Below are 40,457 nucleotides of genomic sequence, written 5' to 3' on the forward strand. Positions count from 1 at the left end.
GGGCGAGAACTTTGCGTTAATCAAAGTAAAAGGCGCAAAATCCGGAGACTGGCAGCTTGAAGTACGGATAAAGAAAGATGGGCTGGAGAAACAAATGAAACGCTCCGTAAAGGTTACGGGCGTTTAAAAGCAGTAAGAGAAAGTAAACAAAAAAACAGGAGGAAAAAGAGAAATGAAACGGTTCGTAATGTTAGTAACAGTATTAGCGTTAGCATCAGGATTATCCTTTGCGGCAACACCGGCAGCGGAAACAGATGATACAGCGACCACAACGACAGCTGCGCAGCCAACAACCACGCCAGCTGTGGATGTAGTAACAGCTGCACCGGCAACAAATACAGTTGCGGCTGATGTTGACAAAAAAGCGGTAGCAGATGCTGTAAAGAAATGTGAAATGAAAGCAAATAAAGTTAAAGCGGATAAAAAGACGAAAGCGAAGTCAGTGGAAGTCCTTAAATCTTTAGTAGATAAAGGCGTTCCTGTAGAGAAAGCGCTTAATGCAGTAACAAAAGCATTGGATAACGGTGCGAAGGGTGAAGGAGTAGCAAAAGCTGCGCAGGAAAATACAGCAACAACAACGTCAACGGAATCAAAAGAAAAAACTGCGGTAAAAACCTCAAAGACTTCAGATGGCGATAAAGAACAAGCGAAAGATCGTGACCAGAAGAGAGACAGGAAGCACAAGACACCGCCACCACCAGCTCCTGTGACAAATACAACTGGTACGTCAACGACCGGGACAAATGATGCAAACCAAACCCAGACTCAAACTCAAACCCAAACTCAGACACAACCTGTGCCGGATCAGGATCGGTTAAGGTTACAGAATGGTAGATAAGGCAAAAATTAGTTAGATACAATCATCTAATACAAGACGCTCGCGGTACATAATATCGCGAGCGTTTTGTTTTATACAAAAACATTTATAATATATATGAAAGTTTATATTGATATGTATCGAAAAAAGGGAAACCGTGAAACATGACAAAACCTGACCGTATAAATATATTTATTATAATATCAGCCGTAATATTTTTGCTTAGCCCAATACTGTTCTCTAGAACGTTATATCATAACTTCGGCGATGTTTACCGTTATTACTATCCCTTCAAAAATTTTGCGGTAGAAACTCTTACCCTTGGCGCGGTACCGTTATGGAATCCGTATATCTTTAGCGGAATGCCGTTTCTCGCGAGCCCGCAAAATGCGGTGTTTTACCCGTTAAGCACACCAACATACTTTTTTAAGGTAGTCCCTGGGATGAACTGGTCAGTATTACTATATCTTCTTTACGGCAGCGTGTTTATATACCTTTTTCTACGTAAGTATTTTAAATTATCCTCAACAGCGCTACTTGGCGCGTTATTATTTGCGTACCTGCCGTTCAATATCTTAAAAATAACAGCGGGACATCCCGCGTTTTTAGCCGGGATAATGTCTTTCCCTGCAGTATTGTTGTTTATCCATGATTTACTCAACCGTAAACGGTTAAACTGGTTTATGGTTGGTTTATCCGCACTGGCTATAAGCTTCATGTTTTTATCCGGGCATACACAGGCGTATTATATTCTAATGATATTATTAGTATTATTTGTTCTTGCGGTCAAACCATCACATTTATTGTGGTTAATCCCGCCGATATTATTGTCGTTTATTATCACCGCACCACAATTATTGCCAACTCTGGAGTTCGCGTTTATCTCCCAGCGCGCGGATGCCGGGATCTGGGATTATAGCTCCATTGTATCGTACTCGTTACCGTTGAAAAACCTGTTATTATTTCTTAACCCAAACATTTTTCATTCTGTTGGCATACACGGAACCATCAACCTCCCTTACCCCAGCGACTTTTTTGAACTCCAATGCCTATGGATGGGAACATTGCCGTTAATACTGGCAGCCGGAGCAACAGTTATTGGGTTAAAAACCAGGAAGTATTCAATTATTGTGTGGGTGATAATTGTATTTATAGGCATCTTTCTTGCTATGGGTGCGTTTAATCCGGTAAATAAGTATTTATATAAAATCCTTCCAGGTTTAACATACTTTCGTGCACCGGGACGGTTCATTTTTTTATCCCTCTTCGCGTTAATAATGCTAGCTTTATATGGTTGGGAGTATAGTTGTCAATATTTCAGTACACAGGTTAAAAACAAATGGTATGGCGTCTTTGTTTTATATTTTATTACAGTTATGGCAGCACGGTTATTTTTTTGGAATACTCATTTTATTCATTCCGGTGACAATGTGTATTCCAATCCATCCGCTTATGCAAAGGATATGCAAAGCTTGAACACTACGGGATGTTACCGTATATACACCGCACCGGAGGTTGGTAATCACAATAAAGCAATGCTTTATCATCTGTACAACACAAACGGCTGCGAAGTTATAATTCCAAAGAATTATGTTAGATACACATCCTCTTTAGGCGCTCGGTGGACTACCATAGATACTGATTTTTATAATGCGGAACAAAAGTTATTATCTATACTTGCAGTGAAATGGTCTCTGATAGAAAATGGTAGCACGGGGATAAAATTGTATGAAACACCTATGGTAGAACCGATGTTTTACTACAGTCAAACCGGTAATTCGCAGAGGTATATCCCCAAAATCCTGCAGCCGGAACCCAACACATATATATTATCAAATTTCATATGTCCTCCGGGTTCTGTCTGTACTTTGAAAATGTCGGGTACAAACCTATCGGGATGGTATGTAATACACAGAAATAAGTATTTTAAAGCAACAGATACCGGGGATTATGGTAGTGAATATACAGCAACTTTGTCGGGTGATAAGGAAGAAACCATTGTATTGAAGTATAAACCGGTAATGTTTACAATAGGCACGGTATTGGGTATATTAACAATACTTTCCGGGTGCTGGTTAATTCTTATTTTTCTTTAGTTCACTAAATTTATTCTTAAACTCTTCAAGGCGTTTTATAAGTTTATCTTCATCAAGCGTAACAACCTTATCCCCGCCAGAAAAAAAGCCGGTAGTCGCGTCTTCACTCCAGTCTAAAATTATATTAAGCTCCTGTTCGGTAAGGTCAATCTTCATTTAGTTTCTTTATACCTTTCTCAATCTTTTTTTGTATTTGGCCTATATCCTTCTGCTGTTCCTGTAATTCCTTCAACGACTTCATAGGTTGTTCCATTTTCTTCTGTACTTCCTTACTAACATCAATTTTCTGCAAGTCTTTCACTTCCTGAGGAACAATATCGTCCCATTCAATCATTTTACTGAATACTTGAGAAGAATATGATTCTGCGGCGTACTGTTTTAACTGCGGGAACATAGTTAATACAAAAAATATTGCGGATGCAATGATGAACCCAAATGCGAACCCTACCACCCCACCGAGGATACGGTCGATGAAGCCCAGCATTAATGCGTGCAAGATTTTTTTTAGTATTAAACCTAACAGAAAAACAATGCCGCTGCTAATAAAAAAAAGAAGGATATAGTTTACTATTAACGGAAGATTCGGGACAATAACCCAGTTGTTGCCATACGACATAGCAAAAAGGATCCCTACTGCCGCGGAAAATACTGAGGTGATCATACTGATAACCCCGCGGGAAACACCGAAGCCTATACCGAATAATAATACTATGGTTACAACAATATCTACCCAGTTAATTGCTTGCATTTAATCTCCTCTTTATTACTGCTTTACCTGCTATTTTTTAAAGAATACATTACCATCCCCGTAGGAAGTTTGGGATAAAAATATGTGGATTTATGCGGCATAAACTCGCTGTTATTAGCTACGGCTTTTACATCTTTTATTCTTGGAGACGGAAGGAATATCGAAAAAACCTTATTTCCCGCATACTTCTTCGAATCGGAAGAAAGGTCAGAAAAGTTTTTGTAATACCTTACTTCGTGAACCGGAAGTTTTGGGATTAATAAAGAGTGAAGTACCGTTACTTCCAACTGTCGGTAGATGTTTGAGGCACGGGGGTGCATCTTTCTTATTTCAGCTATACCTTTGGGTGTAAGTTTTACGCTAAACTTTTTACCGAGATACGAAATTATACAGGTAATATTTTTCTTGGGTACAAAATTGTTAACCGGAGTAAAAACAAAGTAAGTTCTTAGTTCGTTAAACAGTTTATTTAGCTCAATTTTATTTTTTAGTACCGCCATTCTGTGAGTAGGAAGTACCAGCAACCCAGGATCTTCCATTGCGGTAAGGCCGACAAGGCAGTATTGTGCAGAATCAATCCCGCGGTTGTTCTTTGCATACATCACACCGGTTTCGTACCGGTGATGCCCGTCAGCTATATAGACAACTGTTTTTTTGAACATCTTAGAAATATTGTCACAGAGTTCCGGCGAGGATACCACCCATAACCGCTGGCGTGTATGGTATTTATCATAAAAATCATTTACCGGTTGATTCTTAAGGCAATATGAATGTATAAACTTTGTTATCCTATTATTATTATCACTAAAAATCCCGAATACCGGGCTGATGTTGAGTTTTGTTGCGTTATAAAGCCGTAACCTATCATTTTTATATTTTTTAAACGTATGCTCATGAGGCCGAACATTTTTACCGAACGGTTCTGCTTTTAACGCTACAAAAATACCATAACGTGTATAGATTTTACTATCTGTAAGATTGTTAAATGACTGGCTGTAAATATAAAACGCTGCGGAGCTATCCTGTTCCAGAACGTGTTTAGTTATCCATTTCTTATAAATACTTTGGGCGGTAAGATATTTATTCTTACCCTGAGGAAGCTCCAGCCGTACAATGTTATACGGGCTTACCTGGCGGTACCACGCGCGTTCTTCTACCGGGATAACGTCGTAGGGCGGGCAGATAAAATTTTGTATACCGTCTTTTCTCAAGGTTCTATAATGTATACCTTTAAACGGTTGAATGATTACCATGAAATAAATTCCTTTACTCCCAACTACTTTGTATTTCCGACCAACTGCGTAATCGCATCGGCGTACTTGTGAGCCGTACTTCTGAGGATACTCCAGCATCGTAATACACGGTCATTGTGTTAATAGTAACAGCACCTAGAACTTTAATTACACCCACAATTTTGGCATTCGCGCCGGCATTTGAAAAATTACGTCCTACGTAAAGAAATCCGCGCATGCCGCAGTTAGAGATTGAATATTGCCCGCCTTCTCCTGCAGCGGCAAACTCCGAAGTCCACATGCTCTGTGCGCTGGGATGGAGGTACTCATTTTGCGCGCCAACGGGTATTGTGGCAATATAAGTTTTGAAGTCCGCGTTAAAATCACAATCCTGTGTTACTACAAGAGCATCGACGTCAAGCCAGCATTTACCGCTGGGAAGGCTTGCATTTCCTTCAATATAAATAACGGATGTAGAACTTTCATATTCATAATTTCCGCTGCCGGATGCTGCGCGGAATTCTATGCCGTTAGGATTATCCGCCGCACGGAAGTACCCGCTTCCTGCCGGATATGCAACTGCCGAACCGGTACCGCTGCCCTTACGTGGAGCAGTCATCCTGGAATTCATAGCGAGCATACGGTAATAATCAAGGTCCACCTGCGGAGGATTACCTAAATCTTCATATGCCCAGTATTCCAACCCGTCAGTATTTGGAGGTGATGTGTCAACATCACGCCCAACGATACGGCCTTTAGATATTTTTCGTGGATAATATGTCGACGGAGCCATCTCTATTGAACTGTAAGTAACCACAGGCCCCCAGTGAACGGTAAGGTTGGGTTTATAATCAATTGTTCCGTCGATATCCAAACTCGCATTCACGGCATTACGTGAATATACCGCCACAATTGTGCGTACCTCACGCTGGTCCTTATCCTGTCCCTTGGCAGTGATCTGTACTTCATTAGGAAGTGCAGTGGAACTTATATCAATCACATATTCCCCTACAGATGCTCCATTAACAGTCTCAGTGTATGATTCAGAGGTTAACCCGCGGTAGCCTTCAATTTTTGTTCCTTCAAGTATTTGTTCCCAGGTAAAGTCGGATTCTCTTAGTTTCCATACTCCGCGGTCAACCCCGGCTTCTGCTAAATGAAAAGCAGTAGTGGTTTTCTTTTGCTTTACTGTCCACCTGGCTTCGTTTTGCACTAAGCTTACCAGCATAGGAATCATTATCATAAATACCAGTAAAACTGCAACAACTACCAGTATTGCAGCCTGCCCGGATTGGTTTATTCGTAGTTTTACCATGATGTCACCACTTCATTCCATGAAATACGCTGCGCGTTTGAACTTGTAAGGTGTATCTCGCTTGTAACGGTGCTATCATAGTAAACTGTCATAGTATTCAAGGTCACCTGCCCAATGACTTTAATTGCGCCAACGATTATGGCATTAGCTCCGGCATTGCTCATCTTACCTCCAACATACAAAAATCCGTGCATCCCGCAGCTGGATATACTATAAATCCCGCCCTCTCCAATTGGAGCAAAATTTGTTGTCCAAAACCCTTGTGCGCTGGGATGCAGGTATTCATTTTGTGCGCCAACAGGAATTGTAGCGCCGTAGGTTTGGAAGTCCGCATTAAAATCGCAGTCCCCGGTGACAATCAACGCAGCTACGTCGAGCCAGCATTTGCCACTGGGCAAGCTAGCGTTACCTTCTACATAAATAACTGATGTAGAATTCTCAAATGTATAATTCCCTGAGCCTGTAGGTGCACGGAATTCATAACCATTTGGATTATCCGCTGCGCGGAAGTATCCGCTACCTGAAGGAAACGCAGTTGCCGCCCCGGAACCAGAACCTTTCCGCATAGGAAGTACTTGCGATGCTATGGCTAAAGTTTTGTAATACGCTAAATCCACTCTTGGCGGATTACCTAAATCTTCATATGCCCAGTATTCCAGATCGTCAGTATTTGGTGATGACTGGTCAACATCGCGCCCAACAATACGGCCTTTAGATATTTTTCGGGGATAGTATTTAGTGGGAGACATCTCTATGGAACCATAAGTAACCACGGGTCCCCAGTGGACTGTAAGGTTAGGTTTATACTCAATCGTACTATCCACGTCAATTGGTCCGACAATAACCTGTTTACGGTAATACGCTTCAATTGCGCGGACTTCATAACTTGATGCATCCTTTGCTTTAGAAAATACACGGACAACGTTTGATTGTGATGTACTCGCAATATCAATGGCATACTCACCCATGAGTTTGCCCGCGCTGTCATACTCTTTATACGACTCCGAGGTATACCCGCGGTAACCTTCAATTTTAGTACCCGTGACAATATCGTCCCATACGGAACTTGATTCCTGCATTTTCCATACTCCGCGGTCAAGCCCTGCTTCAGCAAGATGAAACGCCGTGGTAGTGCGTTTAGTTTTTACAGAAGTTTTTGTTTCCTGTGAAACCAGATTCACTAATAATTCCATACCTAGAATAAAGACCATCATTATAACTATAACAAGCAATATTACCTGTCCGGACTCATCGTTAAGCTTCAGGGTACTCGTATTATTATGTGATCTAGTCATTCATCACCCTGATTTGTTCAACAGACATCTGTAAAGCTTTAGTCCCGGAGTAAATAGCTTTTTCAAAACTTAGTGATACCGCTATGATTGCCGTGTCATCACTCTTTGGAAACGCAAAGGTTGCTACACGTAAACCTTCAGCAAGTGTATCTGTACGGTATGTAGTCCCGTTATCCATACTAACTTTTTGGTATAACTTACTGTTTTCCTGGTAGTAAATAACCATTTGATCTTTAACTGTAGTAAAACTCATCTTTGAACACGGCGGCTGATTAGTTTCTGAGGAAATGCGTATGGTAGACGCCTGAGCCTGGCGAATGGTACGGTTCATTAAGTCAAGACAACGCCGTGCATCACGTTGGATCTCAGCACGTACCTGTGATAACTGAAAAAAACGCATACCGTTAACCAAAAATGTTGCCATCAAAGAACCAAGAATTCCCATAATAGCAACCCCGATAAGAACTTCCACCAAAGTCATACCGCGGTTATTAGATTTCTTAGCACGGTTGAGTATTTTAAGCATATTTTTTATGGCCATTCAAAGTCAACAGCCTGTTCATGCCCGGCTGTTATTGAGTTACTGTTACTATTTTTTCTGGAATAAGTTACCAAACTGCTGGTAACAGCGCTGGTGTACCACGCATAAACATTGTATGAATATCCTCCGCGGACTTCCAGGCTATACGTACCTTCAGCATTGCTGATTGTAGCGTAATATAGATTAGTTGATGAAGGATCACCGATCTCCGGAGGGTCAGTACTAATTGTAGAAGTCGTAGCCATAACCAGGATTCCGGTTTTGATTGATACTCCATTATTTTTTACGGTACCCACAAATTTGCCATAAGCTGATGTAACAACAAAAGTTGAAACCTCAACAGTTTGGCCGGATAATACGGTTTCTGTTACGTTTATAGGAGTTGATGACTCACCGGAATCGAGTTGAAGAACAACGATATGATCATTTTTTGTGGTACAGAGATTTAGTAATTCATAATATCCGTTATTATCCGTCAATGCAGTAGCATACGGCGTATCCTCACCTGAACCATAAACCAGTACTGAAACATTGGGTAGCGGGTCAATTCCATTATTGATCACTACCCGTCCGGTTAAACCTCCACCGCTTTTCAGGTTGAAGTAGTAAGGTGAAACAGTAGGCGATAACGTAATAACTTCCCCCGCACTGCTGACAGTAATCGCGTAATTTGTAGCTACTTCTATATAGTCAGCGTCATCGTTACCATAATTAGCGATCACATAATATCCCCCCGGAGGGACAGGAATACGGAAATTACCGTTGGTATCTGTCCGATCTTCATAAATCCCGGCTTTAACGAGAATATTATTAACAGCTGTACCGGCGCTATATGCTGATCCGGAATACACGCTGCCTGTGATAAAACCGTTGACACATGGAGATGAAAGCACAACCCATCCTTTATCCGTTATACCGTTAGCTGAAACATTAGCGGTGGATTCATAGTAATATTCACTGGATGAAATAGAAATTGTCCATTGCCCTGTCGCTATGTTTGTGAGGTTAAATTTTGCGGAACGTATTGAACCGCTTGGCTGAGCAGCAATTGCTGCGGTTGATAAACCGTCATCCGCATAACATACTGCACCAAATGCCGGGTAGCCGCATAACGCCTGCAGGGTAGTATCCGTAGTTTTCCGAGGTTTACGCAAGACCCTGCCGTTAAGCGATGAGTTACCATAAAACACAAAGTCATATGAATTATTATCGGTATCCATAGCATTACTTTGAGAATATCCGATCCACCTTGTATTTTCAGTATAATAAATACATCGTATCATCGTCCCTCCCGCATCAAATCCAGCTGCCCCGCAGTTAAGGCCTGTTGTTTCCCTCCCGTTAGTCGGTGCGGCATGGCCAGTGTGATACCATCCCGCGGAATCAAACGCAACACCGTACTGGTCAGCAATTGCGAGCCCCATGTTTGTGGGAATAATAGTTTCCATAGGGAAAAGAATGTCCGGAGTTATTGAGTACATAGCCCCGCTGGGGTAATAAGTTTCAATTGTAAGAGGCGCTGTGGATGCCATGAGTAAATGTGCTCCAGTTGAGATCGTTATAGGGTCGGATGTACTCCAGGTTAACGGAACATTAGAGATAGTATTATCCGCGGCAATACTCTTTAAATAAAAATATGTTGAACCAATGGTAATAGGTTGGTTGGTAGGGTTATATACTTCAATAAATTCTATCTGCTGATCAAGGGTTGTTCCGGATATAAGCATTGTCATTATCAAATGGCGGTTAACAAACGCGTATCCTTTTACAGTACCGCTACTTTTTTTTGTGAGGTACACATCACGATCAATAGTTTGTCCAGTCTCCACCGTAAACGGCCCGTCAACTGCCGGGAAGCAACTGCGGTGGGATACCTGCAGATTGTATGTGTCAGTTGCGACTTTCAACGAAAACTTACCGTTAGTATCTGTGGTATCCGTATAATTCTGATTCTCTACAAGAGACACCTGTGCTTGGTATACAGGCGCCATTGTTCCATATTCATAAACAGTACCTGTGATTGTACCGTTTAACGCCGTGCGGTTAGGGTTATCCCTCAGGTTTGTTAGTTCCAGTGTTTTTTGTTCCCCGCTTTCTGTCCACAGAACCGTAACTTTTATTTGTTTCAACCCTGTATCTTCCGCGGTAGGGGATAGAGTCTGGATTTCACCATCAGCATCTTCTGCTACTTTATAAACAGCAATCCTGCGTTCATAAGATGTATCACCGACAAAAAGTGTTTCCGGTACATAATATGTTTTGTCATAGCCATAGGTGTTTAAATCGTCCAATGAAGTTGGTATGAGCCGGAAATACGATATATTTTTTGAAGATTCAATTTTTTCCTGTGCAAGATTAGTTGCCAGTGTACGTGTTTTAGATATGAGCAAGCCACGGTTAATATTAAAAAATGAACTTATAATAGCTAAAAAGAAGATGCTGATCATAGTTACTGCTATCATAAGTTCTACTGTGCTAAAAGCATCATTACCTAAAATTCTTTTCATAGCACGTTGATCAAATCCTTCTATGTACCATATGTCTCATATTGACAGAATTACATTATTACATTGTTTCTATTAACATTATTATTAAAAGATGTGTGTTTGTCAACAAGCATATTAAAAACAAATGAGAAGGAGCCAACTAATTTGGCTCCTTCCCAGTTTTCAGGTAAGACAGCCGTGCTAAAGAGTGTAAGCCGTACTGCCTTTTTTTAGCAAGTGTACTTTTCTATAAGCCTATTTCTTGCCCTTTTTTTTCTTCTTGTCACGTCCGCGTTTCATGATCGCGCGTGAAACATCGCCTGCCTTATCGAGGAAATAGAGGTATCCTTTTGCTTTCTTGACTCCGGCTTTCGCGACTTTTTCCGCTTTCCCGCCTTTCTTTTTACCGCGGGCCATTTTTGCGCGTGAAACGTCACCTGCCTTATCAATGAAATACAAGAACCCTTCCTGCCGTTTTACTCCGAGCTTTGTTACTTTTTCTGCCATTTGACTTTGTCCACCACCTTTCTTTGCACGATTTGCACATATCGTGTATATGTGTATAAATGTATAATTTCTTAATATATAAGTTCAGTTATAAAGGTTCCGGATAAAAATATGTTTTACCTTTATAATTTTTTAGGACTACAGTTGTTTTTGTATGTTCCACAACATAATCCTGCCCAACAGGCACTTTCCCGCCGCCTCCCGGAGCGTCAATAACATATGTCGGTACCGCGTATCCCGGAAGATAACCCCGCAGGGTTTTCATTAATTTAATCCCATCCCGTACCGGTACACGAAAATGTTCAGTTCCTTCTGCCAGGTCGCATTGGTATAAGTAGTATGGCCGTACACGGATACGCGTTAATGCAAGAAACAAAGAACTCAATGCTTCAGTAGTATCATTAATATCTTTTAGTAATACCGTTTGGCTGCCAAGGATTATGCCGTTATCCGCCATAGTTTCACAAGCATTCATTGTTTCCTCCGAAAGTTCGGATACATGGTTAAAATGTATGTTTACATACACCGGCCCGAAATTCTTTAATATTCGGCATAACTGCTGGTTAACCCTTTGCGGTAATGTTACCGGCACCCGCGTTCCCATACGGATAACACCAATACTTTTTACAGCTCGTAGTTTGTACAGTAATTCTGTTATCTTGGTATCGCTAAGTATCAGCGGATCTCCGCCAGAAATTAATACGTCGCAGATATCTTTGTTTTGTTTGAGATACCTAACAACATTATCAATTTCCCGGGTTGAGATTACAAAAACCGGACTTGTTTTTCCAATAATCCTTCTTCTTGTACAATACCTACAGTACGCCGCACAGGTGTTAGTTGCCAGCAATAATACTCTTGACGGATACCGTTTTACCAACCGCGGAAGTACTGTATCCCGTACTTCCCCACACGGGTCGGATAACTCGTTTTTGCTGAGTTTTAACTCGTCTGGGGTCGCAATGAACTGTTTACGCAGAGGGCATCCAGAGGACAGCACAGACATATTTGAGACTATAAACGGAGTAAGAGTAACACACATTCTGTTGCTTACCAGATTAACTGCATCTTCTTCTTCCGGTGAGAGTACCAACCATTTCCGCAGGCCAGCCAGTGTTGTTATGCGATTTTTATAATGCCACTGCCAGCGTGACCATTGCGGTAACGCCATTACTTTCTTACGGTACGCCAGTATTTCAGATACATCTCCGCGAGCGTTTTGCGCTTGCGATGGTGTTGAGTTTAACTGTAATCTTTTCAAAGAACAATGTTATTATTAATATTTATCTAACTATTTGCCGCATCTTTTTGTACTTTAAACAACGACGGCTGTTTATCATCTTTTTCAGTAATAATTTTTTCTTTTAACCACGAATCTACAACCTGTTTAGAAAACCTGTATTGCCTGCCGATACGGCTTGCCGGAATTTTTTTTTGGCGGATGAGCGAATATATTTTTGATTTTCCGATTCCCAGATACTCAGACAGTTCTTTAATATCCATAACTTCCTTAGACTGTTTTTGGGAGTCGTTTATGCTAGTACCACCCTTTATAGGGCTATTGTCCATTTTTTGCCACCTTTTATCAAATACATACTTCTACTGCTTATCTTATACATTAATTACCGTTTTGTGTCAAGTACAAAAATATTTTTTTTATTTACCACCCTTTACCGCGTATTACCATCATTTAGTATCCACCAGTTTTTGTTACCACCTATTATGTTGTATAATGTTTATATCTGATAAAAGCGAAAGGATAATAATATATGCCGGATAGTATATGCCCGCACTATGGTACCTGCGGGGGTTGTCAGTGGCAGGATATTGAATACCCGTGGCAATTAAAGCAGAAAGAAGAAACGGTTCGTAATGCGTTATCGAAGTTTGAGGTACAATCTTTTATGCCTATTGTACCGTCGGATAAAGAGTATTATTACCGTAACAAAATGGAGTATGTGTTTAATAAAGACAGTGACGGTAAAACTGTTATAGGCATGCGCGAAAAAAACCGGCATTTTCGTGTGGTAAACATCACAGATTGTTACTTGCAATCAACAAAAAGTAATCAGATACTTAACGCTGTGCGGCTGCGTTGTGATGAGATACATGCAGAAATTTATGACCTGAAAAAACACACACCCGGGTTGAGATACCTTGTTATCCGCGAAGCTGTGCACACAAATTCTGTGCTTGTAAATATTGTAACTACAAAAAATATTAATACAGAATTAATATATTCATTATCAGAAGTGATATACCTGGCTGCAGGGAAACAAAATTGTAGCGTGGTATGGAGTATTAATGATTCATTAAGCGATGTTGCGTACTCAATGGAACGCGTAGTACTAAAAGGCGACGGTTTTGTGTATGAGAGACTCCAAGACTATCAATTTAAGTACACAGCATACAGTTTCTGGCAGTCAAACAGGTACATAATCCCCAAAATATGTGAACGCATATTAAAAGTTTTGGATAATGATTACGATATAATCCTTGACCTATACTGCGGGCTTGGAACATTGGGGACGGTGGTAAGCGGTAAAACCGCTAAAGTAGTGGGGATTGAAAATGTTGCTGAAGCCGTGACGGATGGGATAATGAATGCCGTAGAAAATGGTATAACAAACTACGACTTTATTTCCGGTAAGACAGAAAACGCTCTTGCAGTCGCCATCCAAACCTATGCGCTGTACAAAAAAATGGTTAAGATGGCAATTATTGCTGATCCACCCAGAAGCGGCCTTGACCGCGGGACCGCAGCGATGACAATATCTTTACGGCCAAAACATATAGTCTTCCTTTCTTGTAATCTAAAAACCTTATCACAGAGTATAGAATTACTATCCCGGTTTTACGAACTTACACTTGTAGAACCTTATGACATGTTTCCACAAACCCCGCATGTTGAGACTTTAATTGTAATGAAATCAAAAACTGCTTGACAATCCGCGTTTTTGTGTTGATAATATAAACCGTAAATTTGTGAAACAATTTATTGCTACAAACATCAAATATAGTTGTAGGCCTATGGTATAATATTTAAAATTAAACATACATAGAATAAGGCGGTTATGAATATGTCAGATTTTTTTAAACCTTCAGAGATTATCGCGTTAGCAGTTGAACTTGAGAAAACAGGTGAAGCGTTTTACCGCGCAATGTCTTTAAAAGTAAACGACCCGGCAGCGAAGAAATTGCTGCAATCCCTTTCAGAAGATGAGGTTAAGCATAAAGAAACGTTTTCGCAGATGCTGAGATCAGCAGGTGAATATAAACCCGCCGAAAATTTTGATGGCGAATATTATTATTACCTGAAATCATATTCAGATGAACACGTATTCAACAGACAGGCAGCGGATAAGTATATGAACTCTCAATCTATCACAGTTGATACGGTCCTTAGCCTAAGTATATCCGCAGAGAAAGATTCAATATTGTATTATACCGACCTTGCGAACTTTGTACCTGTACAGGAACGCGGGGTAGTAGAAAAAATTATTGCGCAGGAACGCGAACATTTTCGGAAATTAGTAGAATTACGTAAAACAGCAGTTAAGAAGTAATTGAAGTCATTAAAGAAAAGGAGTTTAATAATTATATGCCGGTATACAGCAAAAAGGTTATGGACCATTTTATGAATCCGCGGAATGTAGGTGAGATCAGCGACGCTGATGGAATTGGTGAGATCGGTAATCCCACTTGCGGCGATATGATGACATTTTATATTAAGGTAAAAGACGAAAAAATTGAGGACGTAAAATTCAAAACATTCGGTTGCGGCGCAGCAATCGCGGTATCCAGTATGGTCAGCGAGATGGCAAAAGGTAAGACGTTAGATGATGCGTTGAAGATCACAAGAGCGGAAGTTGCGCGTGAACTTGACGGTTTACCGGACAACAAAATGCATTGCTCCAACCTTGGCGCAGATGCGCTGCATAAAGCTATCGAAGATTTCCGAAAAAAACAGGGGAAATAAAAGTATAAGTAGTTAAGGACAGGTATTATGGTTTATATATTACAAGAAATCAGGCAGCAACCCGATGCTATCAATAACACTATTAAACGTGAATGGACGAAAGTACAAAAAATATGTGCACGTCTTCAAAGCAAAAACATTAATATTATCGGCCTCTGCGCGAGAGGAACATCGGATAACGCGGCAAATCTAGGGCGGTACCTTTTAGAATACGTTACAGGTATACCCATAACGCTTACTATGCCGTCAATTTATACGTTATACAAACATCCCCCGCGAATTGGTAAGAACGCGATAGTTATCGGGATCTCGCAGTCAGGCGAAACCATAGAAGTATGCGAGGTGCTGAAGGAAGTAAAAAAACTTGGTGCAATAGCACTGGCCATAACTAATGAACCGAATTCCACGCTTGCGAATGTAGCTGATGAAGTAATCCTTTGCCATGCGGGAATAGAAAGAAGCGTTGCCGCAACTAAAACGTATACCACTCAACTTACCGCGTTATATCTTCTTGCCGGAATGTTCGCCAAAAATGAAAGTTTGTTAAACCAACTACGCCGTGCACCATTAAAGATCACTGAATTGTTTGCATTGGAAACTGTTATAAAACAAAAAATTGAACGTTACAAATATATTACGGACTGTATAGTACTGGGCCGGGGATTTAATTATGCAACTGCGCTGGAGACCGCGTTAAAACTTAAGGAAACATGCTATATTCCCGCGGACCCGTATTCCTCCGCTGACTTTATGCATGGTCCCGTAGCAACGGTAGAACAAAACCTGCCGGTAATAATTTACGCACCAAATGATCCGACCTTACAGGGACAGAGGGAAACTGTTACGAAGATACGTTCCCGTGGAGCAGAGACCATCATTGTGACGTCAGATAATAAATTATTACGCCAGGCGCAGTGGCCGATAGAAGTCCCGAAAGATATCCCGTTTATTATTTCGCCCTTTACCAATATTGTGGTAGGGCAGATGCTTGCCGCGCATTTATCGTTAACCAAAGGATACAATCCGGATGCGCCGCGCGGGTTGACTAAAGTAACCCAGGCTACAAAGTCAGGGATTTAATAAAAATTATTTAAGTTGACATAAAAAAAATAAATAAGATAAGATTTTAAAAACAAAATCAATTGTTTAGGATAATTTTATTAGGAACAAAAGGAGGAGTTGTTAGAAAATGAAAGTATCTGTTGACAAAGAAACCTGTACAGGTTGTGGATTATGCGTAGATACCGCGCCGGAAGTGTTTGAGTTGGAAGACAATGTTGCTGTTGCAAAGTCAGACCGTGTACCCGACGGGCAGGAAGATGCTGTAAAACAAGCGGCAGGCGATTGCCCGGTGGAAGCTATCAAGGTTGAAGAGTAGGGAAAAGTTTAACCAGTATTAAGTAAGGAGGTTGGCAGAAACCAGCCTCCTTATTTATTTTGGTAATAATTAGTATACTTTCGTGTGAAACAATAATTAATAGTAAGTGAAGGTACGCAAATGCAGAAATTGATAATAACCGCCACGGGATTATCCAAAAGTTATGGTACACACAAAGCGGTAGACGATATTTCATTTTCCGTGCGGGAAGGGACAGTATTCGGTTTACTTGGCCCGAACGGTGCGGGTAAAACTACAATGGTAAGGTTGCTCAACGGTATTTTACGCCCTACAGGCGGTACTGCTGAGGTTATGGGGAAAGATGTAACAACATATTCTGACATTATCCGCAACCATTGCGGTGTACAGACAGATACCAACCTGTATGATCGTTTAACCGGAGAAGCTAACCTCTCAACCTGGGGTGAATTATATGGCCTTTACGGTACTCAATTAGACAGACGCATAGCGTCTCTTCTCGAAATGTTTGATCTTACGGATAAACGGTATACGCTTGTTGGTAAGTATTCTAAGGGGATGAAACAAAAACTTGCGATTGCCCGTGCGGTTATTCATAACCCGGAAATATTATTCTTAGATGAACCTACTGCAGGGTTGGATCCGGAAGCATCAAATGATGTGCTGGTATACCTTAAGAGATATGTTTCCGATGCTAAACGTACAGTATTTTTGTGTTCCCACCGGCTGGAGGAAGTTGAAACACTATGTTCATCAGTGGCATTTATTAATAAAGGCAAACTTTTGGTTTCAGGAAGTGTAAATGAAATTATAAAATCTTTATGGCGGGATAAATATGTTTTGGTCACCACCGCAAATACGCGTCCATACCTGGTGAATGAACTCAATAAAAAAGGTTATGCATTTAGTGTTGAAGGTACGGTATTCCGCATTAAGATACGAGGGGAGCAGGATATTCCAAAAATTATCAAAGAAATTATTTCAACGGATACAGATATTATCCGGGTAGAGGAAGAAGTTCATACTCTGAAAGACGTATATTTTAAGTTAATACCGGATAACACTGCCAATCAGGAAAGGGGCGTGTGACGTATGAACTTCAACAGAATATTTGCGGTAATAAAAAAGGATTTTATTGATATGCTGCGCAGTAAACACGCAATGGTACCGATGATTGTTGTCCCATTGATTTTTGTTGCGGTGATGCCCGCAGCGATGTTATTATCTACAACCAATATGCCGGACAGCGCGTTCAATGCGAAAGATACAGAAATGTTTGTCCAGAAATTTGAAACCAGCAGTTCAATATTTCCACCCGGGTTTGACCAGCGGCAAAAAATGGCGTACGCAATGATCATATACTTTCTTGCACCGATGTTTTTGATAGTTCCTGTGATGGTATCGAGTATAATCGCAGCTAATAGTTTCGCTGGAGAAAAGGAACAAAAGACGATTGAAGGGTTATTATATACGCCGGTAACGGATATTGAGATTCTTGTATCAAAAATTTTAGTATCCTATATCCCGGCAATTGCGGTATCCTGGCTGGCATTCATAGTTTATGCGGGTGTGGTAAACATTACAGGGTATCCACTTTTCCATACAATAATATTTCCGACGCTTACATGGCTACTTATGCAAATATTTCTGATCCCGGTGATAAGTTTTACAGCATTGGCGGTAGTTGTAGCTTTATCACAACGCGCAGCAACAGTGTGGGAAGCGCAACAGGTATCGGCGTTTACTGTTGTACCGATTATTGGATTGGTATTATCACAAACTGCCGGGGTTTTGGTTTTTGATAACACTGTGGTATTAGTACTCACCGCGGTATTGCTGGTGATAGACGCTGTGATGCTGTATTGGATGGTAAAAACGTTCAACCGTGAAGATATTGTCAGCAAGTATGTAAGCTGAACCCAGCTGAAAGGAAGTTTTGATGACTAAAGTCAGTTATGCCGGATGGAAAAACTGTATAAGGTTAAGCAATGGTAAAATAGAACTAATTGCTACAACCGATGTTGGCCCGCGGATCATCCGTCTGGGGTTTGTTAACAGCCAAAATTTTATGAAAGAGTATAAACAACACCTTGGCTTAACTGGAGGTAAGGAATGGCGGATTTACGGCGGGCACCGTTTGTGGCACGCACCGGAAGACGCAGTGCGTACTTACTGGCCGGATAATACACCTGTAAAAGCTCGGCAAGAAAAAAATACGTTGTATCTCTCACAGTCAGTAGAAGGCAGTACCGGGCTGCAGAAAGAGATTGATATTACAATAGATACTCGGGAGGACAGTGTTACGCTAGTGCATAGGATAAATAACAAAAACTTGTGGGAAGTTGAACTTTCCCTATGGTGCCTTAGTGTGATGTCCCCAGGCGGACGCGCAATTATCCCGCAAGAAGAATTCCGTCCGCATCCTGACTATTTACTTCCCGCACGGCCGGTAGTGTTATGGCATTACACCAATATGAAAGACCCGCGATGGATCTGGGGCGAGAAATATATACAGTTAAAACAAAATACTAAATATAAATCCAAACAAAAAGTGGGTTTACTGAATAAAAAAGGCTGGGGTGCGTATTACCTTAACGGCGAACTTTTTGTCAAACGTTATGACTACACCCCAAAAGCCGTATATCCTGACTACGGGTGTAATACCGAATTATATACCGATCAGGATATGCTTGAATTTGAAACCCTTAGCCCTGTGACCAGGATTTTGCCCGGTGGTAAGGTGGAACACACAGAAAAATGGTATCTTTATAAAACCAGCTTAACTGAAGATGAATCTGAACTTGATAAAACGATAAAACCATTGTTTATGAGCAGGTAGGCGAGTATTATTATTGACAAATAAAGCTAATTGTATATAATAACTACAAATTGAGGTAATTATAATCAATGGTTTATGTATATTAAGAAAAGCCTTTATTTACTGACCCTTGTACTGTTGTTACAATCTCATTTTTTCACCGGTACGGCTCACACATCAGACGGCGTTTTTTACGGTAAAATAACAAGTACCGACAGTTTAGTACTTTCCGGTGCAGTAGTTGAAGTGGTGGATTACGATTCAAAAATGTTCATTACCACTGTTACTGCAAACACTACAGGCTATTATTCCGTTACTCTCCCCACCGGAACTTACGAACTCCGCGTATCATCCACGAATTATGAAATGAAAAACACTGCTGGCTTAATATCCGTATCCCAGTCCAGTACTACCCAAAACTTTACGTTATCGCTGTTTTCGTCAAACGATTTAACAGTGCAATGGACCACAATGTTTGGCGGCAGTGCTGATGAAATAGTAACAAAACCGTGTATTGATGGTAACAATAATGTATACATCACGGGAATAACATACGGACAGATACACGCAACCGCTACGCTGAAAGGAACTAATGATTATTATTACGCAAAGTTCAGTTCCTTTGGAGTATTATCATGGATAAAACAGGATGGTACACTAAATGAGGATATAGCAAACGATATAGTAGTAGATTCATCAGGGAATATTTATATTACAGGCAACAACTATATAGGTGTTAACGATGCTGACGGATTTATACAAAAGTTTGACACCAACGGCACTCCTGTATGGACACAGATGTTGAACCAAGCTGCTATGGATAACATGAACGCTATTGCGATTGACTCTGCCAGCAACGTATATACCGCGTCATACAATTTCGGGTCATATGGCGGAACAACAAATCAGGGAGTAGAGGATGTTGTTATCACAAAATATACACCAGGCGGCTCTCAAACATGGATTAAACAACTCGGAGGTACTAATAGAGATGTTGGTGGTGCTATAGCAGTAGATTATAATAATAATGTTTATGTTGCCGGACATACACGCAGCATTACTTTTGATGGCAATACGAACAAAGGCAATTACGACTTTTTGGTAATAAAATATGACTCCGCAGGAACAAAGTTATGGTCAAAACTATTCGGTACAACTGCAAACGACTACTACGGCAGTGTTGTAACTAATCAGTACGGCGATTTGTATGTGGTATATAATATTGAAACTTATACTGACATATTTGATATTGTATTATTAAAACTTTGTCCAACTACCGGCAACACTATATGGTCACATACGATTGGAACTGTTTACAACGATTTTTCCGGAGACATTGTAACAACAAAAACCGGCGATATTTATCTTTCCGGAAACACCACCGGTGGACTATTCGGGAATACAAACATTGGTAGCAACGACTTGTTCCTGCTTAAATACGACGCAAATGGTAATTACCAGTGGTGCAAACAGTTCGGTACCGGTGTTGACGACAATTACCCTCATTTGTATTCCGATACCGACGGCAACTTGTATTTTAGTGGAAATACAAACGGAAACATAAACAATGTTGTCAAACCAGGCGGTATGAAGGACGGTTTTATCGTTAAGTACGCAAACACTTTACGCACATTAATTACAGCCGTAACAGTTCCTATATCGACAAATACAGCAACTTTAGCAGGCCGTGTTGTGGGAAAAGTAGTATACAGATCATCCTGGATGGGTGATGAAGACTATCCTGTCAGTGATACACTGGTTGAGTTTATTTATGGAACAACAGTTTTGTATTCAACAAAAACGTCAGTAGGCGGCGATTATGATATACGGTTAGCGACAGGAACGTATAATATACGCTTTACCGCGGATGGGTTTGCTATGGTTACTTCCACAAATATTGTTGTGTTCTCCAGCGCAACTACCATAGCAAATGTAAAACTTACACTCACAGGCGGAATTCTAAATTGCGCTATCAGCAGAGGCTCAAATTATCCGGCAAGTACTAACACAAGCTCAAATTTTACTTATACTTTGGAAATTATCAAAAATGATATTATCTATGAATCATATACTTCCACCACGGGAGCTAATACAAGTTTACCAATCTCTACCGGAACATATACCTTGCGTGCAAATAGTTACGGATTTCTCGCGTCGTCAACTAATATAGGGATATCGGCATCTATAAACAACGTAACACTAACATTGAACCCTATAAAAATTTCAAGTACGACTGCAACATACATTGTATATCCGGATTATTCAAGCGTGTATATCCCTTACACTTCCGGGATGGATACACAAAACATATCATTATATTTTGATTCCGTAACTGACTGGAATACCTTGGACAACGGTATTACTTTTGGAATGAAATCTGCGGATATTATGTATCGGTTAGTAACCCACCCCTCTTTTTCACAGTTTTATGACGATATAACAATCAAACTTGCGTATACTGACGACAAAATTCTTGGGCTTAACGAAAACAAATTACGTATTTTTTGGAGGCAAGACCTCTCAAATGGCACATGGCAAATTATTGAAAATAGTTATGTAGACCTTGTTAATAAAAAAGTAGTATGTAACACAAAAAAAACAGGGTATTTCTGTTTATACGACATAAGTTTTGTTAAAGACGACACTACGAAACAAATTACTGAATTACGCCGATTCCCCAGCCCATTCGATCCGGAACGCGAAGTTATGAATATTTCGTACGTATTGGCAACTGATGCGAGAACAAGAGTACTTATAGTCGACCTCTTTGGCCGGCAAATGTATTGCGTAACATTCCCTTCCGGCAGTAACGGCGGTATGCGCGGGACAAATATATTAAAATGGGACGGCCGCGGGACAATAGGAAACTATTCTAACGTATTAATGGATACCGGAATTTATATTTTATGTATAGAGTCCGCAGAAAAAGTGGAAACACGGAGTATTGGTATAAAATGAGCACACACAACACTTTTTCTACAAAAATTTTAGTAACAGCGTTAACTGCTGTGGTATTCACAACAATTGGAGCAAAAACCTTGTGTCAATCCGCCGGGACAGCGATGGACTTTATCAACCAAGGCATGAGTGTGCGTTTCAACGGTATGGGAACCGCATTTGTTGGCCTGGCAGACGACGTTTCTGCTATCACTATTAACCCGGCTGGTATTGCGATAACCCGGTACCCCGGCCAGTTTGCAGTATCACATCATGGGTTGTACAATCACGCTATGTATAACACACTGGGATATGTTTCCCATAACAATTCACTGGGGTACGGTTTTGCGTTGACCAACTTATACGCCTCAACCAGCCTTATTGACAGTGAAAACCAGAACCGTGGAGATTTTATTGTCAACAATACCGGTTTTTCATTAGGTTTAGGTACAACTTTTATTAGAAACGCGTTATCCTTGGGTATAGTTGCTAAAACAGTGCTTCAGTTAGTAAATAATAATTATTTATCTTCGGGTTCCTCATATGAACCATATACCGGAATTGGTATCGGGTATGACGCAGATGCCGGGATTCTTATCAGGCCAATAAAATATTTGTCGTTTGGGGTTACACTCCGAAATATTTTGGGAGACAATGCTAAAATCAGCCGCAGGCGCCAGGATGGGTCGTATACTACACGCGATATTATTATGTACGCGGTTTACGGTACGGCACTACGTTTATTTGACGATATGCTGCTGTTTACATATGATTATAACGAGTACAATGCAAGCAACTGTTTTGGTTTAGAATTTAACTACAAAATATTGTCATTACGCGCAGGATTTACTTATCCATATATAACCGTTGGAGTCGGTATTGGCGGGAAGTCTAAGTTTGATTTCAGTATACTCCATCAGTACAGCTCAAGTATGGGCGGCGTAGAAGATAACATAGCTCGTGCATCCTACGTCGCAGCATGGGGAAAGGAGACCGCAAAATCTACGCCACTGAAAGAAACACAGAAACGGTTGGCAACAGGGGTTCAGTGTCTTAACAAAGGCGATCTTAAGAAAGCACGGAAGTTTGCAGATAGTGCTTTGAAAATAGATAAAACCAATGTTGAAGCCATGGATTTTATCGCAAAACTTGATTTAATAAAAGAAGACAAAACCCCGCCGGAAGTGATTGTTGCTCCTACAATGAGGTCAAGAACAAAAAAGTTTGTGTTATCCTTTAATGTAAAAGACAATATTGCGTTGCGTACGGTAAAGGTGTTGAATCAGAAATACAACGTATTCGCTGCATCGGAAACGGTTATTACTTACAGATTTGATAAACTCGCGAATAATACTGAAGTAAAAATTGAAGCATACGACATGAACTACAATACTACTACCGTGAAAACTATGATAATGATTGACAAATGAAGAAACATGTTTATTGACATTAAATAATACTTTAATATAATATTTTGTGATATGAAAAGAACAAAACATCAGTGTTTAGGCAATCACCGGTATTAATTTTTTAATTATTTATTTTTTTTGAGGGGGAATTGACATGTTAAGGTTTGTGTGTTCGGTCGTTATGGCAGTGGTATTGATGTCAGCACCGTGTTCTGCGCTAACCACCGCAGATTTTTTGCGTATACCCGTAGGGGGCAAGGCATTGGCAATGGGTGAAGTATTCACCGCGATAGCGGATGACGCAAGCGCAATGTACTGGAACCCGGCCGGGATGGCAGGAATAAAGTCTATGCAGGCATTTGCGATGTATAACAATTACCTGCTTGCAAGCATGCACGGCGTTGGAAGTTTTGTTATGCCAATGAAAAACGATCTCGCACTTGGTGCTATGTTTACATACTACGCACAGGAAAGTTTTGACCTCCTGGATGATAACGGTACGGTTATTGGTACTGTTGCTCCATCTGACATGGCAGTATCAGTTGGAGGAAGTAAACTATTTTCTCAGCAATTAAGCGTTGGCGCTGCGGGGAAATTTATATCCAGCACGTTATACCAAAAAACAGCAACAGCGTTTGCAGCGGATATCGGCGCAATTTATAACCTTAACCCTGACATTTCGTTTGGCGCAAGTGTGCGCAACCTCGGTACTTCAATGACGTTTGTATCGGAAGCACAGGGTTTACCGATGACAATCGCGGCAGGCGCGGTGTACAAACGCAAAATGTCATCCACAAACAATCTTACCGCCGGTGGTGAATTTGCGATGTGCGACGGGAAAACTAAAATCAGTTTCGGAGGAGAGTATTCGTTAAATAACATCTTCCTCCGTGCGGGATACCTCTTGAATGATACGCAGAAGTCGTATACGTTAGGCGCTGGACTGGCATTACAGAAGTTGAGAATAGATGTTGCGTACATACCGTACAAACTTTTGGGAGATACGTTCAGCGTAAGCCTTAGTTATGCGTTAGGGAATTAAGTTTATGAATAATAAAATAACATACCGGAGGAATAATTTGATGTTAAGAAAAACCATGGTAGCTGTATGCTTGATGTTGACAACCTGTACGGCGTTATCCTTTGCTGCGCCGATATTTGAGGAACAGTTTAACTACACGGGGAATCCCAGTACTACTACATGGCCGTGTAAACCTGTAACTTCAGGATCAACGGCGTATTGTAACGGGTCAGAACTTTATTTTGTTGACGCAAGTTCTGCAGCAAGCAGCTGGGGTGTGGATATGTACAGTTCAAAAATTTCGTATCCGTTAATGGGGATGAACGGTTTTGTACGGTTTGCGATTAAGATTAAAGCTAACTCTAAGAAAACCGGGTCGAATTACGGATTCTCACACACGTTTTATAAAAATACCGCATGTGATTCAACCAGTTCGTCTGTTGCCCGGCTAAACGTCGATGATAAAATGGTAAGATTCCAGCGGTCATCAAACAATGTTTATTATGACAGTTATACCATTAAAACAGATATATTCAACAATTTTCATGAAGTTATCATATTCATAACAAGCGGTACAGCACGGCTGATCGGCGGCGATTCGCGCGGGACTATCAGTGTCGCTACGGCGGACCGCGCAAACATTTTTGGCCTTGCGACAGGGTATTCCGGAACATATTATATTGACTATTTAGTTGTTGACGGAACCTCCGCTGCGACAGTAACAATTAATGACGGGATTAATCCTATAAATCAGGCACGGATAGATGTAAAGTTTGGTGATTGGGTATTTTTTGGGGTAAACTCAAACACCAGCGGAGATGTTACGATGAACAACCTATGCCCCGGGACAACGTATACTATAACAGTTTCTGCGAAAGGGTATAAACAGGTAACACAAAACTTCATTGCTGATAATAGAAACAGTACAAAAAGTTTAGGGACAATATCATTAACCGCCGATGCAGCGGCACCAGCGATTTCCGGGTTCCAATCACAGGATTCTAATGGTAACTGGAAAGATGCCGGACAGCAGGTGGATTTACTGACTCCATATTGCCGTATCTCTGCGCAGGATACTTCCACGGGATTGAACCTTGTAACAAAACCGCAGTACATATATTCCACTGACTCCGGGCAAACATGGAAAGGCAGCGCCGGCCTCCGCGGATACTGGAGAAATTATTATTATATGTATGCCGGGTCAGGTTATGCGGGTGATCTTACCATCTGGCAAAGTACGAACACTACTGCATTTGCACAGACCTCGGCTATCAATATTGCAGTGGGTACCAGCGCACCAAGCGGGTTTTCAACTGGTATCAATTATTATAATGCTGAATGGGTTGGGTTCATTAAAAGCAGTTCTACGTCAGGAGATTACGGGTTTTATCTCAACAGCGACGAAGGCGGATTTATTGATATAGGTAATAAAAAAATATTGTGGGATAATGCAAGGCATGGCCCTGGTACATTACGCGGGAGTACAATGACATTAACAGCGGATACCTGGTATCCTGTACATTTAGGATTCTTTGAGTATTCAAGTAGTGCAACCTGCAAATTTTACTGGACCTTACCAGGACAGACTACGGCAGAAGCAACTCTATTCCCATCAAGTAACATGATGTACGGCGACTGTACAGTCACCGGGAGTAATGGCGCTACCGGTGCGGAGTATATTACCACACCGAAAGTTGGTTTTAACCAGATAACATCAACTGCTAATATTGTAATGTTTGCAGTAATGGACCTCGCGGGAAATATTGCGTCGTCAACACATACGGTACAGGTATTTATGCCGACAGGAACAGTCAGCGGGCTAGTTACGGAACAACAGACAGGGAATCCTGTTGGCGGTGCGATTGTTAAATTTCTGGGTTCGAGATTTGTAGGGACAACGATTACCGCGGCGGATGGTACGTACTCGCTTACCGTTCCAACGAATACTTATACGATGGCCGTACGGTTATCGTCGTACTCAGCGGAATCGACCGTGAATAGCGTTATTGTAAACGAAAGCCAGAATACTGTCCAGAACTTTACCTACGACCTCACAGTTCCTACCGGCTGGACAGGGATACAAGTGACAAAACTAAGCGGTGCATGGGTTGACGCAACGACAGATACTAGTGACGACCCGTTCCCGGATTGCCGTATACAAGTAGGGGATATTCAAACGGGTTTGAATACTTCAGTAGCTGGGTATATGTACAGCAAAAATAACGGAACAACTTGGCTACCATCGAACGTAGATTTTACAACGGGTTCTTCAACGAGTAGCCTTACATCTGTCGGAACATGGTCATATACAGGTGGTGAAGCTAAGTGTACCACGCGTTCATCGACAGCTGCGTATTTGGCATACAACGTTCCGGTAAGCAGCAGTATTATCCGTGTGGACACGCAAATCGTTAATAGCGGAGGAAGTTCGTCATACTGGACCGCCATACATTTTTTCCAGACCGCAAAAGGTGATGCGTACACTAAAAGCGGTTATATGGCATATTTTACTAATGCAGGGAATTTGTATTTAATCCGCGCTAATGGGTCGAATTATACAAATATAGGCTCGTCGAATACTGGTATTCCGAACTCAACGACGTATCATACTATCACTGTTGAAGCGATCCCCGGGAAATTAAGTGTATGGTTAGATAATATGTTGTGTATCACATCAACGGATACTGCCTTTAAGTCGGGTTATGTGTCATTACGCAACTACGTAGCCGATGGGCGATATGATAATTTTAAGATTTACAGTGTTGCAGATATCCCCGGAACGGATGGTGTTAATAGTTCTACGATAACAGCAGCTGCTGTACCGTTTGGCCAGAGTTCAACGACAAATAATAAAATACGGTTTATTACAGCGGATATGTATGGCAACTTCGCACAAAGTTTGGACTACCTAATCAAAGTCTCGGTTCCTACCGGAACAGTTAGCGGATTGGTTACCGACGTGCGTACTTCCACAGGGGTGGCTAATGTTACTGTTCGTGCGTTATTGAACAGTGTTGTAAAAGGAGAAGCTACAAGTGATGCGGATGGAAATTACATACTAACACTCCCCACCGGAACATACACGATGACCGCGGCAAAACAAGGATATTACACTCTTACTTATCCAGGTATTTTGGTAAATGAAAACGCAAATACCGCGCAAAGCTTTACGATAAATCCTGTCACCGGGACAGTCACCGGGACAGTTGTTAGCGCGAATACCGGCGGGTTATTGGAAAATGTTGGGATTAGCGTCCTGCAAAACGATGTTTTTGTCAGCAGTGCTGTTACAACCTCAAACGGTGCTTATACGTTCAACCTGCCGATAGGATTGTATGAACTATCAGCGGTTTACACAAACTATCAGAGTACGAGTACGGAAGGAGTAACTATCGCCGCGGGTACGCCGGCAAGCGTGAATTTTGTACTCATGAAATCTACCGGCATAATTTCCGGGATAGTAACTTCTGACGGGACAGAGCCAATGGAGAATGTTATAGTCCAGGTTTTCGTCGGGACAACAACAGTTGCGCAAATGACGACCATAGATGACGGTGTGTTTATTTTTGAAAATATTCCTGTTGGGAGTTATGATATAGTTGCGACACTGTCTTTATTCGCGGTAAACACTAAAGCCGCACAAGTTGTAAATGATAACCAGACAACTACGGTGAATATTACTATGGTATATGTCGGTCCTGGCGCTGCAATATCAGGTATTATTTGTGATGGTTGGACTAATTTGCCGTTACAGGGTGCTGCAGTAAACTTGCGGTTACCAAATAAAGTACTGGTTGGTACTTCTACAACCGATAGTGAAGGTAAGTATAGGATAGAAGCTGCAACCGGGACATACGAAATTTCTGCATCGTTCACAGAATATATTACATCAACTACAGCGGAGATTGAGATTGTTTCTACTTCAACTGTTCATAATTTAACATTAACACCTGAAAAAGGAAGGATTGTTGGTACTATAAAGGATAACGCGACAAAGCTACCGATACAAGGTATTGTTGTTAAAGCAATAAAAGATGCGAGTATCATAGCATCAGCAATCACGGATGCCAATGGTGCGTATACACTGGTGTTAAGTGCGGATACATACGATCTTTTAGTGCAGGATTCTACCGGTAAGTATAATCCCAAGACGGTGTATGAACAAATATTAACGCTTAATACTCCTTTAACTTCCGATTTTTTGCTTAACATGTATATGACAAAACCTGCGGTTGTACATAATAACATGATAAGCGCATCCGGGAAGAAAGCTAAAATATTCCTGAATATCACAAAACGGTCAAAAGTTACGGTATCTGTTTATAACTCAATCGGTGAACTCATAAAAACCGTGTCAGATGGCGAGATGCTGGATGATGGTACGCAGTTAAAAGAATGGGATGGTACTGATAGTAACGGCAATGCTGTGGGTAACGGCGTATACGTCATCTACATCGATATTGCGGGTAAACGTGAGATACGTAAGATGGTTATTATGAAATAAACTGGCCTTTGTTATAGAGTAATACAAACCCCTCCCGCGGCGTACGGCGCTGCAGGAGGGGTTTTGTAATTGTGAAATACTTCACAACTGATTTTTTCTCACGAGCAGATTTTTGTTGACTTTCTGCTAATTTATGGTTAATAATATAGTAACAATAAGAAAAATCATAAACAAAAAAGGCGTATTTGTGTATAGTTTTGAAACGGAAGTACTTATGAAACGTTTGGTGATTACCGGTATCTCTGACATGTCAAAAACTGTGTTACATGACAAAAATGTAGTAATAAAGAACTTTCCATATATCATAGGCCGCGCACAGGATGGTTCTTTCCTATTCCAGGTAATGATTTTACATAACAGGCTTAATATCCTCGATTCATCACCTTACTGTGTTTCCCGTAAGCATATGATGATAATAAAGAAAGATAGTAGATACTGTGTGGTGGATCTCAACAGTACATTAGGAACGATTGTTAATGATAAACTTATTGGCAAAAAAGGTGAGTCATACGTAGCGTATCTCGTAGATGGTAATAATAAAGTTATACTAGGCCAAAAAAAGTCGCCGTATACGTTTAACCTCACCCTCTCAGCGCAATAAAGTGTTTTAATAACTGTTTTCTTATACCCGCAATTGCCATATTGTCACGTGTAGGATGTACGCGGTTAGTGAGTAATACCATATACGTTTTTCTTAGATTATTAATCCAAATACTTGTCCCGGTAAAGCCTGTATGCCCATAAATGTTTTTATCAATAACACCCCATCCGAGCCCGCGTGAAGCGTTAAGCCCGGGGGTATGGTTTTGTGTCATTAAACTTATTGATTCAGGGGATAAAACTGTTGTATTTCCATACTTTCCACCGTTAAGCATCATCCCGCAAAAAAGTGAGAGCTCAAACGCTGTGGAGAACAATCCCGCATGGCCGGCGGTACCCCCGAGGATATACGACACCTCGTCGTGAACACTACCCCTCACAACCTTAGCGCGGTACCTGCAAAACTCAGTTGCTGCGTAACGCTGTATAATAATGTTACTACTACTGGTATTATATCCGGTCTCACGCATGCCTAACTTCCGAAAAATCTGGGTTTTACAAAAAACATTTAGTTTTTGCCCGGAAACTTTTTCTGTTATCCATCCTAATAAGATAAAGTTGAGGTCTGAATACAAAACTTTTTTGTTCGGGGTATAACACAACTTAGTACTTTGAATTTTCTTTATCAACTCAGTGCGGGTAAGAAAATTGTTGTTTTTCAAGTACGATACTGTTGCGGGAAGGCCGGAGGTATGGGCTAATAAATGCTTAAGCGTAACCCCCTGTTTCTCATTTCCATGGAACCATGAAAGGTACTTCCCAACTTTATCGTTGATATCAAGCTTGTGTTTGTCACGGAGTAACATAATCGCTGTGGCAGTAGCAATAGGCTTGGTTAATGACGCAAGGTCAAATATTGTTGCGGTATCCATTTTCTCTGGTACCGGTACGAGTTGTTTGTATCCCGTTGAGAAAATGATGGGTGTACGGTTAATACTTGTGCCGATACAACACACCGCACCGGGATATGCTGTGTGCACGCCTGAATTTATAAGGTCAATAATTTGTTTGTACTTACCGCTAAACTTTTTGGTAGGCAATGGGTTTAATAACTCCCAAGCTCTTTCGCAAGGTTTACCATAAACCTAAAATCTTCAAGACTGACATTATCAGGTACTGAATGGTCGGTAGACCATATATAACCGCTTCCTTTCTTCAGGAGCGGGATTATACGTTTCATTTCAGCTGCCATTTCATCACGGTTATTCCACAATAACGCGCTTATCCCGCCGTGGAGGACAAGTTTATCGCCGTATCTTTGTTTTATATCAACAGGATCAATCCCGGATTTTACTTCCAGAGGATTCAACGCGTCAAGGCCGATATCTATGAGTTCCGGGATGAACGGTGTGATACACCCGCAGGAGTGAAGGTGCGCTTTAATACCCTTCTTATGTGCCCATTCAAACGCTTTTTTGTGTACGGGCTTCAATATTTCGCGGTATGTTTTTACTGAGAAAAATTGGTTTAGTTTATATCCCATATCGTCAGGGAAAAAAAGTGAGTCAAACCGATATCCTTTCTCCCACACTCTGTCCAGTAACTGTAAATTTAAATCCACACAGGTGTTGAATATATCCATTACCCATTCAGGTTGTTCTACTATTGCGATTAATAACCGTTCCGTACCAACCATATGCGAATGCGTTACATCAAACCCGAACCATCCATAAGCCTGTATCCACGCGCCTTGTTCACGCCAGAGTTTATAATTTTTGTCAATTGTCCCCCACGGTATACGGTCATCCGAAAATATCATCCGCGCTTTTGCTTTCAACCATTCATCAGGTGTTTTGATGATATTATCAATGTATTCAGGGGTAGACGTTGCGTGTTTCCAGTTTTTTATGGTTGCGCCCCAATTAGTTGTTTTTATAATGTACTCCGGGGTTTCTTCCACAACTTTGGCGTCAAACCTCGGGCTGTTATTTACGGTAAAATTAAACACTTTATCAAGCCCAAAGAAAATGGCGGGGGTAGTATCTTTCGGCATTCCTTCGTTACGCCATCGCGCAATCGTTGTCGCCCATGGGCTGTCATACACAGGTATGCGGTCAGGGTCTTTATGTTCGAACACACAGCGCATACGTTCGTTTGTTGTTAATTTATCGGTACTCATAGTTTACCTTTCCCTTTTTGTTCTGTACTCAACGCGAACTTACGTACTCCGGATTGTTGAGCAATATCAACAATACGGATTATATAGTCATACTTAACATCCTTATCCCCGTTAATTATAACCACACTGTTTGGGTTACTTGCAACCCGAGCGGTGAGGTCAGGTTCAAGTTCTTCCAGTGTGACACGTTCCTGGTTCAATAAAATTTCACCCGCGGCGGTAACTGTTATTGTTATATTTCTATCAGTTTCAGCTTCTACACGTGTAGTCTTTGGTAAAGTTACTTTTATACCGGACTGCATAATCAACGGTGTGGTAACCATAAAAATTATGAGTAATACCAAAACCACGTCAGTGAACGGCGTAATGTTTATCTCCGCCAAAATCTTTGTGCGTTTCCGTGAGGATACTGCGGAGTTATTCATTTCCCTGTCCTTTTATTCTGTGTGGTGATAAGGTCAAGGATTTCTGATGAGCAAAGTTCCATCTCAGTGACCATAGTATCAATCTTGCGGGAGAAGTAATTATAAAAAATTGATGCCGGGATCGCTACCAGCAAACCCGTAGCTGTGCAGATCAAAGCTTCTGATACCCCGCCGATGACGATATTCATACCGCCGCTGCCAATGACTGAAATATCGTGGAACGCGCGGATAATACCCAGTACCGTACCAAAAAGGCCGATGTATACCGCTATATTCCCGATAGTTCCGAGGATTGCCGTGTTTTTTTCAAGTTTAACAGTTTCAACCGCAACCTCGCGGGACATTGCGTTGGAAACAATTTTTTCGTCATGCCCGGAGTACGTGATCCCGGCTAACGCAACGGATGAAAGCGTACTTTTTGTGGTTTCACAAATACTTTTTGCGGTATCATACTTCCCCGCAAGTATAGCTTCCGCGAGTTTTGGTATAATTTTTGTCCGTTTGATACGCCCGCGTATTGAAAGATAGATATACCGTTCAATAATTACCGCAATTGATAGTATCGACGTGAAGATCAGGATGTACATCGTGAACCCGCCGATTTGTATTATATCCCACAAATTTTTACCTGCAAACATTTTTGTTGTATTTACTCCTTTAAGCAATAAATCTATAATAATTTATATATTAGCAAATATCACCGGTAGTTCTCAATTGTTTCCAGTAAAGCATCAATATTTTCTGACGGTGTATCACACAAAACCTGGTTTGATACTCCAAGAATTATGCCGTTATACTTTTTTGCAGCGTCAATACACACGCGTGTTTCTGTGATAACATCTTCCTTTGACCCCTGGCTTAATGTCCACGAACTAATATTGCCTAAACACGTAAGGTTTGGGTGTTTCACCCGCAGGTCTTCCACCCGCATCCCGGCATGCCGGTCAATTTCGTAATACCCGTGTACCCCAGCTTTTTCGAATAACATATCGGCAACAGGCCAGAGATTACCGTCGGATGCGAATATATGATACCCGTTGTTTGCACAGCAACAGTCTGATACTTGCTTAAGAGCAGGGAGCATTAGTTCGTTAAATAGCTGCGGTGAATAAAACGTGCCGGTATCTGTTGCGAAATCATGCCCTCCTAAAAAGTACCGGAAGCCGTGTTTTGCGAAGTGTTCAACATTACGTTTCACGCGGGTAAGCTGGATACTGATATACTCCTTCACTAACCCAGGGTCGAGTAACATTAATTCAAGCCATATGATTTCTGTGTGTACCGACGGGAGAACAGTCGCGCAAGAAAGTTCAATCGCGTAATTGTTACCCAAAAGTTTCTGTGCCTTCAACGCGAACTCCTGGCTTTCATCTTTTGGCGTGTAGGCATTAACAGTTTTAAGGTTAGCATCGACATTACGCCGGACCTCGTCGGAAGTAAGCACGCGGGGACGGTACCACCCGTCGTATGACTGTTCAGTCCCAGGATCGTATTTCAGTACCCTCCAAGTATTCTCGTCGGAGCTGTTCTCAAACAGGTACGTATTATCGTCAATCTTGCGGGTAGGTTTTCTTGGCGCACGCCAGTACTGCGGACGTACTAAATCCTGGCCGGTTATCCTGGCAAGGTCAACCGCGTCTTTAAATGAACGTTCGAGGTACTCGTCATGCCAGCCTTCGTACAATGACTTTACTTCCCGCCATTTTTGTATACCCCCGCCGATAAACGCTTCACGTTTAAGTATGTGCGACGCAGCTTTTGATGAGAACCCGCGGTGGTTAACCGGCACTTTATCCGTCGGCTGTTTCTTAAACGCAGCTTCTACCCGCTCTTTTGGTGTCATATAATATATCCCTATTTAGGTTTTGCAGCTTTCCACCCGGCGTTGAGCTGTGCACTAAGTTTTGCGCATAAATCCTTATTTTTCTTGTCTAACGCAAGGTTAACATTTTCCCCGGGATCGGATTGATGGTCATAAAGTTCAACTCCAACAACCTCGCCGGTATCACGGTTTTTCCATTCAGCATAACGGTACTGTTTTGTACGCATAGTATACCCCATAACCTTATTTGGGCGGGGATACTGGCTGAACGCTGCGGATTTCCAGTCACGGTTAGGTTCGTCAAGTAACGGTACCATACTGACACCTTCGAGCCCTTCCGGCAAAGGTAAGCCTGTGAGTTCGCATAATGTCGGGTAAATATCGACATACTCGGTTAATGCCGGAATCTTTACACCAATATTCTTTGTACCGGGTACGCGGAGGATTAACGGGACCCTGGTTGCGAGTTCAAAATTTGTATGTTTACACCATAACCCATGCTCGCCAAGTTGCCATCCATGATCGCCCCAGAGAATTATTATAGTATCGTTTTCAAGTTTAAGATCTTCAATTTCTTTCATCAACCGCCCAACCTGTGCGTCAAGAAAGCTTGTACACGCATAGTATCCGTGTATAAGTTTTCGTGCGGTATCATCGGGTAATGGCCCGCTTTTCGGTATACCGAGATAACGCCGTACTTCCCCAGAATCGTGTAACGCAACCGTAGGACAATCTTTTGGTGCATACGGATTATCTGCTAATTTAAGTTTTGCCGGGTCGTATAGATCCCAGTATTTCTTAGGACAGCAGAACGGTAAGTGTGGTTTATGGTAGCCTACAGCAAAGAAGAACCGTTTATTTTTTATCTCTCTCAACTTTTCAACTGCTTTATCCGTAATCTGGCCATCATGATATTTATTATCATCGACATCCGCGGCTTCCCATGCGTAACTCCGTTCCGCGTCAGTACGGATTTTATCGCCTTTCAACCCTTTATCCTTAGCTTCCTGTATTTTATCTTTACGATAATTTTCGTTCTCCGGAAGCGCATAGGTTATCGACGTGGTTTTGATGTACTCATCCCACGACTGTTTATCATTAAGGTGGTAAACTTTACCTATTCCTACGGTATAGTATCCGTGGTTTTTAAAATTTTCAGGGAGTGTTATTGTATCAGGTATAGTCTTTCTAAAATGTGTAGTGAGATCATAAATCTTGGTAGTATCCGGCCTCTTACCGGTCAATAAACTCGTCCGGGTTGGGCTGCATAATGCTTGCTGGCAATACGCCTGGGTAAACATTACTCCCGTGGATGCCAGGCGGTCAAGGTTGGGGGTAAGCATTTGTTTTTGTCCATAACACCCGAGCTGTGTCCGCAGGTCGTCAACTGCAATAAATAGAACGTTGTATTTCCCGCAGTCAAGTTTAGTCCCTTTTTCCGCTAGAGCAGCTGCCTGTGATTTGTCTTTCACTCCGCCAGGCACGATACTGTTTTCCATCGCAGCAGCTGTACAAGTGCCAGGATTGAACATCATTGCCATTACTGTAACTGTAGTTAGTTTGTTTAACAACTGTTGTTGCTGATTTTTCATTTACCTTTTCTCCTTATTGTTAATGTTGTTATTACTGTAGTTTACAAAATAAATGCAAAAATTATACAAAAATATCACGGGTATGTATGCAATTTAGCATCCTACTTTGCCCCACCCTTTTCATCCAATATTGACTCTGCATGTATTTGAACTATACGACGCTATAATTATATATACCCCCGGGTCATAATTCGATGTAAAAGACGGGTCAAATTGGGTTGCAAACTCACACTCTAGCGTGTAAGGTATGTTGTGCGTGTCAAAATAATGGCGTAAATACTCGTGTGCAGCGTTTGCGTATAATTCGACTGTTAAGATTGAAACTGCCGGAATTACAAATCCCACAATTAACACATTACAAAAAATAGCAATTGAATAGGATTCTAAAACAAGTGAAGTCGTTGTTGATTTGAAGAAGGTTCAAGCATTGAGTGATTATTAAAGAAATTATTTATTTCCAAATTACATTTTGTATAATGAAAATATTGTATTAAATGTAATAACAAATATTGAAGAAGTAAATCGAGGTTGACATGAAAAAAAAATATAAAATCCTTATCAGTGTCGTAGTCCTGTTAAGTATCATCCGGCTTATTTTACCCTACATTGTATTGCATTATGCCAATAAAACATTAGCAAACGTCAAAGGGTATTACGGACATATTGACGATATAGATTTATCCATCTACCGGGGCGCATACATCATTAACGATATTTATTTAAACAAAGTTGATTCTGTTTCAAAACAACAAACTCCGTTTTTTAAATCCCGCAACATTGATTTATCCGTTGAATGGGGTGCACTTCTTCACGGATCCATTGTTGGTGAACTCACTTTCGATTCGCCCGAATTAATTTTTACAAAAGACAAAACCGACCTAACCGATGTAAAAAAAGACACCCCCGATTTTCGCAAACTCCTCAAAAATTTTATGCCCCTTAAAGTAAACCGTTTTGAAATCAATGACGGCACTATACGTTATGCCGACAACACATCCACACCAAAGGTTGATATAGCACTAAAGCAAACTCACATCCTCGCACTCAACCTCAAAAGCGTAATAGATGATAAAATAGAACTCCCCTCCACTGTCACAGCACAGGCAAATGCCTATGAAGGAACTTTAAGCTTCAACATGAAATTAAATGCCTTGGCTGACAATGCAACATTCGATTTGAATGCAGAAATAAAAAATACCAATCTTGTTTTACTAAATGACTTTTTTAAAGCGTATGGAAATTTTGATGTACACAGAGGCAACTTTGGATTATATACAGAAATGGCTGCCAAGGATGGTAAATTTAAAGGATATGTCAAACCTATAATAAAAGATTTAAAAGTGGTGGGACCTGAAGACAGGCATGATACATTTTTTAATAAAGTATGGGAACAAATTGTAGGTGCTTCCGGAGTAATATTTAAAAATCAAAAAAAAGACCAAGTTGCAACTAAGGTGAATATGGAAGGCAGTTATAAAAACCCGCAAACAAATACACTCGATGCAATTTGGGAAGTCCTGCTCAACGCCTTTGTACAGCCGCTCCTTCCCGAAGTTGACAATACGATAAGCATCAACTCGGTTAAAACAGAAACACCACAGGATAAAAGATATTTACTACAGCGTCAGGAAGAGGACAAGAAGAAGAAATGAAAAAGCAGTTCAAAAATATTCTTATCGTCTCAAAAACTGCTTTCAAAAAATGGTGGGCAAAAGACCCTTTTAAAGAAAGCGCAGTCATTGCATACTATGCAATATTTTCATTGCCCGGATTGCTTGTTGTAATCGTATCCTTAGCAGGATATTTTTTCGGACAAGAAGCCGTCAACGGACAAATAGCAGCGCAAATTGCCTCCACAATGGGTGCAGATACAGCCCAACAAATTCAAGACATGATAGCAAAAGGAACCGAATCAAAAAATCATTTCTGGGCAACTATTATCGGAGCCATCACAATTCTTGTTGGAGCAACAGGCGTATTCGCGCAATTTCAAAAATCTATAAATACTATATGGGAAGTAAAAGCAGATGAATCTAAATCCGGCATTTTAAATTTGCTCAAAGCACGCTTATTTTCATTCGGACTTATAATTGCAATTGCATTTATCCTAATAGTATCACTCGTAATTTCTGCAACCCTATCCGCTTTCGGCACCTGGATAACAAATCATTTTTCAGAATCCCTGGTCATTGTATTACAAGCCATCAATTCTATTTTATCACTTGGCATCCTTACAGTATTGTTCTCACTCATTTTTATATTTATTCCCGATGCAAAAATAAAATGGCGGCACGTATGGATTGGCTCATTCGTTACCGCACTGTTATTTGAAATAGGAAAATTCGCCTTAGGATTATATTTCGGAACAGCAGACCCCGGTTCAGGATACGGAGCAGCAGGTTCAATTATTTTAATCCTGTTATGGGTATCCTATTCATCCATGATAGTTTTTTACGGAGCAGAGTTTACCCATGCTTATGCCAATTTTTTCTCAGGCAAAGTGCCACCAACAAAAATTGCCAAAAAACAAACAGAAAAATAAGGGACAAATATGATTGTCAAGACTGCCAAAGGTTACACGGAATTGCAATTTAGCATCCTACTTTGCCCCACCCTTTTCATCCAATATTGACCCGGCATGTATTTGAACTATCCGACGCTATAATTATATATACCCCTGGGTCATACTTCGATGTAAAAGACGGGTCAAATTGGGTTGCAAACTCACACCTCTAAGTTTATCCATGATTCCTTCGTCCCATCTGGTCCAAAAGCACCACCATCAAATTTTCCTTCTTTGTTTAAAGCACCGTGTCCAGGATCTATCAGAACTCTACTAACACCATAAAGATATGTTGATGAAAATAAAATGAAAATACAAAAAAACGAACAATTTATTAAATGTATATATTTATTCATATATTACATCCGCCTCATATATTGCCAAATTCTTTTCTTCAGAAAATATGAGCTTCTTCCCATCAGGGGACAACACTTCAAATGATTCTAGTAAGGTTGGGGTGGTGGTTAATTGAAATGTATTTTTAGTTATACTATCCCACATAAATAAATCTGAGCTAAGAGTAACCTCTCCGTCTTCTTCAGTGATTTGATATAATATAAATTGTCCGTCACTTGACCAACTCCCATGACCATTTAAATCACATAATAAATTGCCTTTATTGTCCAAAACATATTCATCATTAACTAAAATATACATTCTATTTTTGGAATATACTAGTCGCCGATAATTCCCTCCCGTTTCATTTTTTACGTCATCATTGATTGTTATCAAGTTCTTGCTTTGTTTCCCATCTGTACTTATGCTAATTTCCCATATGTTGGAATTATCATCAATAATAAGTTTTGTGACCGATAGTTTTGGAGGATGTTCCATTTTCTTTCCATTTTCATCAAAATATTGAATATTTATGAACCCCTGTGTTTTGGATATTTCATAACAACAAAATTCTTTATTATCCCATTCCACTTGACCTTTTGTTGGAAGACTGATTTTTTTTACTTTTTTTGCTTTAAGATCAACAATCATATTTTCTGCAACAAATATCTTCCCCTTACCTTTAACTGGTTCGGTTAAGATGTCTGTACCTAAAACTATTTTATTCCCATCTGTTGACCACACTCTTATTCCAATATAACCTTCGGTATCTTTGGAAAGAATGGGAATATCTATCAAGGTCTCAGTTTCTATGTCAAATACTCGAATATTCGTGGGATGTGCTAAATATATTTTCTTGCTATCAGGCGACCAAGAAGATTGTCCCCACGACTCCCCTTCCGGGGTAATAGGTCGGATATTTTCTAATCTGATATTTGTTATATGAGAAGGTAAATTACCATCTTTTTTATCTTCTGCTATAACATATGATGTAATACACAAAACTCCTATTAACACTAACTCCAAAACTTTGTGTTTGTTTTTCATTAAACTTTATGTCCCCCTAATTCCCTAACTTTGTTTTACTACCCAAGCTGCATTTAGCCAATTTCAACAAATTAGACTATCCTATATCTTTTTCAAATTTAATAACCCTTGTTATATTAGACACCTGTATTTAAAAGTTCAAACTCAAACAAAATATCCCCTTATATTATTCTCACATACAACATTACTTGCAGATTCCTTAGGTACAACGATTCAATGAAGCGGTTTGAATCCATACCTACATTAATAGTAGATATAATAACATTTGTCAAATTACAAATATGTAACACCTAAAGGCATATTGGCGTTTATATCAGAAACCCCGTTATTTTAGCCGGTAGCCTTTTTCTATAACTGTTTCAATACTATCATCGTTCGTCTTTATACCCAGTTTTACTCTTACCCTGCGTACAAGGATCTCCAAGCACCTGGTTTTCTTACCTATACTTTCTTCGCAGTTAAACAACGATTTGTATAACTCAGTTCGTGACACAACCTCGCCGTAGTTGTTTAACAGCAAGTGGATAAACTTAAACTCTTTCAGTGTAAGCTCTATAAACCTATCACCTATCTTTACACCCAACGGCATCGCGCTTAGTTCATACCCGCCGCGTTTGTAGGTCAACATTACACCTTGTTTTCCACGGGTAACAGCTTTGTTTACCCGAGAAAGGACAACATCGGCGTCAGTACCTTTAACGATATAATCTTCCGCGCCGGCATCCAATCCGCGTACCTGTTCCTCAGGGCTTACCGCTTTGCCGGTATAAAGTACTACGGGTATGTTTTCTGTTACAGGGTTCTGTTTTAACCTACGGCATAACTCCCAGCCGTCCGTGTCGGGCAGATTAACATCCAGGATTATTGTGTCCGGTTTGTATTGTTCCGCTA

Annotated in this window: 36 protein-coding genes; 17 read left to right on the forward strand and 19 right to left on the reverse strand. The window is 40.7% G+C overall.

Going from position 1 to position 40,457, the window contains the following annotated elements; translation table 11 throughout:
* Positions 1 to 172: 172 nt before the first annotated feature.
* A complete protein-coding gene (locus tag WC955_05665) occupies positions 173 to 838 on the forward strand; it encodes a hypothetical protein (GenBank protein ID MFA5858534.1) in 666 nt (221 codons plus the stop codon).
* Between the two features lie 143 nt (positions 839 to 981).
* Complete coding sequence (locus tag WC955_05670; protein ID MFA5858535.1) at positions 982 to 2,913, forward strand: hypothetical protein; 1,932 nt, start codon at positions 982 to 984, stop codon at positions 2,911 to 2,913.
* On the opposite strand, the gene WC955_05675 is transcribed toward WC955_05670, so the two are convergent.
* The 10 genes from WC955_05675 to WC955_05720 form a co-directional block, all read right to left on the reverse strand.
* On the reverse strand, positions 2,893 to 3,069 hold the full coding sequence (locus WC955_05675) for a hypothetical protein (GenBank protein ID MFA5858536.1): 177 nt from the start codon (positions 3,067 to 3,069) through the stop codon (positions 2,893 to 2,895). The genes WC955_05670 and WC955_05675 overlap by 21 nt on opposite strands.
* On the reverse strand, positions 3,059 to 3,661 hold the full coding sequence (locus tag WC955_05680; protein ID MFA5858537.1) for a CvpA family protein: 603 nt from the start codon (positions 3,659 to 3,661) through the stop codon (positions 3,059 to 3,061). Before WC955_05680 ends, WC955_05675 begins: the two co-directional genes overlap by 11 nt.
* A 23-nt stretch (positions 3,662 to 3,684) precedes the next feature.
* Positions 3,685 to 4,914, reverse strand: a complete 1,230-nt coding sequence (locus WC955_05685) for a DUF1015 domain-containing protein (GenBank protein ID MFA5858538.1) — start codon at positions 4,912 to 4,914, stop codon at positions 3,685 to 3,687.
* A 13-nt stretch (positions 4,915 to 4,927) separates the two neighbouring features.
* The gene (locus WC955_05690; GenBank protein MFA5858539.1) at positions 4,928 to 6,208 is read right to left on the reverse strand and encodes a hypothetical protein; all 1,281 of its coding nucleotides are present in this window, start codon (positions 6,206 to 6,208) and stop codon (positions 4,928 to 4,930) included.
* A complete protein-coding gene (locus tag WC955_05695; protein MFA5858540.1) occupies positions 6,202 to 7,503 on the reverse strand; it encodes a hypothetical protein in 1,302 nt (433 codons plus the stop codon). Before WC955_05695 ends, WC955_05690 begins: the two co-directional genes overlap by 7 nt.
* On the reverse strand, positions 7,496 to 8,044 hold the full coding sequence (locus WC955_05700; GenBank protein MFA5858541.1) for a type II secretion system protein: 549 nt from the start codon (positions 8,042 to 8,044) through the stop codon (positions 7,496 to 7,498). The genes WC955_05695 and WC955_05700 overlap by 8 nt, the downstream gene beginning before the upstream one ends.
* Entirely contained in the window at positions 8,035 to 10,551 is a 2,517-nt protein-coding gene (locus tag WC955_05705; GenBank protein MFA5858542.1) for a carboxypeptidase regulatory-like domain-containing protein, read from the reverse strand. Before WC955_05705 ends, WC955_05700 begins: the two co-directional genes overlap by 10 nt.
* Positions 10,552 to 10,785: 234 nt before the next feature.
* Complete coding sequence (locus tag WC955_05710) at positions 10,786 to 11,037, reverse strand: hypothetical protein (protein ID MFA5858543.1); 252 nt, start codon at positions 11,035 to 11,037, stop codon at positions 10,786 to 10,788.
* A gap of 88 nt (positions 11,038 to 11,125) precedes the next feature.
* Positions 11,126 to 12,298 carry a KamA family radical SAM protein gene (locus tag WC955_05715; protein ID MFA5858544.1) on the reverse strand — a complete coding sequence of 391 codons (1,173 nt, stop codon included), beginning with the start codon at positions 12,296 to 12,298 and terminating at the stop codon, positions 11,126 to 11,128.
* 26 nt (positions 12,299 to 12,324) lie between these two features.
* Complete coding sequence (locus tag WC955_05720; protein ID MFA5858545.1) at positions 12,325 to 12,606, reverse strand: helix-turn-helix domain-containing protein; 282 nt, start codon at positions 12,604 to 12,606, stop codon at positions 12,325 to 12,327.
* A 200-nt stretch (positions 12,607 to 12,806) separates the two neighbouring features.
* Between WC955_05720 and rlmD the strand changes: the two genes are divergently transcribed.
* From rlmD to WC955_05785, 13 genes are all read left to right on the forward strand, one after another.
* A complete protein-coding gene (rlmD, locus tag WC955_05725) occupies positions 12,807 to 13,982 on the forward strand; it encodes a 23S rRNA (uracil(1939)-C(5))-methyltransferase RlmD (protein MFA5858546.1) in 1,176 nt (391 codons plus the stop codon).
* 135 nt (positions 13,983 to 14,117) lie between these two features.
* Entirely contained in the window at positions 14,118 to 14,603 is a 486-nt protein-coding gene (locus tag WC955_05730; GenBank protein MFA5858547.1) for a ferritin family protein, read from the forward strand.
* Between the two features lie 35 nt (positions 14,604 to 14,638).
* Positions 14,639 to 15,016: a Fe-S cluster assembly scaffold protein NifU gene (gene nifU / locus WC955_05735; protein ID MFA5858548.1), complete on the forward strand. Its 378-nt coding sequence runs from the start codon at positions 14,639 to 14,641 to the stop codon at positions 15,014 to 15,016.
* 27 nt (positions 15,017 to 15,043) lie between these two features.
* Positions 15,044 to 16,096 carry an SIS domain-containing protein gene (locus WC955_05740; GenBank protein MFA5858549.1) on the forward strand — a complete coding sequence of 351 codons (1,053 nt, stop codon included), beginning with the start codon at positions 15,044 to 15,046 and terminating at the stop codon, positions 16,094 to 16,096.
* Between the two features lie 109 nt (positions 16,097 to 16,205).
* Positions 16,206 to 16,394, forward strand: a complete 189-nt coding sequence (locus WC955_05745; GenBank protein MFA5858550.1) for a ferredoxin — start codon at positions 16,206 to 16,208, stop codon at positions 16,392 to 16,394.
* 120 nt (positions 16,395 to 16,514) lie between these two features.
* Positions 16,515 to 17,462 carry an ABC transporter ATP-binding protein gene (locus tag WC955_05750; GenBank protein ID MFA5858551.1) on the forward strand — a complete coding sequence of 316 codons (948 nt, stop codon included), beginning with the start codon at positions 16,515 to 16,517 and terminating at the stop codon, positions 17,460 to 17,462.
* A 3-nt stretch (positions 17,463 to 17,465) separates the two neighbouring features.
* Positions 17,466 to 18,290 carry an ABC transporter permease subunit gene (locus tag WC955_05755; GenBank protein ID MFA5858552.1) on the forward strand — a complete coding sequence of 275 codons (825 nt, stop codon included), beginning with the start codon at positions 17,466 to 17,468 and terminating at the stop codon, positions 18,288 to 18,290.
* A 22-nt stretch (positions 18,291 to 18,312) separates the two neighbouring features.
* Positions 18,313 to 19,212: a hypothetical protein gene (locus WC955_05760; protein ID MFA5858553.1), complete on the forward strand. Its 900-nt coding sequence runs from the start codon at positions 18,313 to 18,315 to the stop codon at positions 19,210 to 19,212.
* A 75-nt stretch (positions 19,213 to 19,287) separates the two neighbouring features.
* Complete coding sequence (locus WC955_05765) at positions 19,288 to 22,149, forward strand: SBBP repeat-containing protein (GenBank protein MFA5858554.1); 2,862 nt, start codon at positions 19,288 to 19,290, stop codon at positions 22,147 to 22,149.
* A complete protein-coding gene (locus WC955_05770; GenBank protein MFA5858555.1) occupies positions 22,146 to 23,558 on the forward strand; it encodes a UPF0164 family protein in 1,413 nt (470 codons plus the stop codon). Before WC955_05765 ends, WC955_05770 begins: the two co-directional genes overlap by 4 nt.
* A gap of 133 nt (positions 23,559 to 23,691) precedes the next feature.
* A complete protein-coding gene (locus tag WC955_05775) occupies positions 23,692 to 24,579 on the forward strand; it encodes a PorV/PorQ family protein (protein ID MFA5858556.1) in 888 nt (295 codons plus the stop codon).
* A gap of 4 nt (positions 24,580 to 24,583) precedes the next feature.
* On the forward strand, positions 24,584 to 29,062 hold the full coding sequence (locus WC955_05780) for a carboxypeptidase regulatory-like domain-containing protein (protein ID MFA5858557.1): 4,479 nt from the start codon (positions 24,584 to 24,586) through the stop codon (positions 29,060 to 29,062).
* A gap of 214 nt (positions 29,063 to 29,276) precedes the next feature.
* A complete protein-coding gene (locus WC955_05785; GenBank protein ID MFA5858558.1) occupies positions 29,277 to 29,663 on the forward strand; it encodes an FHA domain-containing protein in 387 nt (128 codons plus the stop codon).
* On the opposite strand, the gene WC955_05790 is transcribed toward WC955_05785, so the two are convergent.
* The 6 genes from WC955_05790 to WC955_05815 are packed head-to-tail and all read right to left on the reverse strand — an operon-like array spanning position 29,644 to position 35,620.
* Positions 29,644 to 30,702, reverse strand: a complete 1,059-nt coding sequence (locus WC955_05790; GenBank protein MFA5858559.1) for a serine hydrolase domain-containing protein — start codon at positions 30,700 to 30,702, stop codon at positions 29,644 to 29,646. The two genes, WC955_05785 and WC955_05790, sit on opposite strands and share 20 nt — an antisense overlap.
* Before the next feature lie 5 nt (positions 30,703 to 30,707).
* Entirely contained in the window at positions 30,708 to 31,781 is a 1,074-nt protein-coding gene (locus WC955_05795; GenBank protein ID MFA5858560.1) for a uroporphyrinogen decarboxylase family protein, read from the reverse strand.
* Entirely contained in the window at positions 31,778 to 32,206 is a 429-nt protein-coding gene (locus WC955_05800; protein ID MFA5858561.1) for a biopolymer transporter ExbD, read from the reverse strand. Before WC955_05800 ends, WC955_05795 begins: the two co-directional genes overlap by 4 nt.
* Positions 32,203 to 32,844: a MotA/TolQ/ExbB proton channel family protein gene (locus WC955_05805; protein ID MFA5858562.1), complete on the reverse strand. Its 642-nt coding sequence runs from the start codon at positions 32,842 to 32,844 to the stop codon at positions 32,203 to 32,205. The genes WC955_05800 and WC955_05805 overlap by 4 nt, the downstream gene beginning before the upstream one ends.
* Before the next feature lie 59 nt (positions 32,845 to 32,903).
* Positions 32,904 to 34,049: a uroporphyrinogen decarboxylase family protein gene (locus tag WC955_05810; protein MFA5858563.1), complete on the reverse strand. Its 1,146-nt coding sequence runs from the start codon at positions 34,047 to 34,049 to the stop codon at positions 32,904 to 32,906.
* Positions 34,050 to 34,060: 11 nt separating this feature from the next.
* Positions 34,061 to 35,620, reverse strand: a complete 1,560-nt coding sequence (locus tag WC955_05815; protein ID MFA5858564.1) for a sulfatase — start codon at positions 35,618 to 35,620, stop codon at positions 34,061 to 34,063.
* 533 nt (positions 35,621 to 36,153) lie between these two features.
* Between WC955_05815 and WC955_05820 the strand changes: the two genes are divergently transcribed.
* Together WC955_05820 and WC955_05825 are read left to right on the forward strand one after the other, a co-directional pair.
* Complete coding sequence (locus tag WC955_05820) at positions 36,154 to 37,272, forward strand: DUF748 domain-containing protein (protein MFA5858565.1); 1,119 nt, start codon at positions 36,154 to 36,156, stop codon at positions 37,270 to 37,272.
* Complete coding sequence (locus WC955_05825) at positions 37,269 to 38,162, forward strand: YihY/virulence factor BrkB family protein (GenBank protein MFA5858566.1); 894 nt, start codon at positions 37,269 to 37,271, stop codon at positions 38,160 to 38,162. Before WC955_05820 ends, WC955_05825 begins: the two co-directional genes overlap by 4 nt.
* A gap of 182 nt (positions 38,163 to 38,344) precedes the next feature.
* Here the strand turns inward: WC955_05825 and WC955_05830 are convergent, their stop codons facing one another.
* The 3 genes from WC955_05830 to WC955_05840 form a co-directional block, all read right to left on the reverse strand.
* Positions 38,345 to 38,539, reverse strand: a complete 195-nt coding sequence (locus tag WC955_05830; GenBank protein MFA5858567.1) for a hypothetical protein — start codon at positions 38,537 to 38,539, stop codon at positions 38,345 to 38,347.
* The gene (locus WC955_05835) at positions 38,532 to 39,566 is read right to left on the reverse strand and encodes a hypothetical protein (protein MFA5858568.1); all 1,035 of its coding nucleotides are present in this window, start codon (positions 39,564 to 39,566) and stop codon (positions 38,532 to 38,534) included. The genes WC955_05830 and WC955_05835 overlap by 8 nt, the downstream gene beginning before the upstream one ends.
* A 325-nt stretch (positions 39,567 to 39,891) precedes the next feature.
* Positions 39,892 to 40,457, reverse strand: a 566-nt coding sequence (locus WC955_05840; protein MFA5858569.1) for a response regulator transcription factor, incomplete at its 5' end; no start/stop codon positions are given.

It is taken from the genome of Elusimicrobiota bacterium (assembly GCA_041658405.1).
Lineage (GTDB): Bacteria > Elusimicrobiota > UBA5214 > JBBAAG01 > JBBAAG01 > JBBAAG01.

Excerpts from the sequence above, each read along its gene's own strand:
- WC955_05775 (MFA5858556.1), top strand. The coding sequence starts at position 23,692 with ATGTTAAGGTTTGTGTGTTCGGTCGTTATGGCAGTGGTATTGATGTCA.
- WC955_05680 (MFA5858537.1), bottom strand. The coding sequence starts at position 3,661 with ATGCAAGCAATTAACTGGGTAGATATTGTTGTAACCATAGTATTATTA.
- WC955_05720 (MFA5858545.1), bottom strand. The coding sequence starts at position 12,606 with ATGGACAATAGCCCTATAAAGGGTGGTACTAGCATAAACGACTCCCAA.
- WC955_05765 (MFA5858554.1), top strand. The coding sequence starts at position 19,288 with ATGTATATTAAGAAAAGCCTTTATTTACTGACCCTTGTACTGTTGTTA.
- WC955_05825 (MFA5858566.1), top strand. The coding sequence starts at position 37,269 with ATGAAAAAGCAGTTCAAAAATATTCTTATCGTCTCAAAAACTGCTTTC.
- WC955_05820 (MFA5858565.1), top strand. The coding sequence starts at position 36,154 with ATGAAAAAAAAATATAAAATCCTTATCAGTGTCGTAGTCCTGTTAAGT.
- WC955_05665 (MFA5858534.1), top strand. The coding sequence starts at position 173 with ATGAAACGGTTCGTAATGTTAGTAACAGTATTAGCGTTAGCATCAGGA.
- WC955_05690 (MFA5858539.1), bottom strand. The coding sequence starts at position 6,208 with ATGGTAAAACTACGAATAAACCAATCCGGGCAGGCTGCAATACTGGTA.
- WC955_05670 (MFA5858535.1), top strand. The coding sequence starts at position 982 with ATGACAAAACCTGACCGTATAAATATATTTATTATAATATCAGCCGTA.
- WC955_05710 (MFA5858543.1), bottom strand. The coding sequence starts at position 11,037 with ATGGCAGAAAAAGTAACAAAGCTCGGAGTAAAACGGCAGGAAGGGTTC.
- WC955_05740 (MFA5858549.1), top strand. The coding sequence starts at position 15,044 with ATGGTTTATATATTACAAGAAATCAGGCAGCAACCCGATGCTATCAAT.
- WC955_05750 (MFA5858551.1), top strand. The coding sequence starts at position 16,515 with ATGCAGAAATTGATAATAACCGCCACGGGATTATCCAAAAGTTATGGT.
- WC955_05745 (MFA5858550.1), top strand. The coding sequence starts at position 16,206 with ATGAAAGTATCTGTTGACAAAGAAACCTGTACAGGTTGTGGATTATGC.
- WC955_05795 (MFA5858560.1), bottom strand. The coding sequence starts at position 31,781 with ATGAGTACCGATAAATTAACAACAAACGAACGTATGCGCTGTGTGTTC.
- WC955_05685 (MFA5858538.1), bottom strand. The coding sequence starts at position 4,914 with ATGGTAATCATTCAACCGTTTAAAGGTATACATTATAGAACCTTGAGA.
- WC955_05695 (MFA5858540.1), bottom strand. The coding sequence starts at position 7,503 with ATGACTAGATCACATAATAATACGAGTACCCTGAAGCTTAACGATGAG.
- WC955_05780 (MFA5858557.1), top strand. The coding sequence starts at position 24,584 with ATGAATAATAAAATAACATACCGGAGGAATAATTTGATGTTAAGAAAA.
- WC955_05810 (MFA5858563.1), bottom strand. The coding sequence starts at position 34,049 with ATGACACCAAAAGAGCGGGTAGAAGCTGCGTTTAAGAAACAGCCGACG.
- WC955_05760 (MFA5858553.1), top strand. The coding sequence starts at position 18,313 with ATGACTAAAGTCAGTTATGCCGGATGGAAAAACTGTATAAGGTTAAGC.
- WC955_05785 (MFA5858558.1), top strand. The coding sequence starts at position 29,277 with ATGAAACGTTTGGTGATTACCGGTATCTCTGACATGTCAAAAACTGTG.
- WC955_05770 (MFA5858555.1), top strand. The coding sequence starts at position 22,146 with ATGAGCACACACAACACTTTTTCTACAAAAATTTTAGTAACAGCGTTA.
- WC955_05800 (MFA5858561.1), bottom strand. The coding sequence starts at position 32,206 with ATGAATAACTCCGCAGTATCCTCACGGAAACGCACAAAGATTTTGGCG.
- rlmD (MFA5858546.1), top strand. The coding sequence starts at position 12,807 with ATGCCGGATAGTATATGCCCGCACTATGGTACCTGCGGGGGTTGTCAG.
- WC955_05730 (MFA5858547.1), top strand. The coding sequence starts at position 14,118 with ATGTCAGATTTTTTTAAACCTTCAGAGATTATCGCGTTAGCAGTTGAA.
- WC955_05830 (MFA5858567.1), bottom strand. The coding sequence starts at position 38,539 with ATGAATAAATATATACATTTAATAAATTGTTCGTTTTTTTGTATTTTC.
- WC955_05805 (MFA5858562.1), bottom strand. The coding sequence starts at position 32,844 with ATGTTTGCAGGTAAAAATTTGTGGGATATAATACAAATCGGCGGGTTC.
- WC955_05835 (MFA5858568.1), bottom strand. The coding sequence starts at position 39,566 with ATGAAAAACAAACACAAAGTTTTGGAGTTAGTGTTAATAGGAGTTTTG.
- WC955_05815 (MFA5858564.1), bottom strand. The coding sequence starts at position 35,620 with ATGAAAAATCAGCAACAACAGTTGTTAAACAAACTAACTACAGTTACA.
- WC955_05755 (MFA5858552.1), top strand. The coding sequence starts at position 17,466 with ATGAACTTCAACAGAATATTTGCGGTAATAAAAAAGGATTTTATTGAT.
- nifU (MFA5858548.1), top strand. The coding sequence starts at position 14,639 with ATGCCGGTATACAGCAAAAAGGTTATGGACCATTTTATGAATCCGCGG.
- WC955_05700 (MFA5858541.1), bottom strand. The coding sequence starts at position 8,044 with ATGGCCATAAAAAATATGCTTAAAATACTCAACCGTGCTAAGAAATCT.
- WC955_05705 (MFA5858542.1), bottom strand. The coding sequence starts at position 10,551 with ATGAAAAGAATTTTAGGTAATGATGCTTTTAGCACAGTAGAACTTATG.
- WC955_05675 (MFA5858536.1), bottom strand. The coding sequence starts at position 3,069 with ATGAAGATTGACCTTACCGAACAGGAGCTTAATATAATTTTAGACTGG.